Source organism: Microcoleus sp. S1D4 (assembly GCF_036700765.1).
Lineage (GTDB): Bacteria > Cyanobacteriota > Cyanobacteriia > Cyanobacteriales > Microcoleaceae > Microcoleus.
This window is the reverse complement of the sequence record NZ_JAUBPP010000033.1, coordinates 1-50,274: the sequence shown is the minus strand read 5'-3', so window position 1 is coordinate 50,274 and position 50,274 is coordinate 1. Positions and strand designations below refer to the sequence as shown.

33 protein-coding genes and 1 riboswitch are annotated in these 50,274 nt (G+C 45.9%); of the genes, 25 read left to right on the top strand and 8 right to left on the bottom strand.

Annotation, left to right across the window (positions count from 1 at the left end; genetic code table 11):
• Positions 1–148: 148 nt before the first annotated feature.
• On the bottom strand, positions 149–349 hold the full coding sequence (locus QT998_RS24895; RefSeq protein WP_333092967.1) for a hypothetical protein: 201 nt from the start codon (positions 347–349) through the stop codon (positions 149–151).
• Between the two features lie 499 nt (positions 350–848).
• Here QT998_RS24895 and QT998_RS24890 point away from each other — a divergent pair, with 499 nt between their 5' ends.
• The 6 genes from QT998_RS24890 to QT998_RS24865 all read left to right on the top strand — a co-directional run bounded on the left by QT998_RS24890 (position 849) and on the right by QT998_RS24865 (position 9,014).
• Complete coding sequence (locus QT998_RS24890; protein ID WP_194012709.1) at positions 849–1,130, top strand: 4a-hydroxytetrahydrobiopterin dehydratase; 282 nt, start codon at positions 849–851, stop codon at positions 1,128–1,130.
• 616 nt (positions 1,131–1,746) lie between these two features.
• Positions 1,747–3,393: an HD domain-containing phosphohydrolase gene (locus QT998_RS24885; RefSeq protein WP_333092965.1), complete on the top strand. Its 1,647-nt coding sequence runs from the start codon at positions 1,747–1,749 to the stop codon at positions 3,391–3,393.
• A 291-nt stretch (positions 3,394–3,684) separates the two neighbouring features.
• On the top strand, positions 3,685–5,931 hold the full coding sequence (locus tag QT998_RS24880) for an iron uptake porin (protein WP_333092964.1): 2,247 nt from the start codon (positions 3,685–3,687) through the stop codon (positions 5,929–5,931).
• Positions 5,932–6,492: 561 nt separating this feature from the next.
• A complete protein-coding gene (locus tag QT998_RS24875) occupies positions 6,493–6,933 on the top strand; it encodes an RrF2 family transcriptional regulator (RefSeq protein ID WP_333092963.1) in 441 nt (146 codons plus the stop codon).
• A gap of 54 nt (positions 6,934–6,987) precedes the next feature.
• Positions 6,988–7,950 (top strand): cysteine synthase A, encoded by a 963-nt coding sequence (cysK, locus tag QT998_RS24870; protein WP_333118586.1) that lies wholly within the window; start codon positions 6,988–6,990, stop codon positions 7,948–7,950.
• A gap of 380 nt (positions 7,951–8,330) precedes the next feature.
• Positions 8,331–9,014, top strand: coding sequence for a J domain-containing protein (locus tag QT998_RS24865; protein WP_333092961.1), 684 nt, complete (start codon positions 8,331–8,333; stop codon positions 9,012–9,014).
• Between the two features lie 311 nt (positions 9,015–9,325).
• Here QT998_RS24865 and QT998_RS24860 read toward each other — a convergent pair whose 3' ends face one another.
• Positions 9,326–10,822: a cyclic nucleotide-binding domain-containing protein gene (locus QT998_RS24860; protein ID WP_333092960.1), complete on the bottom strand. Its 1,497-nt coding sequence runs from the start codon at positions 10,820–10,822 to the stop codon at positions 9,326–9,328.
• Positions 10,823–11,238: 416 nt separating this feature from the next.
• Here QT998_RS24860 and QT998_RS24855 point away from each other — a divergent pair, with 416 nt between their 5' ends.
• From QT998_RS24855 to QT998_RS24830, 6 genes are all read left to right on the top strand, one after another.
• Positions 11,239–12,111, top strand: a complete 873-nt coding sequence (locus QT998_RS24855; RefSeq protein ID WP_333118585.1) for a 6-carboxytetrahydropterin synthase — start codon at positions 11,239–11,241, stop codon at positions 12,109–12,111.
• Between the two features lie 18 nt (positions 12,112–12,129).
• Positions 12,130–12,270, top strand: coding sequence for a hypothetical protein (locus tag QT998_RS24850; protein WP_333092958.1), 141 nt, complete (start codon positions 12,130–12,132; stop codon positions 12,268–12,270).
• 281 nt (positions 12,271–12,551) lie between these two features.
• A complete protein-coding gene (locus QT998_RS24845; protein ID WP_333118583.1) occupies positions 12,552–14,549 on the top strand; it encodes a tetratricopeptide repeat protein in 1,998 nt (665 codons plus the stop codon).
• A gap of 737 nt (positions 14,550–15,286) precedes the next feature.
• On the top strand, positions 15,287–17,584 hold the full coding sequence (locus QT998_RS24840; RefSeq protein ID WP_333092956.1) for a Calx-beta domain-containing protein: 2,298 nt from the start codon (positions 15,287–15,289) through the stop codon (positions 17,582–17,584).
• Positions 17,585–17,752: 168 nt separating this feature from the next.
• Complete coding sequence (locus QT998_RS24835) at positions 17,753–18,313, top strand: Uma2 family endonuclease (protein ID WP_333118581.1); 561 nt, start codon at positions 17,753–17,755, stop codon at positions 18,311–18,313.
• 79 nt (positions 18,314–18,392) lie between these two features.
• On the top strand, positions 18,393–18,953 hold the full coding sequence (locus QT998_RS24830) for a Uma2 family endonuclease (protein WP_333092954.1): 561 nt from the start codon (positions 18,393–18,395) through the stop codon (positions 18,951–18,953).
• A 127-nt stretch (positions 18,954–19,080) separates the two neighbouring features.
• On the opposite strand, the gene QT998_RS24825 is transcribed toward QT998_RS24830, so the two are convergent.
• Positions 19,081–20,217: a DUF262 domain-containing protein gene (locus tag QT998_RS24825; RefSeq protein ID WP_333092953.1), complete on the bottom strand. Its 1,137-nt coding sequence runs from the start codon at positions 20,215–20,217 to the stop codon at positions 19,081–19,083.
• A gap of 124 nt (positions 20,218–20,341) precedes the next feature.
• A riboswitch (TPP riboswitch) is annotated at positions 20,342–20,438 on the top strand.
• A gap of 8 nt (positions 20,439–20,446) precedes the next feature.
• Here QT998_RS24825 and thiC point away from each other — a divergent pair.
• Together thiC and QT998_RS24815 are read left to right on the top strand one after the other, a co-directional pair.
• Entirely contained in the window at positions 20,447–21,820 is a 1,374-nt protein-coding gene (gene thiC, locus QT998_RS24820) for a phosphomethylpyrimidine synthase ThiC (RefSeq protein ID WP_333118579.1), read from the top strand.
• Between the two features lie 52 nt (positions 21,821–21,872).
• Positions 21,873–22,862: an FkbM family methyltransferase gene (locus tag QT998_RS24815; protein ID WP_333118578.1), complete on the top strand. Its 990-nt coding sequence runs from the start codon at positions 21,873–21,875 to the stop codon at positions 22,860–22,862.
• Between the two features lie 323 nt (positions 22,863–23,185).
• Here QT998_RS24815 and QT998_RS24810 read toward each other — a convergent pair whose 3' ends face one another.
• Together QT998_RS24810 and QT998_RS24805 are read right to left on the bottom strand one after the other, a co-directional pair.
• Complete coding sequence (locus QT998_RS24810) at positions 23,186–23,338, bottom strand: DNA cytosine methyltransferase (RefSeq protein WP_333118577.1); 153 nt, start codon at positions 23,336–23,338, stop codon at positions 23,186–23,188.
• 553 nt (positions 23,339–23,891) lie between these two features.
• Complete coding sequence (locus tag QT998_RS24805; protein ID WP_193975465.1) at positions 23,892–24,086, bottom strand: hypothetical protein; 195 nt, start codon at positions 24,084–24,086, stop codon at positions 23,892–23,894.
• Positions 24,087–24,469: 383 nt separating this feature from the next.
• On the opposite strand from QT998_RS24805, the gene QT998_RS24800 reads away from it, so the two are divergent.
• The 9 genes from QT998_RS24800 (at position 24,470) to QT998_RS24760 (ending at position 42,466) form a co-directional block, all read left to right on the top strand.
• Positions 24,470–24,823, top strand: coding sequence for an STAS domain-containing protein (locus QT998_RS24800; RefSeq protein WP_333092951.1), 354 nt, complete (start codon positions 24,470–24,472; stop codon positions 24,821–24,823).
• Between the two features lie 141 nt (positions 24,824–24,964).
• A complete protein-coding gene (locus tag QT998_RS24795; protein ID WP_333118574.1) occupies positions 24,965–27,751 on the top strand; it encodes a TIGR03960 family B12-binding radical SAM protein in 2,787 nt (928 codons plus the stop codon).
• Between the two features lie 1,133 nt (positions 27,752–28,884).
• Positions 28,885–31,272 (top strand): Rne/Rng family ribonuclease, encoded by a 2,388-nt coding sequence (locus QT998_RS24790; protein WP_333118573.1) that lies wholly within the window; start codon positions 28,885–28,887, stop codon positions 31,270–31,272.
• Entirely contained in the window at positions 31,265–31,996 is a 732-nt protein-coding gene (locus QT998_RS24785; protein ID WP_333092948.1) for a ribonuclease HII, read from the top strand. The genes QT998_RS24790 and QT998_RS24785 overlap by 8 nt, the downstream gene beginning before the upstream one ends.
• Positions 31,997–32,228: 232 nt before the next feature.
• A complete protein-coding gene (locus QT998_RS24780) occupies positions 32,229–33,599 on the top strand; it encodes an FAD-dependent oxidoreductase (RefSeq protein ID WP_333118571.1) in 1,371 nt (456 codons plus the stop codon).
• Between the two features lie 208 nt (positions 33,600–33,807).
• On the top strand, positions 33,808–35,964 hold the full coding sequence (locus QT998_RS24775; protein WP_333118588.1) for an FAD-dependent oxidoreductase: 2,157 nt from the start codon (positions 33,808–33,810) through the stop codon (positions 35,962–35,964).
• Between the two features lie 385 nt (positions 35,965–36,349).
• Positions 36,350–39,739, top strand: coding sequence for a GAF domain-containing sensor histidine kinase (locus QT998_RS24770; RefSeq protein ID WP_333118569.1), 3,390 nt, complete (start codon positions 36,350–36,352; stop codon positions 39,737–39,739).
• 562 nt (positions 39,740–40,301) lie between these two features.
• On the top strand, positions 40,302–40,697 hold the full coding sequence (locus QT998_RS24765; RefSeq protein WP_333118567.1) for a response regulator: 396 nt from the start codon (positions 40,302–40,304) through the stop codon (positions 40,695–40,697).
• Complete coding sequence (locus QT998_RS24760) at positions 40,694–42,466, top strand: adenylate/guanylate cyclase domain-containing protein (RefSeq protein ID WP_333118565.1); 1,773 nt, start codon at positions 40,694–40,696, stop codon at positions 42,464–42,466. Before QT998_RS24765 ends, QT998_RS24760 begins: the two co-directional genes overlap by 4 nt.
• Positions 42,467–42,668: 202 nt before the next feature.
• Here the strand turns inward: QT998_RS24760 and QT998_RS24755 are convergent, their stop codons facing one another.
• Both QT998_RS24755 and QT998_RS24750 read right to left on the bottom strand, forming a co-directional pair.
• On the bottom strand, positions 42,669–45,653 hold the full coding sequence (locus QT998_RS24755) for a PAS domain-containing sensor histidine kinase (protein ID WP_333092941.1): 2,985 nt from the start codon (positions 45,651–45,653) through the stop codon (positions 42,669–42,671).
• 873 nt (positions 45,654–46,526) lie between these two features.
• Positions 46,527–46,673, bottom strand: a complete 147-nt coding sequence (locus QT998_RS24750) for a hypothetical protein (protein WP_333092940.1) — start codon at positions 46,671–46,673, stop codon at positions 46,527–46,529.
• A 5-nt stretch (positions 46,674–46,678) separates the two neighbouring features.
• Between QT998_RS24750 and trpD the strand changes: the two genes are divergently transcribed.
• Entirely contained in the window at positions 46,679–47,794 is a 1,116-nt protein-coding gene (gene trpD, locus QT998_RS24745; protein ID WP_333092939.1) for an anthranilate phosphoribosyltransferase, read from the top strand.
• 269 nt (positions 47,795–48,063) lie between these two features.
• On the opposite strand, the gene QT998_RS24740 is transcribed toward trpD, so the two are convergent.
• Entirely contained in the window at positions 48,064–48,540 is a 477-nt protein-coding gene (locus QT998_RS24740) for a retropepsin-like aspartic protease family protein (protein ID WP_333092938.1), read from the bottom strand.
• A gap of 493 nt (positions 48,541–49,033) precedes the next feature.
• Here QT998_RS24740 and carA point away from each other — a divergent pair, with 493 nt between their 5' ends.
• Positions 49,034–50,185: a glutamine-hydrolyzing carbamoyl-phosphate synthase small subunit gene (carA, locus tag QT998_RS24735; protein WP_333092937.1), complete on the top strand. Its 1,152-nt coding sequence runs from the start codon at positions 49,034–49,036 to the stop codon at positions 50,183–50,185.
• Positions 50,186–50,274 lie beyond the last annotated feature (89 nt).

The window sequence follows — 50,274 nt, the reverse complement described above, 5'->3', positions numbered from 1 at the left end:
GCTTGGATGGCTCCGATCGACCAACCTCACGAAAACTTCATGTTCCCAGAAGAAGTTCTTCCTCGCGGTAACGCACTGTAATCAGCGCTAGTTATCAAAAAAGTCAACATTCTCAAAGGATTAAGATAAAGCAATTTAGGTTTTATCCTCAATGTTGAAAAAGCTCCCACCGATTGGTGGGAGCTTTTTTGTTTCGCTTTTTTTGTTTCAAAGCCGCGCATTTCCCGCTTGACACCGAACCCAACAGCCGAGCAATCCGTTCAAAAGCTCGATCGTCCGCTAGCAACTCGAAGAGCGAGCGAAAACCTCGCAGCAGCAGTAATTTGCCCAAAGCTGGCAAAAATATCAATTTGAATTCCCCCAGTTCTAATTCCTTGTGTTATTATAGTAATTGTGATTGCTGGAATGATACTCAGAACGCAGGTTCTTTCAGTAACGCTGGCAATAGCTAGCGCACAAATCCTGACACCAAATCTTGTATTTGGGTCAGGTGCGTTCAAATATAAACCATTTAGTAAAACTTGGAGGTGATGCCCATGATAGAAAGTAGTAAACGCATGGGTCATCAGATTGGAAACTACCGGCTGTGCGCCGGGGCCGCTCACTAGCAGTCAGCCGTCGTTTCCAACGGGAAACGAATTCCACGGGGAACCAGGCTGAGCTAGGGATTCTCCCGGCAGTCAGGTTCTAATCTGAAGACCCGCTAGACCGCTCTCATAAATAGTGTTACATCTTGAGTATTAAAACTTGAGCCTCAACACTATTTTTGAGAGCGGATAGTTTTTTGTAGGATTTTCCGCAGGTGGGCTGTGAATATGCCACACTCATCCCAAAATACCAAAAAAAATATGGCTGACCTACTTAACAATACGGAAATTCAAGAGCGCGCTAGTCAATTGTCAGGCTGGACAGTTGAAGGCAAGCAACTGCAATGTACCCGTTTATTTAAAGATTTTATCGAAGCGATCGCCTTTGTAAATAAATTGGTCGCCCCCTCAGAAGCCGCAGGACATCACCCAGATATCAAAATTTCCTACAACAAAGTTACAGTTAACTTGACAACTCACGATGCCGGAGGGTTAACTGAAAAAGACTTTGCGCTAGCCCAAGAAATTTCTACGCTACATTAAAACAGTTCCGCTTTGTGCGACAGGAGCCGCTGCATCTAGCGACAGTCCACAATCGCCACAAGCTCGCCAATAAAAAAATCGACTCTGGGTTAAAATCGGGTGTGAGAAAGTCGAGATGCAAAAAGTCCAATGTTTGACACTCCCCAGCCTAAAGGCGTGGGGATTCTTAATTCATCGACTAACCTTTAAGCGCTATGTCCTTTCGGCAATTCTTAAACTTTTCAACCGTACAAAAGTACCAATTGACGAGCCTAACTCACAGCAACCCCAGAGGGTCTATCTCCACTCATGGTACTAGGATATTAACCTAGAGTTCGGGTATGCCCTACCCTACTTAACAAATAAACTACATTATTTGTTTTCTGGTAAAGAGAATGTGTTAATTCTCTAGCTATTTTAAGAGTTTTCGCTGCTCTGTGTCCAACAATTTGTGCCTGAAAGTGTGTCTTAACTGTTTCACGATGGCAAAGGAGTTTAACCTTGACTATTGTAGTATACTACAAATACAAGCAAGTTTTGGATTTTTAGAAATAGATTTAAGAAATTAAAGCCGTCCTAGAAGAACGGGGTTTTAAACCCAATCTCCCGATAAAAGGCTGTTCGCCATCCTCCGACCATGATCGTATTTGAAAAGCCAGAGTTATTGAACGAGTCTGCTGAAAGAACCGAGCTGATAGAAAAGCTTCTGGATATTGGCGCTGCTCTGTCGAGCGCTCAAGATTTAGGCGGTTTGTTAAATTTAATTTTATCCAAAAGTAGGGAAATTACCAACAGCGATGCGGGCAGCGTTTACTTAGTAGACCGCAGCGACGAACAACCTAAGCTGCTGTTCAAGGTAGCCCAAAACGCTTCTAAACCGAGCCTGTCGTTTAAGGAGTTTGCGCTGCCGCTGACAGACAAAAGTTTGGCAGGTTACGTAGCAATTACAGGTCAAAGTTTGAACCTGTCGGATGCCTACGACTTACCCCCAGCCGTACCTTACCAGCTAGATACCAGTTTTGACAGGGATATTAATTACCGCACTTGCTCGGTAATGGTGTTACCGATGCAAAACAGAGAAGGCGAGACAATCGGCATACTGCAACTGATCAATCGCAAAACAAAGGCAGATGCGGTGCTGACAGCCGAGAATGCCTGGGAATCGACGCAGCAGTATTCTTTGTGGGAAGAAAGAATAGTTCGCTCGCTCGCATCTCAAGCAGCAATCTCGATCGAGCGCAATCATCTCCAAGAAAGTATAGAACATTTGTTCGAGGGCTTCGTCAAAGCCAGCGTGCAAGTCATAGAAGCCAGAGACCCCTGTACCTACGGCCATTCAGAACGAGTAGCAGCCCTGACAGTGCGCCTGTCAGAAGAAGTAAACGCCGTCAGCAACGGATGGCTGCGCTCCGTCTACTTTAACAACCGCCAAATTCAAGAAATTCGCTACGCAGCCTTGCTGCACGATTTTGGTAAAATCGGAGTGCCCGAAGCAGTTTTGACCAAACAGAAAAAGCTCTACCCCGCACAGCTAGAAATCATCCGCCACCGCTTTGGCTTAGCTCAGCGGACAATGGAAATGGAATGCGTCCAGTCTAAATATAAATATTTGCTAGAGCATTCAGCCTACCCAAAACATCCCAGCGAAGAGCCAGAGTGCGTTCAATGCCAGCAAATAGAAAAGCTAGACACTAAACTAGCAGAAGCAAAAACCAGATTGGCTCAATATTGGGAAATTCTGATCGAAGCCAACGAACCTCACATTTTGGCAGAAGAACCCTTAGCTCAACTGCGAGAAATTGCTGGGCAAACTTATAAAGATATCGACGGGGCAGTTAAACCCCTGCTGACTCCCGACGAGATCGTGCAATTGATGGTGTCGAGGGGCAACCTGACAGCGGAAGAACGATCGGCAATAGAATCTCACGTAACTCACACTTACGAATTTCTCAGCCAAATTCCGTGGACAAAAGATTTAAAAAATGTTCCCCAAATCGCCTACGGACACCATGAAAAACTCGACGGTACCGGCTATCCGCGAGGACTGAAAAACTCTGAAATCCCGATTCAGGCGCAATTAATGACGATCGCGGATATTTACGACGCCCTGACAGCGGGCGATCGTCCCTACAAACGAGCTCTGCAGACAGAGGCAGCGATGAAAATTTTGTGGCAAGAAGCAGCTCACAACAAAATCAACGCCGATTTGTTAGAATTGTTCGATTGCCGCCAAGTCTTTAGCGTCCTCGGACACAGCTTGGATGGTAAAGTCGAATCAGCCTAGACGATTCGGGCGTGCTGTGCTAAAAAAGTACAGAGGCGATCGGGCTTTTGGATGCAAGCAGTCAAATCAATCGACAGCCTAAGTCTTGTCAGGTTTTGAGGCAGTCGATGGCAGGGTAAAAAATACGCCCTCAGCAGCAGCCGATCGCATCCATACACTCAGTCAGACCAAAAGAATCAAAAGAAAAAGTGAATTTTAGGTCTTTTTTTGCAGTATGCTAGTGGAGCAACTACTGACGGCATAGAAGACTAGAAAAGTTTCTCTGTAATCGGTGTGAGGATGAGAGTGAATATGTCGAAATTTTTGTGGAGTTACCTATTAATCAGCCCAGCAGTCTTAGGAGCTACCCTAGTAGTTTCTTCGAGCGCGATGGCAGCAAACGCTCAGCCCGGTGCTGATGCGCTCAAGCCTCAAGCTGCCAAAGCTGAAACTGCTGAAACCTCGGAAGCGAAAGTTAATGCTGTAGCAGCGGTTGACGAAACTACTGCAGCAGCCGATCGAATCGCAGAAAATTCCCCAGCCGCTGGCATCGAAACAGAGCCAGCGATTGCAGCTTCAGGCACGGCTGCAACAGAAAGCGCGATCGCCACAGCCAACACAGCCCCCGCAGCGGAAAATCCCGAAGCGGCAGCACCAAAACCTGCAACTGAATCTCTAGCAGCAGTTGAGCCCACAGTCGCTCAACCGGTAGAAAATTCAGCGGCTGCGAAACTAGAAAATCCAGCCCCGACAGCTACGGCTATCCCAGAGATACTCGGTGCAGTTCAATTAGAAACTACCGCCCCGGCAGCGGGAGCCCCGGCAGAACCAACAGCGGCAGCGCCAGCAGAACAAACAGCACAGGCTGAACCTGTAGCCCAAACAGCACAGGCTGAACCTGTAGCCCAAACTGTCGCACCAGAAGCTCAAAACCCAGCCGCCACATTAGAGCAGCTCAATCAGTACAGCAGCGAAGGTGCAGCAGGTGGCGAAACTCAAGGTCAAGTCACCTCAGTATCTCAACTTTCTGACGTGCGACCTACAGACTGGGCATTCCAAGCACTGCAATCCCTAGTCGAGCGCTACGGCTGTATTGCCGGGTATCCCGACGGCACATTCCGCGGCAACCGGGCAATGACCCGCTACGAATTCGCAGCCGGTTTAAACGCTTGCTTAGACAAGGTTAGCGAGCTGATCAGAGCAGGCAGCGGCAACTTAGCCACGAAAGATGACTTGGCAGCCCTCCAACGGCTCCAAGAAGAATTTGCAGCAGAACTGGCAACCCTGCGCGGCCGCGTCGATGCTCTCGAATCTCGGACATCCGAACTCGAAGCCAACCAATTCTCAACTACTACCAAGCTGACTGGGGAAGCAATTTTTGCCCTCAGCGACGACTTTGGTGGCAACGATGGCTTGTTTGGCAGAGGCAATGACAGGATCGTCGGCAAGGGTAACAATGAGACCGTCTTCCAACAGCGGGTACGTCTCAACTTAAATACCAGCTTTACCGGCAGAGACTTGTTACTTACCAGACTTCAAGTCGGCAACGGTCAAAGATTTAACCTTGGGGCTACCAGCGAAGGCACTCAAACTTGGAACGTAGTCGGCAGAACCGACAACGTTGTTGCCCTAGACAGCTTGTTATACAAGTTTCCTGTAGGTCAAAACCTGAACGTTACCCTGGCAGCTAACGCTGGCGTTTGGGACGACATTATGCCGACTGTCAACCCTTACTTTGAAGACTATGACGGTGGCAACGGCTCCCTGAGCGCCTTCGGACAGCGCAACCCGATTTACCGCTTGGGTGGCGGTGCGGGTATCGGCTTTGACTATGCCTTCGGTGGCAGAGGCTTGCTGGGCGGCGTGTTCGGCCCGACTTCTCTGTCCTTCGGCTATTTGGCCTCAAGTGCAGCCAGTCCTGCTAAGGGTTCAGGCTTGTTCAACGGCGACTACGCGGCGATGGGCCAGTTGACTTTTACCCCCGGACGCAACTTGCAAGTTGCTTTCAACTACAACCACGGTTACTTTAGCCGAGGTAACTTCGGGTTTGACAATGCTTTGGGAAGCGGCCCCGATAATCTCGGCGGTTTCACTGGTACCGGTGTGGCTAATTCCCTCAACGGTTTGAGCGACGGCTTCCCCGGTTTCCGGGCTCGCAAAGTGGTCAGCAACTCCTACGGCGCTCAGGCTTCTTTCCGTCTCAGCCCGAGATTTATAATTGGCGGCTGGGGTGGTTTAACGAATGCTCGCATTCTCGGCATCGGCGATGCGAAAATTTGGAACTATGCTGTCACCTTGGCTTTGCCTGATTTAGGAAAAGAAGGCAACTTGCTGGGCTTTGTGGTAGGTCGCGAGCCTTACTTGGATAAACTTGATGCTCCCGGCAATTTGGATAACTTCAGAAATGACCAGTCGTGGCACTTTGAAGGCTTCTACAAGCTCAAGGTTTCCGATAACATTGCTGTGACTCCGGGCGTCATTTGGATTACTAACCCCAATCAAAACGATCGCAACGATGACATCATTATTGGTACTCTGAGAACTACTTTTACGTTCTAAGAGCGGGTGAAAGAAAGGCAGGACGGGTCAAACTCTCTCTGCTAATTCTAGCCAAATTTAGCCCTGCTTCCGGCAGGGCTTTTTTGTGCGCGAGACTAATTTGGGGCCCGCAAGCAATTGAAAATTAAACGAGCAATTGCATAAATCACGGGATCGATCCTTTAACCGCAGATGTAAGGTAGATAAACGCAGATGGACGCAGATAATTTGCTGATCGGAGAGCGAATGAAAACAATGCAAGTCTCCGATCATTCCTCGACTCTAATATCATGTGCGGTCGATTGACATATCTCAAATTGGATCGCGCGTGGGGAATGCGAGTCCGCAATCAGGGAGCGTACTCGCATTCCCCACTACGAAGGGTTTTTGTTATGGTAATCGACCAGACATTAGATGAAACCCGGTTTGTTGAGAGAAGATTGTAGAAATTTATGAAAGTCGATTAAGTTCAGTGGAAAACCGGAGTATAATAACAATTGAGGAATTAAAATTTTGAACTCAACATTGAGGAAAATTTTAAGATCGGACTTCGGAGTCTAGAATTCAGGTATTTGAAGCAATATGGTAGAACTCTCCTGTAAAAGCGAATACGCAATCTTAGCTTTGCTAGAGCTTGCCGATTGCTACGACGAGGGCGAACCCCTGCAAATTCGCCAGATAGCGGCTCAGCAAAATATTCCCGATCGATATTTAGAACAGTTACTGGCTACAATGAGACGCTGCGGGCTGATTCGCAGCCAGCGAGGTGCTAAGGGCGGTTATATCTTGGCGAGGGAACCGTGGAAAATTACACTGCTGGAAATTATTAACTGTCTCGAAGGCTCAGAATTAGATCGCTCCCAAAAAGACTCGCCGGCTCAAACGGTAGAAAGTGCTGTAATTTGGGAAGTTTGGCAAGAAGCGCGATCGACTGCCAACTCGGTTTTGCAAAAATATACGCTACAGGATCTGTGCGAAAAGCGCAATGGCAGGCGGCAGCTCGATATTATGTATTACATCTAGTTACTATTGCCAACGAGCAATTAACAATTTACTCTCAACAAACAGACAAAGATTATGCGTATTGCTGGCGACATTACAGAATTGGTCGGACACACACCCCTGGTGCAACTCAACCGCATTCCCCAAGCCGAAGGCTGCTTGGCTCGAATCGTGGTCAAACTCGAAGGCATGAATCCGGCAGCATCGGTAAAAGACCGGATTGGTGTCAGTATGGTCAATCAAGCCGAGGCCGAAGGGCTGATTACTCCAGGAAAAACGGTTTTAGTAGAACCGACTTCTGGCAATACCGGAATTGCTTTGGCAATGGTGGCGGCGGCAAAGGGCTACCAGTTGATTTTGACAATGCCGGATACGATGAGCACGGAACGCCGATCGATGCTGCGAGCTTACGGAGCCCAACTAGAACTGACTCCCGGCATTGAGGGCATGAGTGGCTGCATCCGCCGCGCTCAAGAAATTGTGGACAAAACTCCCGATGCGTATATGTTGCAGCAGTTTCGGAATCCAGCCAACCCGGAGGTTCACCGTTCGACAACGGCTGAGGAAATTTGGGCAGATACCGACGGTGAGGTGGATTTCCTGATTTCTGGAGTCGGCACTGGTGGCACGATTACGGGTGTTGCAGAGGTACTCAAGTCGCGGAAACCCGAGTTTAAGGCGATCGCCGTTGAGCCGGCCAACAGTCAGGTACTGTCGGGCGGAAAGCCAGGGCCTCACAAAATTCAAGGTATTGGTGCGGGTTTTGTGCCACCAGTGCTGAATGTGGAGGCGATCGACGAGGTGATAATTGTTACCGATGACGAGGCGATCGCCTACGGGCGTCGCTTAGCCAGAGAAGAAGGACTTTTGTCGGGTATTTCCAGCGGTGCGGCACTCTGTGCGGCCTTAAAAGTCGGCAAGCGTCCAGAAAATGCCGGGAAATTGATTGTGATGATTCAGCCTAGCTTTGGCGAACGCTATCTGAGCACTCCCTTGTTCCAAGATCCAGAACTCAATCTAGCGGTGGCTGTCAACTAAATCAGCTTCCGGCGCAAGTCGCAGCAACTTTTAGCAGGGCGTAGAGTTTACGCCCTGCTGTTGTTTGTAGTGAGGAATGCAAGTCCTGATTAATATCAAATTTGCAGAAAGAATATTGTCGGCAATCGCAATTGTGCCAGCCAGAGGAATGCAAGTCCTGTTTAACTCAAATCCGTCAAGAGAAGACCAAAGTCGGATGCTGCGAACTTTTTCAAGACTCAATATTTTTATAAAATGGATTTATAATAATTTGAAAACAAAAGTTTTTTACCGACAACTTTTGACATTCATATCAAATAAATAACTAATACTTTAGCAAAAAATGATATTTTTGTCAAGAACTTTTTCGCAGATTATCTAGATTTCAAGGAAATAAGAGCGTGTCTTCCGTTAGCAATCACTACAAAACCCTAAAAATTAGCCCAACAGCAACACAAGCCGAGATTAAACAAGCATACCGCCGTTTAGTCAAACTATTTCATCCAGATAGCCAGAGTAAAATAGCCGGTCACGAAGAAATTATCCGTCTCAATGCAGCCTATGAAATATTAGGAGATGCCAAGCAAAGACAATCCTACGATCGCCAAATTTCCCCAGAAAGCGAAGAATTGCGATCGCCCAGCGCGTCCAACTTCAGCCGCCAGCGACAACAAACAGCGCGGGATGCCGACGAACAAATGGAACAGTGGCTGATTAAAGTATATAAACCAGTCAATAGAATGCTCAACAACATTTTGAAGCCGCTGAAAAAGGAAATAAACGAATTGTCAGCAGATCCGTTCGATGACGAACTGATAGAAAAGTTTCAAGCCTATATCGATACCAGCCGCGAATTTCTTGAAAAAGCTCATAACAGTCTTAGATCGATGCCCAATCCATCTAATCTAGCCGGAGTAGCCGCCCATCTCTACTATTGTATCAATCAAGTCGGCGATGGCATAGAAGAATTGTATTTATTTACCCTCAATTATGACGATCGCCACTTGCACACAGGTCAAGAACTGTTTAGAATTGCCTCTAAACTACGACGGGAAGCACAGGATGAATTAAAAATGAGAACTTAGTTAGTTGAAGGAGAGGGGGAGAATGGGAGAGGGGGAGAATGGAAGAGGGGGAGAGGGGGAGAATGGGAGAGAGAGGGGAGAGGGGGAGAATGGGAGAGAGAGGGGAGAGGGGGAGAGGGGGAGAGAGAGGGGAGAGGGGGAGAGGGGGAGAATGGGAGAGAGAGGGAGAGGGGGAGAATTGCCCAATTCCCAATTCCCAATTCCCAATTCCCAATTCCCAATTCCCAATTCCCCATGACTAATGATTAATGACTAATGACTAATGACTACTGACTAATGACTACTGACTAATGACTACTGACTAATGACTACTAAATCCCAAAAAGAACTTGAATTCGTTTCCTAATTTTAATAAAAGGAGCTTGTTCTAGAGAATCACCATATAACAATCCCAAATCTCTCAAAGCTTGCTGGCGTTCCGACAATTTTTGAGCAATCTGATCTGCTAAATTCGGCTGTTCAATTAAAAGTTTTTGCAAGTCGTGGCGTTCCACAACAAACAAAATTGAATCTTCGCTAGTTTTAACAGTCGCCGTTCTCGGAGTTCCCAACAGCAAAGAAATTTCCCCAAAAAACTCGCCCTCGTGAAGCGTCGCAATATACTGATCTGTTTTTTGAGAAAGAACTTCTACAGCCCCGGAAAGAATAATATAAAAAGAATCGCCAGGGGCATTTTCTTTACAGACAATCTGTCCCGCTGGAAACATTTGTCGGTAGCCATATTCAATTAACTGTCGCAGTTCTAAATCCGTACACTGTTCAAAATAAGTAACTCGCCGCAACAAGTCTCGCAGAGTCCAATTATTAGGTGCTTTACCAGGGGTGATATGTTCAGAGATGCTGGAATTAGATTTGAGTTCGGCTGAATTTTTAGTATTTTGCGGAACAACTTTTCCATTGGAATTATCGTCTTTGTCGTGGTGAAAAGCTTGAGTTAACTCGTGGGGATTTCGCAGCCATAAATCGTGCTGGGGAAAGGGGATTTCGATATTTCGGTGGCGCAATTCGTAATCTATTAAAAAATTGATTGCACTTATAATGGCATCGCTTTCCTGTGGCTGGTCAATCCAAACTAAAAGTTCAAAATTTAAAGCATTGTCTCCAAAACCGCTAAACCATACTTTAGGAGAAGGATGGGACAAGACATTCGATGCCATCCGCGCCGCCACTAATAGCGCTTCGGTAACTATTACTGGGTCAGTGCCGTAAGCAACGCCGACGGGGATGTGAAGGCGGCATTTTGGGTCTCTATAACTCCAGTTAATAATGTTAGTTTCGACAAACCTGATGTTGGGTATTATTACAAATAGCCCATCAATTGTTTTGATAATTGTGGAGCGGATAGAAATATTTTCTACTGTTCCTAAGAGGCGGTCAATTTCAATAAAGTCTCCGACTCTAATTTGCTGCTCGAATAGCAGGGTGATACCGCTAATAAAATTGCTGGCAAGATTTTGCAACCCGAAGCCGAAACCAATGCCCACTACGCCAGCTAAGACGGTGAGAGAAGTGAGGTTGATGCCGGCAGCTTGCAGGACGAAAATACAGCCGAGAGTTGCTAAAATATAGCTAATGATGGTGGCAATTGATTCTCGGCTGCCGCGATCAAATCTCATCCGAACTAGGAGGCTGCGCTTGATTCCTTCGCTGACGATCCGAGCTACAATGAAGGCAAATATAGCTAAGATTATTATTTTGACGATCGCACTAACGGACAGATGAGTGTCGCCGATATAAAATAGCGGAGTGCCCATCGCAGCGGATAAATGTTGAAAAAAGCGATCGGCTCGTACAGTAATCCAATTCATGAAGATTTCGTCATTCGTAATTAGTTTTGCTCGCAACTGAACCGGAAACTGCTAACTATTGCAGAGCTTAGGCGAAAAATTATAAATGGGGAGTTCCCTCTGTTGCAAAAAGTACGCGCAGCGCAGCTATCCCTCGCGGGGCCAATCGAAAATGGGATAACCCATCCCTTAGCAACGGATGAGGAAAAACTGTTTTGTAGCAGTAGCAGTATTTTCTGTATTTTCTGCCCGATATCTGTGTTGTGGCGCACAATAAGCCATGCTACTCTCGCGGCGACTGGTTGGCAATATCTCGAAAATTGGTATAAATTCAAGTAAAGCACCCTCAAGTAATCGAAAAATTCCCGCAAAAATTAGTTTATCCTTAAGAAGTCAGTTCTTTACAGAACTTAACAAGCTTATCCTAATTGACTTTTATGCAGTGCATCATCAATCGTCGGGCACAGTTTTCGGCGAGTCATCGTTACTGGCTACCGGAGTTGAGCGAAGCCGAGAACTTTGAGCGGTTTGGCCCAACAGCCCGCGCACCGGGACACGGACACAATTACGTTCTTTACGTTTCCATGATAGGAAAACTCGACGAGTACGGCATGGTGCTCAACCTGTCTGATGTCAAACACGTCATCAAGCGGGAAGTTACCAAGGATCTCGATTTTTCCTACCTTAACGAAGCGTGGCCGGAATTTGAGCAGACTCTGCCAACTACCGAAAACATAGCACGGCAAATTTGGCTGCGGCTAGCTCCTCATTTGCCTGTGAACAAAATTCAATTGTTTGAACACCCGGAACTTTGGGCTGAATATTTAGGAAACGGCATGGAAGCTTATCTAACTCTGTCAACTCATTTTAGCGCCGCCCACCGGTTGGCTCGTCCCGATTTGAGCTTTGAAGAAAACTCGGAAATTTATGGCAAATGTGCTCGTCCTAACGGTCACGGTCACAACTATCATTTAGAAGTGACTGTGAAAGGGGAAATTGATCCGCGCACTGGCATGATTGCTGATTTGGGAGCTTTGCAAAAAGCTATTGACGATTATGTTGTGGAACCGTTCGATCATACTTTTTTAAATAAGGATATTTCCTATTTTGAGAAGGTTGTGCCGACGGCGGAAAATATTGCGGTTCGGATCGGGCAATTGTTGCGATCGCCCGTGAGGGAATTGGGCGCAGAGTTGCACAAGATCAAGCTGATTGAAAGTCCGAATAATAGCTGCGAAATTTTCGGTGCAGATTTAGATGCAGCGGATGTCGCGCGCCAGAAACCGTCAGCCGTTTTAGCTGGGGTTTAGAGTTAAAAATCGGGTTTTTTGGGGCGGTTTCACCCGGATTTGCAGCTAATTGTGCAGATTGGTGAAGCCGCCCCAACGATTAAATTGGACGATCGCATTTTTGGCAATTTACCGACAATTCGGGCGAGCGAAGTTGGTTGGGGCGGGACAAGTTTATAGATATTTTGGTTAGGAAGTTAAGATTTTGAGAAGGGGCGCATAAAAGGCTGTTGATGATTCCGAGGGCGATTTCAGCCGGATCGGGTACCAGAATAAATTCTTTCACCGAAGTTATAGAGCTACAATTATTGGCACTTTTCCTGACAAGTCAGACACAGCCCGTATTTTGGAGATAGTAGCATCATCGCCAGCATTCCTCATCTCAGTTATTGTAACTGCTGAGACTATGAGGTCGATCGCTGACAAACAAGCACTAATTTCTCCTAGGTGAGTTGACGTTTATGCGAGTCTCAAATGTAGCTCTCTTGACTCTGGCCGCCCTCGCATCCCAGAATGTAACAGCTAATACTAGCGCCGCTCCTGCTGCACCTCCCGCCTCTGGAGGGATACCGCAGGCCAGCAAATTTGTTGATGCCATAAATAATATCGCCTCCCGTCCGGCGGAGTCAATGAGCGCGCCGGAGACGATCGCCCACGAACAATTTTCCCCGCGAATTGCGGTAAAATCCCCTGCAGGTTTGCTAGTAGCCGCCGCCGGGCCGGAGTTATCTCCAGCAGTAAAAACCAAGGCGAATACTGCTGCTCAATCCGGCGATGAATTAACACAATCTTTACAAGAAACCTGGCTGGCTAAATTAATTGAAACCGGAGTTGAAAGCAATCCCCAAGTTCGCGACGCTTTCGATTTTCTTGCCCTGCGTACTGACAGTAATGCTGAATCGGGATATGGTTTTAATAACACCATAGCTCTGCTGAATATTTTGCTAATTCTTGGTACTATCTTTCCACCGGCGACACTTGCCTTTTTTTGGACGTTCCGGCGACTGGTAGTCAGACAGTTGGTTGCTGATGCCAATCAAAGATTGCAGGGCATTGGTATATTAGAATCAGAGCTAATCAATTCTAGTCAACTGACTCAAAAGTTGAGAGATGAATTAGAATCGCAACTGAGTGCAGCCAAACAATCCATTGATTTTTTAAGTAGAGAAACTGAACTTTCCAAATCTTCCGTCGAGCAAATTGAGACTCTCAAATCTCAATTTCTCATGCACCTCCAAGTTTTATTAACAGAAGTTTACGAGAAAAAATCTGAAATTGTTCAAGAAATATCCCAACTTCCTGCAGTTGTTGCCAAAGAAGCTGTCAAACTCGCACCTCAACCGCAGTTAAACAATTCGCAAAATTCGGAAACAGCACCTGGTAGCGCAGCAAATATGATTGCTGATGATTACATCAAGCAAGGTGAAGGGCTTTATTTTCAAGGCAATTATGATGAGGCAGTAGTCTGCTTTGAAAAAGCTATTTTAATGAATAAGAATGTGGATGAGGCTTGGTATTGGCGCGGAAATGTGTTAATAAAATTGCAGCGCTATGAAGAAGCGATCGCCTGTTACGACCAAGCAATATCGATGAAACCGGATTGTTGGGAAGCGTGGTATAATAAAGCGAATTTGCTGGCAAAATTGCAGAAGTATGAAGAGGCGATCGCCTGTTACGAGCAAGCAAGTGCCAGCGAGTCCTACACATACGCCTGTTGGCACAGCATAGCAGCTTTGTTGGGTAAACTGCGGCACTACGAAGAAGCGATCGCCAGTTACGATCGCGCCCTCGCCATCAAAACAACCGACAGCGAAATCTGGCACAATCGAGGCGCGATGCTGGGCAAAGTACAGCAAAACGCCGCAGCAGTTGATTCCTACGATCGCGCTCTTGCCCTCAATCCCAACAGATACGAAACTTGGTACAATCGAGGCAATGTGCTGTGGAGATTGCTCCGCTACATTGATGCTGTTGATTCTTACGATCGGGCTTTGGACATCCGAGCTGACAAATACGAAGTTTGGTACAATAAAGGCGCAGTGCTCGGAAAAATGCAGCGCTATCAAGAGGCGATCGCATCCTACGACAAAGCAATTGCCATTAAACCCCAGGATTTTGAAGCGTGGCACAACCGAGGTACAGTTTTCGAGAAACTCTCGCAATACGAAGCAGCAATTGCATCTTACTCCGAAGCAATTAAGCTTAATTCCGAGTGTTACGAAGCTTGGTTTGGTAAAGCCGAAGCCTTAGCAAAATTGCAGCGCCCAGAAGAAGCAGTTGCAGCTTACCAAAAGGCGATCGCGATCAAGCCAGAATCCTACGATGCTTGGCACCAAATGGGTACAGCTTTATCAGAATTAAAGCGTTACGAGGAAGCAATGGCAGCTTACGATCGTGCGATCGCCATCAAGCCCGAAAATGCCGAAGCTTGGCGCGATCGAGGTGCAATTGCCTCATAATTCAAGCAGGATTTAGAAGGATTTGTTACGAGCAAAAAAACAATCAAAACTCGCCACAATTCGATGAATTATTCGGCTATTTATATCAATACTCAAAACTATTGATACACCTAAATTATACGGAACAACTACTCGTTACTAGGCTCTGCCTGGTAACGCAGATGCTTTGGCTCTGCCTCCCTTTTCGCAGGCTAGGCTCTTCAAGACAGACATCGATTCCTAGGCTATTAACCAGTTATTGAAAATGATTTAGAATTGCTATAAGCGATCGCAGTTGCTCTTACATAATTTCCCCGGCTCTTCCAAATGAACCAGTTATTTTAATTAATTTAGGAGTGCTATAAATTTTAAAAAATCGTCCTGAAATCGGTTGAATCAATAGAAACATATAGGTTAGCTACTGGCACTTATCGCAATCCACAACGGGCCGAAATTGTGCAGCAAACAAGTATTAGTTTTAATGCAAATCTTTTGCAAACTTCGGGAACATTCATCGAACATTCTCCTTCTTCATTATTAACAGGACATCGAAGCGGAATACAGTTGCCAGAAATCGCAACAGCCTAAAATGTAGGGAGAGATTACCGTATAGGGACAAACAGCAGACTAAATCTTGACATAAATGTCCGGTTTTTTTCTGCAAATCAGTTAATTTAACAACCGCAATCTGACCCTGAAGAATCTCTACAGGTGCTTCTACCAAAAGCAAAAAAAATTAACCTGTGGAGTTAAAAAAAATGGCAAATATAACAGGAACTCTCGGCCCCGATGTGATACCGGGCCTTTTACCAGACGGTCGCGTAATTAGCCTGGGAAACTTACTGAGCGACGATACCATCAGCGGCCTTGACGGCAATGATGCAATCAATGCACTAGACGGAAACGATCTACTTTTCGGCGGCCCCGGCAACGATTTTGTTAACGGCAATGAAGGTAACGACAGCGTTTTTGGCGGCAAAGACGACGACCAAGTTTACGGTGGTAAAGGCAACGACTTAGTTAGAGGCGACATCGGCAATGACAGCGTTTTTGGCAACGACGGAAACGACAGTATGTTCGGTGGTAAAGACAATGACACGATGTTCGGCGGGAAAGGCAACGACTTGATCCTAGGCGACCTCGGCGACGATGTACTTTACGGCGACCTCGGTTCTGATACGATGAGCGGCGGTGGTGGAAATGACATTTTTGCGATCGGGCGAGTCGGCGACGGCAGGCCCACAGCCACCACCGGCGGCCCCGGAGTCTCCGATGCCGACATGATTACCGACTTCCAAGTTGCCGGCAACGATGTCATCCAACTGTTCGGCGGCCTGCAATTTAGCGATTTGCAATTCATCGACGGCACCGGTTCCAACGGCATCAGCATCGGCAACACCCTCGTTCGCGATACCGGCACCGGCGAGTATTTGGTCAACATCCAAGGTTTGACAGCAGCCCAACTGAGCGCGAACCCAGCTTGGTTCCAATCGGCTGGATTCCCGACACCAACGCCGACGCCGACACCGACGCCTGCACCGACACCGACACCTGCACCGACTCCTGCAAGTGTCTTCAGCTTTAGCACAAATAATTACTCTACTCCCGAAGGCAGTCCCGCTACAGTCACAGTGATTCGCACGGGCAATACTTCCGCTCCTGGAAGCATTAGTTTTGGTACTGTTGACGGTTCAGCACTTTCTACTGGCTCGGCTGCTGACTACACTGCTACTACAGGAACTCTGAACTTTTCGGCAGATCAAACTAGCGCGACTTTCACTGTCGCGACTCTGAACGATGCTATTACCGAAGGGCCAGAGACGGTGAATGTATTTCTCAACAGCGGTAATGTGGGTACTGTCAATCCAGCCACAGTGACGATTTTTGATGCTTCAACGTCGGTATCGCCGACTCCGACTCCGACTCCGACTCCTGCACCGACTCCAACGCCTGCGAGTATTTTCCAGTTTGACCAAGCAAGTTACACGGTTAGTGAAGGCGGTGTGGCGACGGTTAACGTTACTCGATCGGGCGGCACTGGTGCGGCGACAATCGGCTACGCTACTGTTGACGGTTCGGCAATTTCTAGCGGGACTGCACCTGATTACAGTGTGGCCGCTGGTTCGCTGAATTTTGCTCCGGGGCAAAATAGCGCTAGTTTCACGATTTCGGCTCTGAGCGACATGATTCTGGAATCGCCGGAAACGGTGAATTTGGTGCTCAGCGGCGGTAATGTGGGCAGCAATCCATCAATCTTGACGATTCAGGATGTGCCCCCTGTCCCGACTCCGACTCCGACTCCTTTTCCAACCCCGACTCCTTTTCCAACCCCGACTCCCGCCCCCACTCCGACGCCTGCTCCCACCCCGACTCCCGGTCAAAGCACGTTTTTCTTCAGTGCGGCTACTTACAGCGCTAATGAGGGTAGCACTGCTCCGGTGACAATCAATCGCGGTGGCGACCTTTCTGCGCCGGCTACGATTTTGTTCAGCACTGGCGACGGTACTGCTATGGCTGCGGGTTCTCAACCCGATTACACGGCTGTAGTTCAAGCGGTGAATTTTGCACCCGGACAAGCTAGCGCGCAAGTTCCGGTTCAAACTTTATTTGATAGCCTCACGGAGTCTACTGAGACGGTGAATTTGTTCTTGAGCGGCGGTAGTTTGGCGAGTCCTTCTGCAGCAGTTTTGTCGATCCTTGATACTACTGCTGTTCCTCCTACTTTCTTCTCTTACGGTTCGTCTCCGGGTTCTGTTTCTGACGGCGCTGCTGGCACTTTTACGATTAACCGCAGCGGCAATACTGGGGTTTCGGCTTCGATCGACTTTTTGATTGTTTCCCCCGGCGGCGGTCAACCTCTGAATAATGTAGACTTCAACATTGTCGGGCCCTATTCTCCGAATTCTTCTGGCGGTTCGGTGAACTTTAATCCCGGTCAAACGAGCGTCAGTCTGACGATTAATAACGCTCCTGGTTTGACTGCTGGGGTAGTGAATTTAGGTTTTGGCCCTGGTTCGATCGGCGCTCCGGCTTCCACTGCAATTACTCTGATTTAGGACTGTTAGTAGGGCGAGCAATTTTTGCTCTACTAATATGTTTCTTGGGTACAGTCAAACCCTTTTTGTTTAAGGTTTGTCTTCTAAATTTTTCCTCTTTTTGCCGCCCCGTTTGGGGCGGTTTTTTTTATGATAAATTTAGAGAAGCTGCAAATAAGGAGAATAGTTATGTCTGTTGAAATGCAAAGACGGCTATTTACAGTCCAAGAATATCACTTGATGAATGAGTGTGGTGTGTTTGGTGAAAATGAACGAGTCGAACTTATAGAAGGAGAAATTATCCAAATGGCAGCAATTGGTAGGCGTCACGCCGCCCGTGTCGATCGCCTTGCAGAGTTTTTTGGCGATCGGGTGCGAAAACGTGCTATTATCCGGGTGCAAAATCCGATTAGCCTTGGATCGGGATCTGAGCCTCAACCTGATATTACTTTAGTACAACGTCGCGCTGATTTTTACGAAGAATCGCTGCCAAATAGCGAGGATATTTTGCTGTTAGTTGAGGTTTCAGATAGCACGGTTAATTACGATCGCGATGTGAAAGTACCTAATTATTCACGTTCTGGGATTCAGGAAGTTTGGTTGTGGGATTTAGAGGCTAATTGTTTAGAAGTTTATCGCAACCCGACGGCAAATGGCTACATTTCAGTGCAAAAATTTGAGCGGGGAGAAACGGTTTCGCCCTTGGCTTTTCCCGACTTGGCAGTGAGTATTGATAGAATTTTGGGTTAGGGGGATGAGCTAGTATTAGTTGGAAGATGACTGGTAACAAAACTCAGCTTGAATTGACTGCGAAAAAAGGAGGAAATTTATGTCTGTTCAGATCCAAAGACGGCTATTTACAGTGCAAGAATATCACTTGATGAGTGAGGCTGGCGTATTTAGAGATAATGAACGAGTAGAACTTATCGAAGGAGAAATTATCCAAATGGCAGCAATTGGTAGGCGCCACGCCGCCCGTGTCGATCGCCTTGCACGAATGTTCAGCCACATTCCAGAGTCCCTAGTTATTTTTAGAGTGCAAAATCCTATTTGCCTTAATGATAACTCAGAACCGCAACCTGATATTGCTTTAGTGAAACCCCGCGCCGACTTTTATGAAGAATCGCTGCCAAATAGCGAGGATATTTTACTGTTGGTAGAGGTAGCAGATAGTACGGTTAATTATGACCGCGATGTGAAAGTACCGAATTATGCGCGATCGGGCATTCAGGAAGTTTGGTTGTGGGATCTTGAGGTTAATTGTTTAGAAGTTTACCGCGATGCGACGGCTGATGGCTACACTTCAATGCAAAAATTTGAGCGGGGAGAACAAGTTTCGCCGCTGGCGTTTCCTGAGTTTGTAGTGAGTATTGATTTAATCTTGGGTTAAAATAGCCCGCTTAAACTAACTGTTGAAAAAAGGAGAGAAGAATAGTTATGTGTGTTTAAAAACATTGCCTTAAGCATCTAAAAAAGAAGCGTCAATTATAAGTTAACGCTACTTTTATGAACACTTGCTATTCTAAATTTCCTAAATAATTGGACGCAATTTCTAATCTCCTCTTGACATTATCTTCGCTAGTAAGATTGCGTATTTTTTGAGCTACTCCACTAAAACTATCATTTTCCATCAGTGATTTATAGCGTTCTTCCAGTTGTTCAAAATTATTAATCTTGCCTTGTTCTAACCTGCGAGCAGTAACCACCATTACGGCTTCAAAGTAAGTAGGAATCAATAATTTTAGAGGCTTAAAAGCTTTGTTACCAAGACATTTATGGAGCAATTCAATCGTTGGGATAAATGCGTTTATTATTTGTTTTTTGGATTGGTGGGCAAAGTGTCTATTTTTCCTCATGTATTGATTGAGAAATTCTTTTAGAGAAGGCTTATAATCGTTGCCATCGAAGTAAAAGGCCAGGAATCGCAAAATAAGTTCTTGATCTTTCCTGTTTTTATCTGGGATACCAAATATGTCACGCCACGCTGGGTTTTGATTTAGTTCCTCTAGCAAATTATTGAGTTCGCCGTGATAGATGCAAGCACGAATTTCCTGCGATTTAAGGATAGTACCTCCGGTATTTAGCCTTTCAAAGATATAGTAAATACTACTGTCGTCGTCTGCATAAAGTGGCTCGACAATTGTAGCGGAGACAACCGAGTCATCTAATTGGCGTCGGTATGCGTCTTTCAGTGATTGATATGTCTCTCTTTCAAATTCTGTATGAACCCCTTTCAGAGCAAACGAGTGCCGACTGTTTGGAAACTTCCCTTGGTAGAAATATAAAAGACTGCGTAATCTTTGCTGACCATCAATAACAAGCAGTTTTTTTGTTTCTCGATCTTTTGCTAGAAATATACCGGGAACTGGAAGCCCAAGCAAGAGAGATTCTATAAAACGCGCAGCTTGTTTGGGTTTCCAAACATAAGCACGCTGGAATTCAGGAATATATACGTCTTTGCTTTCCAGGCGTCTAACTAGACCCGCTACATCAAAATCAATTCGAGAAACTGCTATGGAAAATTTGGAGGGAATAATGTCCTCCTCATCTTCCCCGCTGTCATCTTCCCCGCTATCCTGAATATCGTTTTCCTGTTCCTCATTCGCTAGATGCTTTGGGGCAGATGTCTCGCTGTTTGACTCAAATGTACTCATCTTGTAGCCTCCTTTCTGCCTGAGTTATTAGATAATATATAATGCTCGCTCCCCTGATCTATCTCTCAATATTAAGATTTCCTTAGTTGCTGCCGTCGCGCACAGAAATCGGTGATACAATCAACAGCTTAGCTAGGGGTGCCCGAAAGTCCGGGCTGAGAAAACACCCTTAGAACCTGAGTCTGGGTAATACCAGCGGAGGGAAGCTGTTTATCAAGGAAATAAGAATATGCGTACCGAATGGATCGCGAAGCGTCAGGGACACAGCAATGTATCTCAAATGCACTACGCCCGTCAAGGTGTGATCACTGAGGAAATGGATTATGTTGCTAAGCGAGAAAATCTCCCAGCAGAACTGATCCGCGCGGAAGTAGCGCGGGGACGGATGATTATTCCGGCTAACATCAATCACACAAATTTGGAGCCAATGGCGATCGGCATTGCCTCTAAGTGCAAAGTCAATGCTAATATCGGCGCATCTCCCAACTCTTCCAACATGGAAGAAGAAGTTGACAAGCTTAAACTAGCAGTGAAATACGGTGCTGATACCGTGATGGATTTGTCCACCGGCGGCGGTAATTTGGATGAAATTCGCACTACAATCATCAATGCTTCGCCGGTACCAATCGGTACTGTACCAATTTACCAAGCTCTAGAAAGCGTGCACGGTAATATGGAAAGTCTGACGGCGAATGACTTCCTGCACATCATTGACAAACACGCTCAACAAGGTGTTGATTACCAAACAATTCACGCCGGAATTCTGATCGAGCATTTGCCCTTGGTGAAAAATCGATTGACTGGAATTGTGTCTCGCGGCGGCGGTATTTTGGCCCGGTGGATGCTGCACCACCACAAACAAAATCCTCTCTACACTCACTTTAACGATATCATCGAAATCTTCAAAAAATACGATGTTTCGTTTAGTTTGGGAGATTCTCTGCGCCCCGGTTGCACTCACGATGCGTCGGATGAAGCTCAATTAGCCGAACTCAAAACTTTGGGACAATTAACTCGCAAAGCTTGGGAACATGACGTGCAGGTAATGGTGGAAGGCCCCGGCCACGTTCCTATGGATCAAATTGAGTTTAATGTCAAGAAACAAATGGAGGAATGCTCGGAAGCACCTTTCTATGTTTTGGGGCCGTTGGTGACTGATATTGCACCAGGTTACGACCACATTACTTCGGCAATTGGGGCGGCGATGGCTGGTTGGTACGGTACTGCTATGCTGTGCTACGTGACACCGAAGGAACATTTGGGATTGCCTAATGCTGAGGATGTCAGAAACGGGCTGATTGCTTACAAAATTGCGGCTCACGCTGCGGATATTGCGCGGGGCCGTCCGGGTGCGCGCGATCGCGATGATGAACTCTCGAAAGCGCGTTACAATTTCGATTGGAACCGTCAATTTGAGCTGTCATTAGATCCAGAACGAGCAAAGGAATATCACGACGAAACTTTGCCGGCAGATATCTACAAAACTGCCGAATTCTGTTCGATGTGCGGGCCTAAATTCTGTCCGATGCAGACGAAAGTTGATGCCGATGCTTTGACTGAGTTGGAGAAGTTTCTTGCTAAGGAACCTGTAGCGCTAAGCTAATTGGATTAATTCGTAGGGTGGGCAATGCCCACCTTACTTAATCGTAAAGCTGTTGCAAATTTATATTTTTGCTAACTTATTACTTTTAGGTTCATCGTCAGTTATGTTTAATGAAAACCAACCAAAAATTGCTGGTAATTTTCCGATTATTGCTTCGTTAGCCGAATATTTTGAGCGAAATTTAGTTGTTATAGATGTTGGCTGTAGATGGGGATTTGCTGATGTTTGGTCTCTTTTTGGTTCTCATGTCACCTTAATAGGATTTGATCCAGATCCTGCCGAATGTGAGCGATTGAAGAGTACCTATCAAGGCTCTTCTGATGTGAATTTTGTTGCTAAGGCATTGGGAGAATCCGAGGGGAAACTGCCACTTTTTCTCACCGCTGAACCAGCTTGTAGTTCTTTATACAAACCTGACTCATCACTTACAAGCTCTATGCCTCATCTAGCTTGTGCAAAATTGGTTGGCGAAACAGAGGTTGATTTAACGACATTGGATACCTGGGCTTCGTCTACTGGTGTCAATGAAGTGGACTTCCTTAAACTTGATACTCAAGGATCGGAATTGGGAGTTTTAGAGGGGGCTGAAAATTGCTTACAGTCCATACGCGCTTTACAAATTGAAGTAGAATTTAACCCTATTTATTTGGGTCAGCCTCTTTTCAGTGATATCGACTCTTTTCTGCGTAAGCGAGGCTTCGTTCTGTGGCGACTAACAAATCTTTGTCACTATAGCAGTTTACCAGAAGCCTCAGCATTCAAACATAAAGACGTACAAATTTTCGACGGGCGCATCGTTCCCATTTCAGCACAGGGAGGGCAACTTTTTTGGGGAGAGGCTTACTATGTCCGAAAAGAAATAGCTTATTCAGAAGAAACCAGTGATTGGCAAGCTTGCCTCCGCGATGGCGCTATAATTAGCACTTTGGGATTTCGTGACCTTGCCGGAGCTAGACTGCAACAAGCACTACACCATGCACCCTCAAATATTGTTCCTGCAATCAACCGAGTATTAACAAAATATTACTCACCATTGGTATAATGTGTAGTTAGTATGGTGGGCAAGGCCCGCCTTACTTAAGGTTATATTAAAAGGAGTTTCCGAAAATGAGAATTGCGATGTTCCGTTGCCGGTACTTTTTTGTTACCAAGGAATCGAGAATTTTAGCGAGATTGGGATGAGCAAAAAAAGTAACTATTTGCTCTTTAGTTAATAGCTTGCCATCTGGGTCATGACCAATTTTTTTATTTCGCCTTTTCCATATAAAACTCTTCATCAACTCAATTCTGTCTAAACTGCACTCGCCTCGCAAACCCAGTTCCCAATAATGAATCGAATTGCCACCGCAATAGTCAATTAGTCGCCTACCTGTACTGGTAAACTAACTGAACGTCGGGATTGATTTCGCTGCTTAAGAGGCATTCCGTTTCCAGATTCAAGGAACGAGTGGCGGATTCAAACGCTAATCTCATGCCGCCTATTCCTGAGAATAAGTCAATAAAACGGACTTTTTTCATGGCCATTAAGCCGGCTGTAAAAACTCAGCTTTGACTGAGTTGGAGAAGTTTCTTGCTAAGGAACCTGTAGCGCTAAGCTAATTTCGATCGGGTGGGCGGATTGTTTCGCCCGCCCTTGGCCATTCAAAAGCAGCGAGGTAAGGGAGGTAGAGCCTCCGAATCTGCATTACCAGGCTCTTCCTGCTAACGAGGAGGGAGGAGACAATTTAAAGATTGATAAGCTGAGCTTGGTCTGGGAGCGACGGATTATCGTAAGTAATAGTATAAACTTATACTCATAAAGCTTTTTTTAAGTATAACCAAAAAAGCTCAAATCAAAGATGGGCTTTTTGAAAGTAGAGAAATCGGAAGTATTTCCCCAAAGAAAAGACAGGTTATAGGGACTTATGATGTGCTATTTAAGTCTTCGAGAACCATCGCCGCAATCATCCCCCCAACCATCGATAGCTCGGAAAAACACTGTGCCGCAGTCAAGGATTTTGGCACTCTTATATTGTGCGCCACGCCAGGATTTTGTTTCGCTGTTTGATTTTTCCGTGTCGCCCGGTTCCCACTATCGACTAGATACCAATTGCACCCGGCCGGCATCCATTTCATCCATTAATAACTCTAAAGCCTCATAATCAATATCCGAGATGTACCCCAAACGGGTGAGCTCGTAGTTGATTTCGTTTTCAATGTCAGGCGTCAACTGCTTAATGTAGAGGGCTTTTTCTACCAGATGACGAATAGCATAAGTTGCTTGCATATTAGCTCTGAGAACTCCATACACTATAATCTTACTATTAACAGTCGATCGCGCGCGCGATCCAAATCACCACTAATAAGTGATTTAAATTACATTGATTGGTTTAACTTAACAGCTAGTACAAAGTCGATCGCCATTTTTAGAGTTGCCAAGACTTGCGATTGCTAGCATCAATAAAAAACAGTATAGCAGCTTACGTTTCCTCTCCCAATCCTGGGTAACTTTGCATAAATAAGAGTAAATAAATAAAAATTAAGTAAAATTAGTGAAAACAGCTTGTCGGTTTCCCTCAGAGCAAGTTAGGCTCAAGGTATAAAATAGATTTAGACTGACAACCAGATAACACCATAGTAGACAATACACAGAAACCATAGGTTGAAAATATGCAAACACTTCTTGCTCCGAAACCAATTACAGTGATTCAACCCTTATACCACCTGAATGCAGCTACCTCCGGAGAATTCGGACAGCAACTAACAACAGCAATTGAGACTGAGGGAATTGTGGCGGTACTCGTAGATTTGGGCGCAGTAACATTTATTGATAGTGCTGGTTTGATAGCATTGGTTTCCGGCTTAAAGCAGGCAAAAAAAATGGGGCGTAGGTTTAGTATTTGCTCAGTTTGCACCCAGATTAGGATGGTTCTGGAACTCAGTCAACTCGATCGAGTTTTTGAGATATTTGAAAGCGTCGAAAGTTTTGAAGCGGCCAACTCCCGCGCCCCCAAGCACTGGTAAAATCTGGCTAGAGGTCAAAAGCAGCAACAAAACACAACAAATTGAGTGAAATGCCCGAAAATATAGCAAACTGTCGCTGGCGTGTTGGGCGATTTTAAGGTAGGCTGCTTAGGAGTCGCAAATATCAGAGCGAGTCGAGCCGTGCCAGTAAAAATCGAAGAATTACTTACAGCAGAAATCAATCAGCCTGCTCGTTATCTGGGTAACGAGTTGGGGGCGGCGCGCCCGCTGTGGGATGCAGCTCGCGTGCGTTGGGTGCTAACTTATCCAGAAGTGTATGAAGTTGGTGCTTCCAATCTGGGACACATCATCCTTTACAATATTTTGAACGCTTTGCCGAGGCAGTTGTGCGATCGAGCTTATTTGCCCGCACCAGACTTGGCAGCAAAACTGCGATCCACCAAAACTCCCCTGTTTGCAGTAGAATCAAGGATCTCGCTCACAGAATTTGATATTCTAGGCTTCAGCCTCAGCTACGAACTCGGAGCCACAAACATTCTGGAAATGCTGGAACTTGCCGGCATTCCCCTAACTTGGAAAGAAAGAGCGACAAATCCTCAAAATGGTGGCGATTGGCCGCTGATTTTTGCTGGCGGACAAACCGCAACATCCAATCCCGAACCCTACGCTGACTTTTTTGACTTCATCGCCTTGGGAGATGGAGAAGAATTGCTCCCAGAAATCAGCTTGGTTTTGGCAGAAGGTAAAGCTAAAAATTTGAGTCGAGAAGCTCTGTTGCTGGATTTAGCGCAAATTCCCGGCGTTTATGTCCCGCAATTCTACGATATGGCGGCAGACGGTTCGGTTCATCCCAACCGCCCGCAAGTTCCCGCTCGAATTCTGCGCCGAGTCGCGACTCCGATACCAGCTTATTCGATCGGGCTAGTTCCCTACGTGCAGACAGTACACGACAGACTGACAGTAGAAATCCGCCGGGGATGCACCCGCGGCTGTCGCTTCTGTCAGCCGGGAATGCTGACTCGCCCCGCGCGCGATGTGGAACCGCAGCAAGTCGTAGAGGCGATCGAACAAGGGATGAAAGCCACCGGGCACAGCGAATTTTCCCTGCTTTCCCTCAGTTGTTCCGACTATCTGGCACTCCCAGCAGTCGGGATGGAAATCAAAAACCGCCTCAAAGATCAAAATATTTCTCTGTCTCTACCCAGCCAGCGGGTTGACAGATTTGACGATAATATTGCCGACATTCTCGGCGGCACGCGGCAAAGCGGTTTGACTTTTGCCCCGGAAGCTGGCACTCAGCGGATGCGGGATATCATTAACAAAGGCTTGACCAACGAAGAATTGCTCCGGGGCGTGAAAACTGCGGTCGATCGCGGTTGGGATAAAATCAAGCTGTATTTTATGATCGGTTTGCCCGGAGAAACAGATTTTGATGTGCTGGGAATCGCCGAAACAGTCCGCTGGCTGCAAAGGGAATGCAGGCTGAATGGCCGGCGGCCACTGAATTTTAATTTGACAATTTCTAATTTTACGCCTAAGCCTCACACTCCTTTTCAGTGGCACTCGGTTTCGACTGCTGAGTTTTCTCGCAAGCAAAAACTCCTGAAGGGAGAATTTAAAGCGATGAGAAATCTTAAGGTGAATTATACTGATGTGCGGCTTTCGGCAATGGAGGATTTTGTCGGACGGGGCGATCGGCGTTTGGGCCCTGTAGTCCGCCGCGCTTGGGAACTTGGCGCTGGTATGGATGCTTGGTGGGAAAGTTTGGATCAAGCTTACCAAGCTTGGACTCAGGCGATAGATGAATCTGACCTTACTTGGAAATACCGCCAAGTTGAAAGCGGCGAATGGAATCTTTTTCAGAAGGAAGAGGAGAAGGCAGAAGGCAGAAGGCAGAAGGCAGAAGGCAGAGAAATCAAAGAAGATTTTCCCAATTCTCCGCATCTCTCCCACTCCCCCTCCCCCTCCCCCACTCTCCCCCTCTCCCTCGATCAACCACTGCCTTGGGATCACTTAGACACGGGGATCGACAAAAACTGGCTGAAAATTGACTTGCAAAAGGCTTTGGAAGCGGCGACGGTTCCTGACTGTTCCTTTGAAGGGTGTTCGCGCTGTGGGGTTTGCGGCACGGATTTCGGACACAACGTGGTGGTGGATGCGCTGCCAATTCCTGAGTTTGCCGGTGAGTTCGTGCCGAATACGCAGCGGCAACAGCGGGTTCGGGTTTGGTTCGGGAAGGTGGGCGATATGGCTTTGGTTGGTCATCTGGATTTGCTGCGATTGTTCGATCGAGTTGTCCGCAGGGCCAATTTGCCGATTTCGTTCACCGGCGGCTTTCACCCGAATCCTCGGATTTCTGTGGCAAATGCTCTGCCTCTGGGTGTCACTAGCACAGGGGAAATTGCAGATTTTGAGCTTACTCGGCCGATCGATATTGAGGTGTTTCGGGAAAAATTGGTGGCGACTCTGCCAGAAAATATCCCGATTTACAAGGTGGAACAGATCGATCTCAAGGCTCCTTCTGCCAACCAGTTGTTAGAAGCCGCTGAGTATATCGTTACTGTCGCAGCAACAGGCCCGCTGGCAGAAAATGGCGATTTTGAAGGTGAAAATTCGGCTGCTGTCTCTGTCGCTGTTAGCGCTAACTGGGAAGCTTGGGTAGGGGCGATCGCCCAAACAGAGGCTTTTTGGCGGGTGCACACTACTAAGTCGGGAAAGACTAAGGATGTCAATTTGCGCGATCGGCTGCACAAACTAGAACTTGTAGAGCAGCTACCAGCTACCAGCGCCTCTGGCTGTGGCGGTACATCCGAAGGTAGAGCAGTCTTGCGCTATACCGGCAGTTGTCGCAGCGATGGCAACTTGCTCAAGCCCGAACATCTTGTGTTCATGCTCGAACAAGTCAGCGGGCAGGAAATTCAGCTTCTGCAAGTTCAGCGCAGTCAGCTAATCCTAGGTTATTGTTAAGATAGGGAAGCCCTGGTGAAATATTTCACTAGGGCTATCGATCGGGATGTGTCGCTTAAGCTATAATTGTTTGTTATGGAAGCCGCAGCGGCTCGAGCGCTTTAGTCGCTCGTCGCTAAGAGTCAACCAGCAACGCGGGCTGGGTGAAACTGCTTCTGTTCAAGACTTTAAGCCTTTTTGTACGTTGACCGGCTAAATCTAGTGCCAAACCCGCAGGAGCCGGGCCTGAACCAAATTTAGCGATTAATTTCGATCGCTCGACTCATTGTCGATCGTCGGCTTACTCACAAATCTCACGGTTCAAGCCGCTCTGCTGGTATTCAACAATAGATATTTTTGACCTCGATCGGAAAACAGAGACAAGCTCTCGACAATCGTCGTAAAGAAGCAAAAATTTGAGATTTTAGATTCTAGCTCCTGCTCCCTGATTCATCTGTGGAGTAAATCTAAAACTTGTACGGCGAAGTCGAAGTATCTCAAACTTCTACAGCGAAGTCGAAGTATCTAAAATCGAATCAAGAGGTTTTAGGGTTGGCACAGGCAAAAGTCGCAGTCGAAGAATGTCAAGCTGGGGTAAGTTGACCGCTATCCCGCAAGAATTCAACAAAAGTCTACGCGCTTTCAATCCTACTTAACTTTTGCTCAAAACCAGCCCTCAACCACGCAAGCGGAGTTATCAGTTCGTAGTGTTAAGTTGTGTGTTAAGAAATTGGTACGGAGTCACTGAATTTATTCACGCTCGTTCAAAGGAAGAGTTGGAAGTGTTGAAGATTGAGTGAGAGAGTTTGCAATTCACAAATCAAAATTCAATATTTATAACTCGGTAAAAACGTCCTTATTTCTATCTTCCAGCTCAGTCTGCGAAGCATAACTCATAACTCGCGATCGGGTGGATTCAAACACTGTATCTGTAACAGTTAACAGTCAGTAGGGGCGGTGCCCCCGTGCCCGCCCTCTTAACTTAACAGTCAACAGTTAACAGTCAACAGTCAACAGTTAACAGTCATTCCACCCTGAACCAACTCACAGCTAATAACTCTTCCTGCTACTACTAATAATTACAGTCAAAGTAAGAGGCACTATGAGCGTGCGTAAGTGTCTCTAATTTGCTGCCATTTTTTTGAGGAAATTGAATGACAAAGCAGATAGTTATAGCAGAGCAGCATCGCATTGCTGCCGTTTTTTCCGAAGATCAAATTCAAGAACTCGTGGTAGCCACAGGCAGCCACCAAGTCAGCGATATTTACTTGGGAATTGTCGAAAATGTACTCCCTGGGATAGATGCGGCCTTTGTCAATATTGGCGACCCAGAACGCAACGGGTTCATGCACGTCACAGACCTCGGCCCGCTGCGGCTCAAACGATCGGCAGGAGCAATTACAGAACTCCTCACCCCCCAGCAAAAAGTGCTGGTACAGGTGATGAAAGAACCGACGGGCAGCAAAGGCCCCCGGCTGACAGGCAATATCACCCTGCCCGGCCGCTATTTGGTACTGATGCCCTACGGTCGGGGAGTCAATCTGTCCCGCCGGATCAAGTCGGAAGCCGAGCGCAACCGCCTCAGAGCCCTGGCTATTTTGGTGAAACCGGCCGGGATGGGGCTGCTGGTACGCACCGAAGCCGAAGGCATGACCGAAGAAGCCATCATGGAAGATTTGGAAGTGCTGCAAAAACAGTGGGAATCCGTTCAACTCGAAGGCGGTACTTCCCGAGCGCCAGCACTGCTAAACCGCGACGACGATTTTATCCAGCGGGTACTCCGGGATATGTTCAGCGGTGACGTGAATCGGATTGTGGTGGACTCGCAAAATGGCATTAAGCGTGTCAAACAGCAGTTGATGAGCTGGAACGGCGGTAAACTTCCGGCAGGAGTTTTGATCGACCACCACCGAGAGCGCGCCTCGATTTTAGAATTTTTCCGCGTCAACGCTGCGATTCGAGAAGCCCTCAGACCGAGGGTAGATTTGCCTTCGGGCGGTTACGCGATCATCGAGCCGACTGAAGCCCTGACGGTGATTGATGTCAACTCAGGCTCGTTTACTCGATCGGCCACAGCTCGCGAAACTGTACTCTGGACAAATTGCGAAGCAGCAACCGAAATTGCCAGACAACTGCGACTGCGGAATATTGCCGGGGTAATTATTGTTGACTTTATCGACATGGAATCCCGCCGCGATCAATTGCAAGTGCTGGAACATTTCAATAAAGCTCTCAAAGCAGACAAATCTCGGCCACAAATCGCTCAACTGTCGGAATTGGGACTGGTAGAACTCACTCGCAAGCGCCAAGGTCAAAATATTTACGAGTTATTCGGCCACAGTTGCCCGACTTGCAGCGGGTTGGGGCATTTGGTACACCTCCCCGGCGAAGACGATATCGCCGGTGCCGTGCGGGAATCGCCCGATCGCACTGTGGGTTCCTCCAACCGCCTTTTGTTGAATTTGCCAGAAGGATTGGAACGCCGCAGCCTGACACCTACGGCGGCTGCAACTCCTGCACCAGTAAGAGAAGAACGTTCCGTCGAACCAGCTCGGGCTGCTTGGGAACCGTCTAGCGAAAGTTTGGATTTTGAGACCGGCAGCAACGCCTCGTCTTTGGACTTGCTCAACCATCCCAGCTATCAGGATTTGGGGAACGGAACCAGACGTCGCCGTCGTCGCCGAATTGGCGAAGAGCCTTTTGCTGTAGCCGAGGAGGAACCGGTACGCAACAAGTTGCGACTGCCGAATACCAACAGTGCGCCCGTCGTGGAGACGCGCTCTGAGTATCTCGCACCCCCCGGCATCCGCGCCGCTTCGGAGGGCTTCGGGTTGGTGAATATGGCTGCTGTTGGCAGGCGCGAGGATTTCGATCGCGTGCGTCCAACTAAGTCTGAGTTGATGAAGCCGATGGTGGAGCCTCCTGAAATGATTTCGGTGGAAATGACAGCCGAGGAGCAGGATGTTTATGCTCTGATGGGAGTTTCTCCTTTGGTGATGACGGATCGCGGTGTAAAAAATCCTAAGAATGCGATCGTTTCGGTGACACTCCCCGGAGAACCTCCGAACAAGTCGTCTTTCGAGCAGCTCGAATTTGAATTTGAACCGCCCGCGCCAGCACAGAAGGCTGAGGAAGCTGATTATTATGCAGAAATATCGGCAGTTGAGCCTGTATTTTCTCTGGGTGATGAGGATGATGAGGACGATCTCGATCTTGATGATGAGGTTGAAATTTACGGTGCAAGTTCGATCGACCTCATGGATGATTTTGCTGGCGACGAGGAGGAAACCAGCGATGGGATGGACGAATCGAATGAATGGGGAGCATTGGAGCCGCCGATCGAATTCGAGGAGTCGATCGAATTCCATGAGTCAAGCGAGTTGAATCAGCCTTTGACATCCAATGACTCAAACGAGTCGAATAAGTCGAATGAATCAAGCGAATCAAGCGAATCAAGCGAATCAAGCGAATCAAGCGAACCCGAAGAGCCAGCGATCAACCGCCGCCGCCGCCGTCGCTCGTCTGCTGTTGTAGATGACTGATCTCCAGTCAGAGGGAGGAGGAAAGAAGGAAGAAGGAAGAACAAAGAACAAAAAAGTAGAAATTTTTACTCTCTTCCCATCTTTCCATCTTTCCCCCTCCCCCAATCTCCCCCTCTCTAGCCTGAGCGAAGCCGAAGGCCAATCCCCCTCTCGGACTCAGATAATAGCTGGTGTGGACGAAGTAGGAAGGGGAGCTTTGTTCGGGCCCGTGGTGGCGGCCGCCTGCATTCTGCCCGACGAAGTTATCGATGAATTAGCAAGTTGCGGGGTGCGCGACAGCAAGCAGTTGAGTGCCGCAGCCCGGAGTCGGTTAGCACTAAAAATCCGGGCTGTGGCTGTTGACTGTCAAATTGGTGTGGCTTCGGTGCGGGAAATCGATCGCCTCAATATTTTGCAAGCTTCTTTGTTGGCGATGAAGCGGGCGATTTTGAAGTTGAATGTTACTCCAGATTTGTGTTTGGTTGACGGGAATCAAAGAATCCCCAATTTGGCGATCGCACAAGAGACGATGATTAAAGGTGATTCGCGATCGATTCAGATAGCCGCTGCTAGTATTGTCGCTAAAGTTTGGCGCGATGAATTAATCGTGCGCTTGGCTGTTAAGTATCCCGAATATGACTTGACAAATAACAAAGGATATGGAACAGCTAAACACAAGTTGGGATTGGAACGTTGCGGTGCGTCTGTCTTGCACCGAGTGTCATTTAGCCCTTGTCAAAAATAGTTACTTATCGGAAATAATCAGCATTTACTAAAGCTTGAGCTTATAACTAATAGCTCTTATTACAAAATTAGGAAAAGTAGTCAAACTAATCATATTAAATCATTCTGTAATTATTCACAAAAGTAGTCAAACTAATCATATTAAATCATTCTGTAATTATTCACATTCGAGTTTTTCCAGATTATAATTTTTTTCAAAATCACAGGGAAATAAAAACATAATTAATAAAGCTTTGTTTGGCAGTAGCGGTGAATACAGAGAACCAGCATCTGTTCCCTCAACTCCTTGGAGATTTAGATGGCCCAATACCGCAGATTTTAACTTCAACTATTACCACCTACTAGAAATCAACAAAAATCAATCTATTGGTTGCAACAACGACCCTCAGATTAAAGTGGCAATTATTGGTGCGGGGATAGCAGGACTCACCGCAGCCAGAGAGCTATTCAGGTGCGGGTACACCAATATTGACATTTATGAAGCCAGCCACAGAATCGGCGGCAGAACATATTCCAGATTAGTTGAGGGGCAACATACTGTATTGGAAATGGGTGCAATGAGGATGCCTTTTTTCCCCGCTCCTGACAGCGGCAACAGTGTATTAGATTATTACCGAGAATTGTTTCAAATTACGACGCAGCCTTTCCCAGACCCCGGTTCATCAATAGCCGATACCGGAATATATTTGAACAACGGCTGCGGCCCCGATACTCAAAATCCCTATCCTAAGCCGCAACTCGATATATGGCATAAAAATGGCGGCCCTCCCAATCCATTATTCAAAGCTGTCTACGATAAATGGCTGCATTTTGCGGACATGGTAACGAGTGTTTGCAAAGAGTTTTACGGACAAGATGGATGGGAAGAGTTTTGGCACAATGTCGTCCAATATTATTGGGACAAAAATTTTAGAGAGCTGGTTTATATGCCAGCAATAGATAGATACGACCCTTCTAAGCCGGGATACTTTGGCGGTTTGGGCATGAACGAAGCAGAGTCCAAACTTTTTTATACCATCGGTGCTGGAGATGGCGGCTGGGGGGCTTTCTACGACATTTCTTGTCTGTATCCGATGAGAACATTACTGTTCGGTTTCGGTACGAATCATCAGCTAATTCAAGGAACATTTGACGGACAGGGAAATTTTGTACCGGGACCTGAATATCGGGAGCAAGTAACAGACAGTCTGGATCGCGAATTTGCTTCTCCCGGTTATGTCGGCGTACAAACATTTGCAGAATGCCTGTTTTATCAGCCTGTGACCAGTGCATTTGTTGAAAATGTGTCGCTTTATGAAGCGTCAAAAACGAAAGGCAAGTATGATGTAAATCTGTATCTGAAGAATCCGGTAAATAAAATCAAATACCTCGATCACAGAAACGTAGAGGTAACTTCTGCCAACTTGGAGTCACCGAGAAATTACGATCTAGTTATTCTGACACCTACGACTTGGGCTTTAGAAATGGGTATGACTTTTGAAGGTTTTGACCCTAAAACTCAATTGCCATTTGATGTCACATACAGCATCAAGGAATCTCACTGGATATCGAGCTGCAAGGTGTTTTACCCGTTAAAGGAGAGGTATAATGTCTTGATTAACTAGATACATAATTGTTTAGAAAAAGCCTATATTGCCAAGAAACAAAGTAGTCTCTAGAGAGGTCTGTATGTCGAGAGAAAAGTCCAGCTCTGTTTACTCCTGTCAAGAAGAATTAACCTTATCTGAAAGCCCGTGGCAATATCATTAGCCTAACGATCCAGATCGCCTATTCAACTATAACCATCTATTATCTTTATCTTCGGACTCTGGAATAGCATATAACACCGACCCAAACAAAACTATCGCAATTGTTGGTGCAGGAATAACAGGTTTAACAGTAGCAAGAGAGCTGTTTCGCTGCGGATTTAAAAATATCGACATTTATGAAGCAAGTGGACGTATAGGTGGTCGTTTATGGTCGATTCCAGCAGACGGACAACATACAACTTTTGAGATGGGGGCAATGAGAATGCCATTTTTTCCATCACCAGGCTCTGGCAATAGCTTGTTAGACTATTATTGTAGCCTATACTCACTACGAACTCAGCATTTTCCTAACCCTGGTTCGCCTCACGCCAATACTGGAATTTATGTCAATGAAGGGTATAGACCTATCCCAGATATGACACTTCAACCAAGAATGGATATTTGGGAAAAGGAGCGACAAAAACCTCCTCACGAAGCATTGCAGAGAGTGTATGATAAGTGGAGTCATTTTGCTGAACTCGTTCAGTCCAATACCAAACACGCATACAGTCAAGGTGGTCATATATGGCAATCTCTATGGAGAGCAATTGTCAAGCGTTATTGGGATTTGAGTTTTGTAGATATAGTGTTTACCCCAGCTTATGAAACATACAATCCAAATGTCCCTGGAGACTTTGGTGGTTTAGGAATGACAAGAGAAGAATCTGAAATCTTTTATGTCATTGGTGCTGGAGACGGAGGTTGGGGTGCATTTTTCCATATCTCTGCACTTTATCCCATTAGAACTTTACTGTTTGGATCTGGAACTAATCATCAACTAATACAAGGTCGTTTCCATCCAGAAAATGGAACTTTTCGTGGAGGTCCTCACCAAGGAGAAAAAATATTTGATAGCAATGGATTAGAATTAGATTCACCAAACTGGCTGGGCGTTCAGTCTATGGCTGAGGGTATGTTATATCACCCCTTAGAAGGGAAATTTGGCGAACTTTCTCTCTATGATGCAATCAAAGAGAATAGGTGGAATATCAATCTATATTGCAAAACACCTGTACAACTTTTGACAAAAACTGCATCGGGTATCGACCTTGGCTGTGCATTAAGGAAAAAGCACTATCATGCAGTTGTATTAACTTGCCCTACCTGGGCACTTCAACTCAATGTCGATCTCCAAAAATTCACACCCGAAATGATTCCGTTGTATGTGCGAGGTAGCATTGCACAGTCTCATTGGATCTCAAGCTGCAAAGTGTTTTACCCTCTTAAAGAGCGTTATTGGGAAAAAAGTAACATCCCACAACTTATTATGACAGATAGTTTTATTCAAGGAGTTTATGGCTATGCCCTGGAAACAGAGAGTATCCAGGATGAACCAGGTGTCTTACTTGTCTCTTACACATGGGAAGACGATGCAAGTAAGCTACTGGCGTTTTCCGACGATGAGGACTTAGCCAAGCGCTGTCTGCAAGAACTAGATAACATATGCTTAAGAGCGGAAAATATTGCGACAAAAATCTCTCCCTTTGTAGATCGCTCGAAGCCTGTTGTGGTTCACTGGTCTAAACAGCCAACTTATGCAGGTTGTGCCAAGCTTTATCGTTCCCGAACCTGGATGGCAAATCTAGCGTTATCGACTTATAACCAAGACTACTCTCACCAATCAGCTATTTATTTTGCAGGAGATGCTTATTCGGTAACCAGTGGATGGGTGGAAGCAGCATTAAGAACAGCCATTGATACAACCATTCATGTAGCCAAGAATTTGGGAGCAAAATTTCACCCGAGTTTTAGCCATTTTGACAATGCATTTAAAATCGATTCTAGCTGGACTCCTGAAGAATATGTAGGAAATATTTCCGATGTACTGAGCATTCCCCCAGGAAAGTATCTTTGTCGAGAGGGTGAGCGTTCAGAAGATATGTTTGTGCTCTTAAGTGGAACAGTTTCCATAATTCAACAGGGAGAAAAAATTGCACAAATTGACGAAGAGTATGTATTCCTGGGGTATCTATCATTTTTTACTGAAGGAATAAGAACATCTTCTATGTATACAGAGACAGAGTGTCGGGTTATTAGAATCACAACTGAAAGGCTAGAAGAATTCTTAAAATTATCGCCTAACCTGGCTATCAAACTGATGAAGGAAGTTGGAGATTTAGCTGTAAAATCTATTACAGAGACGATAGAGCTTCGGAGGAAGTCGAAAACACTTAATGACTAAAAAACATAAATGTGAAACTCTCGCTCTACTCCTTCAAAATACACTTCCTTGCCAAACTCTACGCAAAAGTCAAGCAAAGTCGCAGTCAACTGACTCAATTTTTAAACACGATGCCTGTGGATGTATCGGTTCACGAACCAAATAGATAAATCTACTAGGCCAACCAGGCAGCAGAAGAGTTGATGAGCATAAACGCTTTACCAGAAGCGAAAACTCAGCAATTATCACAAGCGTATCAAGTTTATCGTGCAGGCACCAAAAAGTTATACTCCACTGACCAACTGCCAATCTTGCGATCGCGCCAGCCTACAACTTTTAGCAGAATTAATAGTACATAAAACTCAGGATAATGCTTTGCTTGTCAATAAATTATTGAAAACATTGTATGCAAATAGACATGGTAAAAACTTACGAGTTAAAAGTCCAAATTTATACAGCTCAAAATCTACCTGTAAAAGCTATAGAAACTGGTTTAGAAGCATTGAATTTACTGGGAATTTCTTTATCAACAGGCGAAGATAGCATTGTAGAGTTGCCAGCACTGACAGACTTAGAAAAATTCCCGGAAATGACGGAAGCTGCTCAACTAGCAGCCATGCGGATTTTGATGTCTATTTGTCCGTCAGCTTATTTTGCCAAACCGGAAGTTTTACTGTCAATTATTTTGACAATGGTTAACCTGACAATTCAAAAAGGTTATTCAGCTTTGGCTGCTTATGCCTATGTTTGGTATGCTGCTATTTGTTCGGCAAAAGGTAAGATAGAAACGGGATATCATGCGGGACAATTGGCTATTAAATTAGTAGATAAATATCATGCTAAAGAACTTAAAGCCAAAGTTTATAACTTATTTTGCGCCTTAGTAAAACACTGGAAAGATCCAGCAAAAAACAGCCTTTTTTTGCTGCAAGAAGGAATTCAAAGTGGACTGGATACAGGAGATAATGAGTACGCCTGTTATTGTATTAAGGATTATTGTGTCACCCTATTTTTGACGGGAGAACAACTCGAAGCTGTAGAGTTAAAAATGCAGCTATCTTGCGAACAGCTAGTGAAGCTTAAACAGGAATACTCTATCTATCAAACTAATATATGGCGGCAAGTTAGCTTGAATCTTTTGGGGAAAGCTGCGAAGCCATCTTGCTTGCAGGGGGAAAGTTTTAATGAAGGCGAAATCCTTCCCCGTTTATTAGCAGCGAATAACCGCACGCTGCTTTTTATTGTTTACCTTGCTAAACTAAATCTTTCTTATTTGTTCAAAGACTATGCTGAGGCCGTGAAGAATGCGATCGCCGCCGCAGAGTACATAGATTCTGTCATGGGATTTATGTATGTCGCTATTCACAACTTCTACTCTTCTCTTGCTATTCTCGCTCAGTATTCTACCGAATACTCAGACAGTTTGTACCAAGTGGAATCAAATCAAGAGCAAATGAAGCAATGGGCAGAACTTGCCCCAGCCAATTTTCAACATAAATACGATTTAATAAAAGCTGAAAAAGCAAGAGTCTTGGGAGATAATTGGCAAGCCGCTAAACTTTACGAGCGATCGATTAAAGGAGCAAGAGACACCGGATATATTCAAGATGAAGCTTTAGCCTGTGAGTTAGCGGCAGAATTTTATCTGGCAAGCGGTATCGAGGAGATTGCCCAAACTTATCTCAAAGGAGCACACTACGGCTATACTCGCTGGCAAGCTAGGGCAAAAGTTGAGAATTTAGAAGCAAGATATCCACAATTACGGGTTCAATCTTCGGCGAGTCTCATTAAGAACACAGGCAAGATCGCGATCGATACACACACTACCACAGGTTCAGGTACAGCTTTAGATTTAGCTACAGTTATCAAAGCTTCCCAAGCCATTGCTGGTGAAATAGCGATCGAGCAATTACTCCGAAAATTGATGAAAATTCTGATTGAAAATGCTGGCGCAGAGGTAGGCTACTTGTTGTTAAAATCTCAGGAAAAACTGCTAATTGAAGCATCCGCTGCTATTGATTGCGACAGCATCAATTTATTACAGTCAATCCCACTTGAAAGCAGTGATTTAGTCTCAAGAGCCGTTATTAATTATGTCGATCGCACTCACAAATATGTTGTTCTCCATGATGCTGCTCGTGAAGGTAACTTTACTAACGACACTTATATCAAGGCACATCAAACTAAATCTATTCTTTGCGTTCCTATGATAGAGAAAAACAAGCTTGTTTCAATTCTGTACCTAGAAAACAACCTGACAACGGGTGCCTTTACTCCCGACAGATTAGCCCTCTTAAAAATCTTGTCCTCGCAGGCGGCAATTTCCATAGAAAATGCCCAACTCTATGCCAACTTAGAAGCAAAAGTAGCAGAACGCACCCAAGAACTCCAGCAGTCAGAAGCTCGCTTTCGACAACTTTACGAGCAATCTGCCGATGCTATTCTGCTGTTAGATGAAGGCATATTTACCGACTGCAACCCCGCCACAGTCAAAATGATGCGCTGCACTGATAAAAAACAGTTTCTTTCTCTACATCCCTCCCTGCTTTCTCCCGAAATGCAGCCAGATGGATGTTTGTCATTTGAGAAAGCTAACAACATGATTGCCATAGCATTTGAGCGAGGTAGCTATCGGTTTGAATGGATGCACAGGCGTGCAGATGGGGAGGATTTTTGGGTAGAAGTATTGCTGACTGTAATTCCTGTAGATGGTAAAGAAATTCTGCATACAGTGTGGCGAGAAATTGGCGATCGCAAACAGGCAGAATTAGCTCTGCACCAAAAAAATCAGGAACTCAGCGATACTCTCCAGCAACTCAAAGCCACCCAAGAAGGATTGATTCAATCAGAAAAAATGGCAGCTTTAGGACAACTTGTAGCCGGAGTTGCCCACGAAGTTAATACGCCCCTAGGTGCAATTCGCTCCAGTTCGGGCAATGTTTCTAAGTTCTTGGATCGAACTCTCGAACAATTGCCCGCACTTTTTCAATCTCTCTCCCCAGAAGCCGGACAGAAATTCTTAGAATTACTTCAGTATTCTCTCCAACAATCTACAAACTTATCAACCAAAGAAGAACGCAAATTAAAAAAAGCTTTAAGAAGCAAACTCGAAACATTAGAGATTGAGAGTGCCGATACTGTGGCTGATAGATTAGTCATGATGGGGGTCTACGAGCGAATCGAAACTTTTATACCACTGCTGCAAAGACCTGACAGCTTGCATCTTGTAGAATCTGCATACAAACTGTCAGAATTAAAAAAAGGTATTGCCATTATCAACACAGCCACAGATAGAGCATCAAAAGTTGTTTTTGCTTTGAAAACCTATGCCCGCTACGAACAGTCTGGCACCAAGACAAGCGCCAGCATTGCAGAAGGGATAGAAACTATCTTAACTCTCTATCAAAATCAATTAAAACAAGGCATTGAGGTGGTTAAAAACTATGCCGAAATTCCGCCGATACTTTGCTATCCCGACGAACTGAATCAAGTGTGGACAAATCTGGTGCACAATGCTTTGCAAGCAATGGATTATCGGGGGACGCTAACTATTGATGTGACAAAACAAGACCAGCAGGTTAAGATTAGTGTTAGCGACAGCGGTAAGGGCATACCAGAGGAGATAAAAGGGAAAATATTTGACCCATTTTTTACTACTAAGCCTCCGGGAGAAGGCAGCGGTTTGGGACTGGATATTGTCAAGAAGATTGTTGAAAAACATCAGGGAAAGATTGAAGTGGAATCGATTCCCGGTCAAACTACATTTAATGTTTTTCTGCCAATCAGTGGTGTATAGCCTTTCGAGCGAAAGATGAGGTGCCGCTGGGCATAGGGCATAGGCCTCCGTGGGCATAGGGCATAGGCCTCCGTGGGCATAGGGCATACCTCACAACGCGATCGAACCGCTATATAAGGAGGTGAAGTATCTGGCAAACGATATAACGCAGTAAGTAGGTGGGGTTTTATTTAGTTCCATCCCATCTGCAATCTATCCCATTGGGAGGATGGCAAAAGTTAAAGCGTTTTGAGAACAATAACTCGAATTCTACCGGAAATGGATGTAAAATCGCTGTACGGTGCGTTATGCTCGGCTAAGCTGCTACGCATTTAGATTTCTTGGTTTCGGTGACTGGGGAGGGGAGAGGACTTGGAGATCGGTTGTTTCGCGGCATTTAATTGGCGATCGCACTTAAACCAAGAAACGGGGTTTTTGAACTTTGCCAAGAGGATTGTCAGCAAGTATTTTGGTAAAAAACCAAGGTAACGGTCGCCAGCTAGCATCTTAAAATGCGATCGGGCATACTAATACACTTTACTACTTTTCCTACTAATAAAAACTCACGAAGGAGAAAAAATAAATGTCTAAACCAGTTATTTTATGCGTTGACGATGAGAGAATAGTGTTAGATAGTCTCAGGACGCAGCTAGCAGCAGAATTTGGGGATACCTACACCTATGAAGGAGCCGAAGATGCTGAAGAGGCGTTAGAGGTAATCGGCGAACTATATGGCGAAGAAACTAGCGTTATTGTGATTATTTCTGATTGGTTGATGCCTGGTATGAAGGGAGATGAGTTACTGATACGCATTCACAAACAATACCCCCATATTATTACAATTATGCTGACCGGTCAAGCTGACGAAGTAGCAGTTGACAGAGCAAAAAAGCAGGCTAATCTCCATCGCTGCTTATCTAAACCTTGGTCGGAAGCCGATTTACTGGAAACTATAAAATCTGGTTTGTTGAAGTTATGAAACAACAGGTAATAATCTGTGTAGATGATGACAACACTGTACTCAAGAGCCTCAAAGTAGAACTCCAAGAAGCTGTAGGCAATGCTTATCTGGTCGAAATTGCCGAGGGTGGGGAGGAAGCATTAGAGTTGCTTGAAGAATTATTGTTAGATGGGTATGAAGTACCGTTAATTATTTCCGATCACATCATGCCTGAGATGAAGGGAGATGAACTATTAAGACAAGTCCACCTACTTTCGCCCCAAACTATCAAAATTATGCTGACAGGGCAAGCAGATATTGAGGCGGTGGGCAATGCCATCAAAAATGCAAATTTATATCGTTATCTAGCCAAACCCTGGCAACAAGAAGACTTGAGTTTGACGGTAAAAGAAGCAGTAAATAGTTATCGGCAAAATCAACTTCTGGCATCACAAAACGCGCAGCTTCAGCAAATGAATCAGGAATTGGCTGATTTAAACCGCGAGCAATCGCTACTGATTGCGACACTCCACGAGAACGAAAATCGTTTGATGCAGTTTTTGGAAGCAATACCTATCGGCGTGGGAGTGCTGAATGCTGATGGCCAAGTTTACTATATCAATAAAAAAGCAAAAGAGATATTTAACAAAGGAGTCGTGTCTGAACTCCCAGCCGAAAAACTGTCAGAGGTTTATCAAGTTTATCCAGCAGGAAGTCTTGAACCTTGCCCTGTGGAAAACTTGCCCGTCATTCGGGCATTGAGGGGCGAAACTTCGGTGGCTGACGATTTAGAAGTCCGGCACGGAAATAAGATTATTCCCCTAGAAATTCATGCTTCCCCGATTTACGATAAGCAGAACAAAATTGTATATGCTATCAACACTCTTCTAGATATCACAGAACGCAAAGAAGCTGAGGCTGAGCGCAAAAAGTTCATGGAGGAGCTTTTTGAGGTCAATCGCAGTTTGCAACTTTCACTGGAGGCAGAATTAGATATCGTTGAGGCGACAAGTCGTTTTGTACCCAATCAGTTGTTATCTTTTTTGGGATGTGACAGTATTGTTGATGTTAAATTGGGAGATGCGGTGGAGTTGGAAATGTCGGTGCTATTTTCTGACATTCGCGATTTCACGACTCTTTCGGAACAGATGACACCAGAAGAAAATTTCAAATTTATAAATTCATATTTGAGTTATATGGAACCGCTGATTCTAGAAAATCAGGGGTTTATTGATAAATATATTGGCGATGCAATTATGGCTTTGTTTAGCGAGGGTGCGGATGATGCTGTGAAAGCGGGAATTGCGATGCTGCACAGTCTTGCTGAATACAATCGACAGCGCGTTGCTGCGGACGATGTGGCGATTAAGATTGGGGTGGGAATTAATACTGGTTCTTTGATGTTGGGTACTGTTGGCGGAAACAGCCGGATGGACGGTACTGTTATTGGTGATACGGTTAATTTGGCTTCTAGAATTGAAAGCTTGACGAAGAATTATGGGGTCTCGCTGTTAATTACTCAACAGACTTTCGATCGCTTGACAAATCCTGCTGATTATGCGATTCGGGTAATTGATAAGGTTCAGGTTAAGGGGAAGTCTGAATGGGTGACTGTTTATGAAGTTTTTGAGGCGGATTTGCCGGAAGTTAAGGCGGGAAAGTTGGCTAATTTGCGGTTGTTTGCTGAGGCTTTGTTTTTATACAATATGAATAATTTTAGGGAAGCTGGGGAACTTTTTGCGGATTGTTGGCGACAAAATCCGGAAGATAAGGTGGCTCAAATTTATTGGGATAGGTGTCTTAGTTAGTTGTTAGTTGTTAGTTGTTAGTAACATACCCCGTTTATGATTCGGCGGTTGAAACCGCGCCTTGTCAAACAAAGTCGGCCTGCGCCGACTGGTTCATAAAGGATATCCAAAACCCGGATTTGGTATCAATAACCAATAACCAATAACCAATAACCAATAACCAATAACCAATAACCAATAACCAATAACCAATAACCAATAACTAATAACTAATTTGTTCCATCGGCATTTCTATGATAAATTCGGCTCCTTGACCGAGTGCAGACACGCAACTCAGCGTGCCTCCGTGTTCTCGGACAACTTTATAGGAAATTGACAGGCCCAAACCAGTGCCTTTATCGGCGGGTTTGGTGGTAAAAAAGGCGTCGAATAACTGCTGGCAAACTTCTTCCGGCATCCCTGGGCCGTTGTCAGAAATCCGAATTACAGCGTTGGAGTTTTGGACTTCTGTCCTAATTTTAATTTTGCTGCGGGTAGCTTGGGCTTCCTCTACTGAACGCCCTGCGTTGTATTCCTCGATCGCGTCGATCGCATTTCCGATCAAATTCATAAATACCTGATTTATTTTACCCGAATAGCACTCAACCAAAGGCAAATTTCCATAGTCCTTAATTACCGCAATTTCGGGATAGTTGCCGCGCGCCCTCAACCGGCTTTGTAGGATTAGCAGCGTTCCTTCAATGCCTTCGTGCAGGTTGACTTTGCTCATTTGAGAATCGTCTTTGCGAGAGAAATTTCTGAGAGAGCGCACGATTTCCCGAATGCGATCGGCCCCAATCTGCATCGAGGACATTGCTTTTGGCAAATCTTCTAACAGAAACTCTAGCTCGATTTCCTCAATTTTATTTTGAATTGGTGCGGGCGGCTGCGGGCAGTGCTGCTGATACATATCGATCAAATTTAGCAAATCTTCGGTGTAGTGGCCGACGTGGACGAGATTGCCGCAGACGCTGCTAACGGGATTGTTAATTTCGTGAGCCACACCAGCGATCATTTGACCGAGTGTAGACATTTTCTCAGTGTGAATCAATACCGCTTGAGTTTGCTGCAATTCGTGCAAAGTATGTTCTAGCTGAAGTTTTTGTTGAGTTAACTCTGTTTGCGACTGCAGCAAAGCTTCTTCACTGCGTTTCTGCTCGGAAACATCAGTAATTAACCCTTCTAAAGCTATCAATTCTCCAGAGTCGGAATACACTCCCAAACCTTGCTCCCAAACCCATTTTAATTCGCCATTTTTACAAGTTATTCGATAATTTAGCTGATAGGGGCGATTTTCTGCCAAGGCTATTTGAATGGCATTCCACAAAATATCGCGATCGTCCGGGTGTGTTAATTCCGATACAGAAATTTGCCTGGTGCCGATAAATTCTTCAGGAGAATAGCCGGATAATTGATAGCAACCTTCGCTGACAAACTCCATACTGCGATCGGCATCATTGCGAAAACGATAGGCCATCCCCGGCAAATTGCTCATCAGCGTCGCCAGTGCCCGCTGGCTTTCCCGCAGGGCTTCTTCTGCACGTTTGCGATCGGTAATATCCGTCATCACCCCCAGCATACAAAGTTCGCCCTCCAAATCAATCAACTCTGCTGAAAGCAAACACACCACCAGCGATCCCGACTTCACCCGAAATTCGCATTCCTGGTTACGAACAATATATTTTTCTTGCAATATTTTCCTAAAATTAACTCGTTCTTCTGGCTTCACCCAAATATTTAAATCATCTACTGTATGATAAATAGTTTCTGCCAAACTGTAGCCAGTCATCGCTAAAAAACTATCATTAACTTCAATAAAATTGCCTGCAAAAGTAGTAATAGTCATCGGATCTGGACTCGATCGAAAAGCTTTAGAAAATTTTTCCTCCGACAAACGCAACTGTTTAATAGCTGCTTCCAACTGACTTGTCCGCTCTTTAACCCGGCATTCCAAAACCTCGTTAGCCTGCTTTAAATTTTCCTGGGCTTGCACCCGATAAGTGATATCGCGCACCACAGCTTGCAGCCCAATTTTGCCGCCGATATCCATAGAAGTTAGCAGCACTTCCGCCGGAAACTCGGAACCGTCCAAACGTCGGTGCAGCCAGTCAAAACGGCAACTTCCCGTTTGCACCGCCGTATTAATTCGCTCTTGAGACAGACTCATAGAATCTTCCGATCCCGGTTGTAACGGCGGGCTAAATGCCGAAGGATGTTTGCCGCAGAATTCCAATTCTGTGCTGCAGCCAAATAACTTTAAAGTTGCTGGATTGCAATCCAAAAATCCCTGTTCGTCTAACAGCATTACCGCATCAGTTGTCGATTCATAGAGAGTGCGAAACTTCCTTTCCGATTCTTGTAAAGAAGCAATCAACTGCATTTTTTCTTCTGCAGCCCGCTTTTGCTCGGTAATGTCCTGCATGATTTGAGAAAAGCCTTGCAACTCTCCGCTTTCATCCCGCAAAGGAGTCACAATAATCTTCGCCCAAAATCGAGAGCCATCTTTGCGGAACCGCCAGCTTTCACTTTCATATCTACCTGCTGCGGTAGCTGTGGCTAATTTTTCTTGCTGTTTGCCAATTTTAATATCTTCAGGCGTATAAAAGCACTCCGAGTTTTTGCCTACTATTTCGCTGGCTTCATACCCAAAAATTCTTTTAGCGCCGGAATTCCAGCTAGCTACATATCCCTTAGTATCTAACATGAATATAGCATAATCTTTAACGCCTTCTATTACCATTCGCAGGCGTTCTTCACTCTCTCGCAGTGCAGTTTCTGCATTTTTGCGCTGAGTAACATCTTCGACAAACCCTTCGTAATAAAGCAATTTGCCGTCGGAATCGCGGACTGCTCGCGCATTTTCCGAAATCCAAATTACTGCGCCATCTCGGCGATAAATCTGCGATTCAAAATCCGATACGATGCCGCGCGCTTGTAAAGCCGAAACAAACTCGCTGCGGCGATCGGGATTGACGTAAAGCTGATCGCTGATATCGGTCAGGTTCCCCATCAATTCTGCTGGGGAATTGTACCCGTAAATCCGAGCCAAAGCGGGATTAGCGCTGAGGTAACGCCCTTCGGGTGTGGTCTGGAAAATGCCGGAAACAGCATTTTCAAACATACTGTAATATTTTGCTTCCATTTGCTGCAGCGCCTCCTGGACATTCAGGCATTCTATTGCTTTATTTTGTAATTGTTGATTTGCCACTTTTGAATACCCTGCTCTTGTATTGGAGTTGAATATTTTTAGTATGTTCCTGTTAAGTATGAACTGTTAACTAGGCAGGAAAATACTGTGCCGCCCGATCGCGAAAAACAAGCGATCGCCCACAAATCTTGGCGATTGGTTTGTGTCCGGGGCGGCAATTATACAAGTATGTTGATTCATTTTTCCTGCTGGGCTGTTAGATGTTAGATGTTAGATGTTATTGAGGCAAGTTTAGTTGATTGGGTTTGTCTTTTTTTAAGATTTGGCTGGTCTTCAGACGGCCGAGTTGCTCGATTCCCAACCTGCTCCTTAAAATCTGTGTGAATATATTAGCAGTTAAGTACCCTGAAATAAGTTAGTGGCGATGCTGTTTTACTATAATCAGAGGCAGCTACTTCTACAACCGCAAGAGTTTATTTTTAAGGTTTGGGTCAAAGTTCGATCGACTCTCTGTCTCCTGTGACTAACCTGCGGATATCAACTGAACGGCTGTGGGTGCTGTGCTGTCGATTGGGAGATTGAAGATTTTGGATCGAATCATGGACTTGCGGCGCAGTGAATCTGTGACTGTCGCTCTGGCCTAAAATTTTGGGGTATCCACAACTTTTGTCGGAAACTTGTATCCGTTGGTGCTCTCGGTTACTGTTAATTATTTTTAGTCAAATATAATACAGCGGACTGCTGGTAGTTGCACGATCGCGCGTTTCCCTTTAAAGTTGCCATAACAAGAGGGCAATTGTTGTATCAAAAACTTCATATTCGGCTGCTGCGGGCGGACAAATGATGTAACGCTGCTAATATCAGGGGTCAAAATCTGATCCCTGGGCTCAAAATAGGGTGAGATTTGGGCAGTTTCCCAAACAAGATGCAATTTTAAGGACGCTCTAAACCATTGTGCAGTAAGTCATTGCCAATTCTAAAATCTCCCACGCAAAAATTGAACATGGTGTAAGTCTGGTAAAATGCCGATCGATTCTCGGTTTGGCCGCTAAGCTCGATCGGGCTAAATTTGACTAACACTATAAATGACAGATTCTCCCGTACTCGCAACACCAGATATATCCGCAGCTTCAACTTTGACAGCGGATTCTCCTCTGTGGCCAGCCCTGCTACAACAACTGTTAGACAGACAATCTCTCTCGCGCGCCCAAGCCACCGACTTAATGCAGGGATGGCTAGCAGAAGCTATACCCCCGGCACTTTCTGGCGCAATTTTAGCTGCTCTCCAAGCTAAAGGCATTTCTGCTCAAGAATTGGCGGGAATGGCTCAGGTATTGCAGTTTGAGTCCCTCGCAGGCGAGTCAGAAAGTGTTTTGGATCGCCAATCTCGAAGTTCAAATCTTAAATTAATTGATACTTGCGGCACCGGCGGTGATGGCGCTTCCACATTTAACATTTCCACGGCTGTAGCTTTTGTTGCCGCCGCAGGCCTAGTGCGAGTCGCCAAACACGGAAATCGATCGGCATCGAGCAAAGTCGGTTCTGCTGACGTGCTAGAAGCACTCGGAGTCAACCTCAACGCCGATATGGAGAAGGTAAAAGCTGCTTTAGACTCGGTAGGGATCACTTTTTTATTTGCGCCAGGGTGGCATCCAGCACTCAAGGCTGTAGCATCGCTCCGGCGCACTTTGAAGGTGCGGACTGTTTTTAACCTTTTAGGGCCTCTCGTCAATCCTCTGCGCCCGGATGGGCAGGTAATCGGGGTGTTCGATCCCAGGATGGTATCAACTGTGGCGCAAGCTTTGGGCGAGTTGGGGACTGAGTTGGCGATAGTGGTGCACGGCCGAGAAAAGTTGGATGAGGCGGGTTTGGGTGATGTGACTGATTTGGCGATTTTGTCGGGCGGCAAGGTGGAACTTACTACTTTAAACCCGGAACAGGTAGGATTGACACCAAGTGCGATCGGCTCCTTGAAAGGTGGAAATGTTGAGGAAAACGCCGAGATTTTGCGGAATGTTTTGCAAGGCAAAGGTACAGCAGCGCAAATGGATGTTGTAGCTTTGAATGCGTCTTTAGCTTTTCAAGTGGGGGGTGCAATTCCTATGGGTTCCCACGCTGCAGGAGTTGATTTGGCTAAGGAGATTTTATCGAGCGGGGAATCTTGGTTGAAATTGCAGCAGTTAATTGAGTTTTTGCGGTGAAGGAAGAAGTTCGGCATCTGATGCAATTGGCTGATTTAACAGATGTTGAAAAAAGAGGTTAGAGGCCAGAGGAGGGAAGAATGAGATGCACAATTTGCGATCGTCTCTCGCTTCTGGCGATCGAGCAAACTCGAACCATTACGCAGGGATCAACTGTTTGCAAAACCCAGCGAACTCTTAAGGTATTCGCACGCTCGGACTAATGACCAATGACTAATGACCAATGACCAATGACCAATGACTAATGACTAATGACTAATGACTCCACTTTAAGAGCGCGATCGAAATTCAATCACATCTTGCTTAATAGTCACATCTTTATTACCAAAAAAATCGTGACCCAGCAGCCCGATGTCTAGTGCGGGCGATATCGGTACAACTACATTTGTAATCGCCAAACCGCCAGCTTCGATCGAAGTAAGATTGCCCAGAGGAAAAGTAGCCACTCCGTTGGGAGTTTTGGCTTGCACGCTTCCTTGAGGAACTATCTTCAAAGCAGTAGCCATTGCTGGCGTAATTACTGTGCGGCTTGCTCCAGAATCCACCATCATTTCAAACTTTTGCGTGCCGTTAAACGTGACTTCTATCACTGGGATATTAGCTTCTCGGCGTTTAATTTTGACCAGAAATACTCCCGATTTAGTATTAGCCTTAGTATCAGACGAACCTGCAGGAGCCAATTCTTGGGGCATAAAACCGCAGACAGAGCGGCTCAAGCTAATTGTTTGGCCGCGGTCGTTACGCATGAAGCATCCCTCGCTCTCTTGAGCAGTCGCTGGCGACGAGTTGACTGCAGTGTCAAGTAAAATTGAACTGCTCAGAGAAATAACTGCTGTTAAAAGCAGTAAAGGTTTGCGGAGGTTTTTAGCGTTCGGTTGAGGCTTTTTTGAGTTGGAAAGTAAAGGCAAGGGAGATTTGCTGACCATAGTTTGTTTAAACGCTTGTTTGTCGATCGTAACAGTGAAAATTGCCTTTTAGTATAGATTTAGACTGTTTTCCAGACTCATAAGCTGCTGGCGGTTCAATTGTTCGTGCAGGCGTCAGATGCCAATAATTTGCACTGGTTGCTTCTGCTCGATCGCGCGTGGCTTCTTCCTCAAACCTCGGCTATGGCAGTGCACAGGCGCCTTCGTTTCCCGAACAGTTGCAAAAATTAAAATAATATCTGTATATTGCCGGCTAGCATCAAATCGCAGGCAGTGGTAAGAATGAAACCAAAGTCCAGTAATTAAGGATGCCATGTCACTTTCAACAGCAAAACCCGCTCTCCTAGTCCTGGCTGACGGTACTGCTTACCGCGGCTGGTCGTTTGGCGCTGACGCCACCGTCGTCGGCGAGGTAGTTTTCAATACGGGAATGACAGGCTACCAAGAAGTCTTGACCGATCCTAGCTATTGCGGCCAAATTGTCACTTTTACTTATCCAGAATTGGGCAATACCGGGGTAAATCTCGAAGACGAAGAATCCTCGCGGCCGCAAATTCGAGGTGCGATCGCCCGTAACGTATGCAGCCGCCCCAGCAACTGGCGCTGCTCGCAATCCCTGCAAGACTACCTAAAACAGCACAATATCCCCGGCCTTTACGGCATCGACACCCGCGCCCTCACCCGCAAAATTCGCACTGTGGGAGCGATTAACGGCGGCATCTCGACAGTGATTCTCGACCAGGCAGAGCTGTTGGAGCAAGTCCAAAACGCTCCCAGTATGGCCGGGCTGAATCTGGTACGCGAAGTGACCACCCGCAAGGTTTACGAGTGGTCGGAAGCCACGGACTCAGTGTGGGAGTTCAGTCCGACAGTCCAACCGGCCAGCGGCGAAATGTGGACGGTGGTGGCGATCGACTTTGGGATCAAGCGCAATATTCTGCGGCGTTTGGCGAGTTACGGCTGTCGGGTAATTGTTGTACCCGCTGACACGTCGGCGGAGGAAATTCTCAAATACAACCCGGACGGCATTTTTCTGTCCAACGGCCCGGGAGATCCCTCGGCGGTAACTGAAGGAATCGCGACGGCTAGAGCTTTGTTGAAGTCAGACAAACCCGTGTTCGGCATTTGCATGGGACACCAAGTGCTGGGACTTTCCTTGGGTGCGGAAACTTTTAAACTCAAGTTCGGCCACCGGGGCTTGAATCATCCTGCGGGTTTAACGGAGCAAGTAGAAATTACTAGCCAAAATCACGGTTTTGCGATCAACCCGGATTCCCTAGTCCCCGAAGTAGAAATTACTCACCTCAACTTGAACGATCGCACCGTAGCCGGATTGAAGCACAAAACCTTGCCGATGTTCTCAGTCCAGTACCACCCGGAAGCCAGTCCGGGCCCGCACGACGCTGACTATTTGTTCGATCGATTCGTGCAGTCCATGCGAGACCATCAGAAAATCACAGCTTAGCCATCTTTGGGGAGTCATTAGTCATTAGTCATTAGTCATTAGTCATTAGTCATTAGTCATTAGTCATTAGTCATTAGTCATTAGTCATT

Bases quoted from the DNA above. Each gene is read 5' to 3' on its own strand.
- QT998_RS24800 (WP_333092951.1), top strand. From the start codon at position 24,470: ATGCAAACACTTCTTGCTCCGAAACCAATTACAGTGATTCAACCCTTA.
- QT998_RS24805 (WP_193975465.1), bottom strand. From the start codon at position 24,086: ATGCAAGCAACTTATGCTATTCGTCATCTGGTAGAAAAAGCCCTCTAC.
- QT998_RS24740 (WP_333092938.1), bottom strand. From the start codon at position 48,540: ATGCGTAACGACCGCGGCCAAACAATTAGCTTGAGCCGCTCTGTCTGC.
- QT998_RS24810 (WP_333118577.1), bottom strand. From the start codon at position 23,338: ATGAAAAAAGTCCGTTTTATTGACTTATTCTCAGGAATAGGCGGCATG.
- QT998_RS24785 (WP_333092948.1), top strand. From the start codon at position 31,265: ATGACTGATCTCCAGTCAGAGGGAGGAGGAAAGAAGGAAGAAGGAAGA.
- QT998_RS24890 (WP_194012709.1), top strand. From the start codon at position 849: ATGGCTGACCTACTTAACAATACGGAAATTCAAGAGCGCGCTAGTCAA.
- QT998_RS24875 (WP_333092963.1), top strand. From the start codon at position 6,493: ATGGTAGAACTCTCCTGTAAAAGCGAATACGCAATCTTAGCTTTGCTA.
- QT998_RS24880 (WP_333092964.1), top strand. From the start codon at position 3,685: ATGTCGAAATTTTTGTGGAGTTACCTATTAATCAGCCCAGCAGTCTTA.
- QT998_RS24885 (WP_333092965.1), top strand. From the start codon at position 1,747: ATGATCGTATTTGAAAAGCCAGAGTTATTGAACGAGTCTGCTGAAAGA.
- QT998_RS24860 (WP_333092960.1), bottom strand. From the start codon at position 10,822: ATGAATTGGATTACTGTACGAGCCGATCGCTTTTTTCAACATTTATCC.
- QT998_RS24845 (WP_333118583.1), top strand. From the start codon at position 12,552: ATGCGAGTCTCAAATGTAGCTCTCTTGACTCTGGCCGCCCTCGCATCC.
- QT998_RS24760 (WP_333118565.1), top strand. From the start codon at position 40,694: ATGAAACAACAGGTAATAATCTGTGTAGATGATGACAACACTGTACTC.
- QT998_RS24855 (WP_333118585.1), top strand. From the start codon at position 11,239: ATGCAGTGCATCATCAATCGTCGGGCACAGTTTTCGGCGAGTCATCGT.
- thiC (WP_333118579.1), top strand. From the start codon at position 20,447: ATGCGTACCGAATGGATCGCGAAGCGTCAGGGACACAGCAATGTATCT.
- carA (WP_333092937.1), top strand. From the start codon at position 49,034: ATGTCACTTTCAACAGCAAAACCCGCTCTCCTAGTCCTGGCTGACGGT.
- QT998_RS24790 (WP_333118573.1), top strand. From the start codon at position 28,885: ATGACAAAGCAGATAGTTATAGCAGAGCAGCATCGCATTGCTGCCGTT.
- cysK (WP_333118586.1), top strand. From the start codon at position 6,988: ATGCGTATTGCTGGCGACATTACAGAATTGGTCGGACACACACCCCTG.
- QT998_RS24765 (WP_333118567.1), top strand. From the start codon at position 40,302: ATGTCTAAACCAGTTATTTTATGCGTTGACGATGAGAGAATAGTGTTA.
- trpD (WP_333092939.1), top strand. From the start codon at position 46,679: ATGACAGATTCTCCCGTACTCGCAACACCAGATATATCCGCAGCTTCA.
- QT998_RS24830 (WP_333092954.1), top strand. From the start codon at position 18,393: ATGTCTGTTCAGATCCAAAGACGGCTATTTACAGTGCAAGAATATCAC.
- QT998_RS24835 (WP_333118581.1), top strand. From the start codon at position 17,753: ATGTCTGTTGAAATGCAAAGACGGCTATTTACAGTCCAAGAATATCAC.
- QT998_RS24770 (WP_333118569.1), top strand. From the start codon at position 36,350: ATGCAAATAGACATGGTAAAAACTTACGAGTTAAAAGTCCAAATTTAT.
- QT998_RS24840 (WP_333092956.1), top strand. From the start codon at position 15,287: ATGGCAAATATAACAGGAACTCTCGGCCCCGATGTGATACCGGGCCTT.
- QT998_RS24825 (WP_333092953.1), bottom strand. From the start codon at position 20,217: ATGAGTACATTTGAGTCAAACAGCGAGACATCTGCCCCAAAGCATCTA.